The organism is Psychrobacter luti (assembly GCF_014192115.1).
In the GTDB taxonomy this organism is placed as follows: Bacteria; Pseudomonadota; Gammaproteobacteria; order Pseudomonadales; family Moraxellaceae; genus Psychrobacter; species Psychrobacter luti.
This window is the reverse complement of sequence record NZ_JACHXL010000002.1, coordinates 461,372-519,042: the sequence shown is the minus strand read 5'-3', so window position 1 is coordinate 519,042 and position 57,671 is coordinate 461,372. Positions and strand designations below refer to the sequence as shown.

At 43.6% G+C, this 57,671-nt stretch carries 45 protein-coding genes (2 of these 45 running past the window's edge); 15 read left to right on the top strand and 30 right to left on the bottom strand.

The window, feature by feature from the left end:
• A protein-coding gene (gene rarD, locus FHS24_RS06550) for an EamA family transporter RarD (RefSeq protein ID WP_183619904.1) crosses the window boundary here: on the bottom strand, nt 1–826 show its 5' portion. Its footprint begins 197 nt before the window's first position; 826 of the gene's 1,023 nt are visible here — the first part of the coding sequence; the start codon lies at nt 824–826; its stop codon lies off the left edge, out of view.
• 244 nt (nt 827–1,070) lie between these two features.
• Between rarD and FHS24_RS06545 the strand changes: the two genes are divergently transcribed.
• From FHS24_RS06545 to FHS24_RS06525, 5 genes are all read left to right on the top strand, one after another.
• The gene (locus FHS24_RS06545) at nt 1,071–1,538 is read left to right on the top strand and encodes an Lrp/AsnC family transcriptional regulator (protein ID WP_183619902.1); all 468 of its coding nucleotides are present in this window, start codon (nt 1,071–1,073) and stop codon (nt 1,536–1,538) included.
• Nucleotides 1,539–1,679: 141 nt separating this feature from the next.
• Complete coding sequence (locus FHS24_RS06540; protein ID WP_183619900.1) at nt 1,680–2,435, top strand: YidX family protein; 756 nt, start codon at nt 1,680–1,682, stop codon at nt 2,433–2,435.
• A gap of 232 nt (nt 2,436–2,667) precedes the next feature.
• Nucleotides 2,668–5,100 (top strand): YgiQ family radical SAM protein, encoded by a 2,433-nt coding sequence (locus FHS24_RS06535; protein WP_183619898.1) that lies wholly within the window; start codon nt 2,668–2,670, stop codon nt 5,098–5,100.
• Nucleotides 5,101–5,500: 400 nt separating this feature from the next.
• Entirely contained in the window at nt 5,501–5,908 is a 408-nt protein-coding gene (locus tag FHS24_RS06530) for a hypothetical protein (protein WP_183619896.1), read from the top strand.
• Nucleotides 5,909–6,159: 251 nt separating this feature from the next.
• Nucleotides 6,160–6,714 (top strand): hypothetical protein, encoded by a 555-nt coding sequence (locus tag FHS24_RS06525; protein ID WP_183619894.1) that lies wholly within the window; start codon nt 6,160–6,162, stop codon nt 6,712–6,714.
• 50 nt (nt 6,715–6,764) lie between these two features.
• On the opposite strand, the gene FHS24_RS06520 is transcribed toward FHS24_RS06525, so the two are convergent.
• From FHS24_RS06520 to FHS24_RS06505, 4 genes are all read right to left on the bottom strand, one after another.
• Complete coding sequence (locus FHS24_RS06520; protein WP_183619891.1) at nt 6,765–8,249, bottom strand: DUF2971 domain-containing protein; 1,485 nt, start codon at nt 8,247–8,249, stop codon at nt 6,765–6,767.
• Nucleotides 8,246–10,342, bottom strand: a complete 2,097-nt coding sequence (gene ligA, locus FHS24_RS06515; RefSeq protein ID WP_183619889.1) for an NAD-dependent DNA ligase LigA — start codon at nt 10,340–10,342, stop codon at nt 8,246–8,248. Before ligA ends, FHS24_RS06520 begins: the two co-directional genes overlap by 4 nt.
• Nucleotides 10,343–10,598: 256 nt before the next feature.
• On the bottom strand, nt 10,599–11,627 hold the full coding sequence (locus tag FHS24_RS06510) for a cell division protein ZipA (RefSeq protein ID WP_183619887.1): 1,029 nt from the start codon (nt 11,625–11,627) through the stop codon (nt 10,599–10,601).
• A gap of 202 nt (nt 11,628–11,829) precedes the next feature.
• On the bottom strand, nt 11,830–15,777 hold the full coding sequence (locus FHS24_RS06505; protein ID WP_183619885.1) for an AAA family ATPase: 3,948 nt from the start codon (nt 15,775–15,777) through the stop codon (nt 11,830–11,832).
• Nucleotides 15,778–15,916: 139 nt separating this feature from the next.
• Between FHS24_RS06505 and FHS24_RS06500 the strand changes: the two genes are divergently transcribed.
• Entirely contained in the window at nt 15,917–16,216 is a 300-nt protein-coding gene (locus FHS24_RS06500) for a DUF4298 domain-containing protein (RefSeq protein WP_183619883.1), read from the top strand.
• 8 nt (nt 16,217–16,224) lie between these two features.
• On the opposite strand, the gene FHS24_RS06495 is transcribed toward FHS24_RS06500, so the two are convergent.
• On the bottom strand, nt 16,225–17,028 hold the full coding sequence (locus FHS24_RS06495) for a sulfite exporter TauE/SafE family protein (RefSeq protein WP_183620100.1): 804 nt from the start codon (nt 17,026–17,028) through the stop codon (nt 16,225–16,227).
• 178 nt (nt 17,029–17,206) lie between these two features.
• Here FHS24_RS06495 and FHS24_RS06490 point away from each other — a divergent pair, with 178 nt between their 5' ends.
• Both FHS24_RS06490 and FHS24_RS06485 read left to right on the top strand, forming a co-directional pair.
• Nucleotides 17,207–18,139 (top strand): biotin--[acetyl-CoA-carboxylase] ligase, encoded by a 933-nt coding sequence (locus FHS24_RS06490; protein ID WP_183619881.1) that lies wholly within the window; start codon nt 17,207–17,209, stop codon nt 18,137–18,139.
• A 37-nt stretch (nt 18,140–18,176) separates the two neighbouring features.
• A complete protein-coding gene (locus FHS24_RS06485; protein WP_183619879.1) occupies nt 18,177–18,905 on the top strand; it encodes a pantothenate kinase in 729 nt (242 codons plus the stop codon).
• Nucleotides 18,906–19,138: 233 nt separating this feature from the next.
• Here the strand turns inward: FHS24_RS06485 and FHS24_RS06480 are convergent, their stop codons facing one another.
• From FHS24_RS06480 to FHS24_RS06430, 11 genes are all read right to left on the bottom strand, one after another.
• Nucleotides 19,139–20,326, bottom strand: coding sequence for an isovaleryl-CoA dehydrogenase (locus FHS24_RS06480; RefSeq protein WP_183619877.1), 1,188 nt, complete (start codon nt 20,324–20,326; stop codon nt 19,139–19,141).
• A gap of 193 nt (nt 20,327–20,519) precedes the next feature.
• Nucleotides 20,520–21,440 carry a hydroxymethylglutaryl-CoA lyase gene (locus tag FHS24_RS06475; protein WP_183619875.1) on the bottom strand — a complete coding sequence of 307 codons (921 nt, stop codon included), beginning with the start codon at nt 21,438–21,440 and terminating at the stop codon, nt 20,520–20,522.
• Between the two features lie 14 nt (nt 21,441–21,454).
• Entirely contained in the window at nt 21,455–23,569 is a 2,115-nt protein-coding gene (locus tag FHS24_RS06470) for an acetyl/propionyl/methylcrotonyl-CoA carboxylase subunit alpha (RefSeq protein WP_183619873.1), read from the bottom strand.
• A gap of 142 nt (nt 23,570–23,711) precedes the next feature.
• Nucleotides 23,712–24,518: an enoyl-CoA hydratase/isomerase family protein gene (locus FHS24_RS06465; protein WP_183619872.1), complete on the bottom strand. Its 807-nt coding sequence runs from the start codon at nt 24,516–24,518 to the stop codon at nt 23,712–23,714.
• Between the two features lie 60 nt (nt 24,519–24,578).
• Nucleotides 24,579–26,189, bottom strand: coding sequence for a carboxyl transferase domain-containing protein (locus FHS24_RS06460; protein ID WP_183619871.1), 1,611 nt, complete (start codon nt 26,187–26,189; stop codon nt 24,579–24,581).
• Between the two features lie 126 nt (nt 26,190–26,315).
• Nucleotides 26,316–28,070, bottom strand: a complete 1,755-nt coding sequence (locus tag FHS24_RS06455) for an AMP-binding protein (RefSeq protein WP_183619870.1) — start codon at nt 28,068–28,070, stop codon at nt 26,316–26,318.
• Between the two features lie 302 nt (nt 28,071–28,372).
• The gene (locus tag FHS24_RS06450) at nt 28,373–29,629 is read right to left on the bottom strand and encodes an FAD-dependent oxidoreductase (RefSeq protein ID WP_183619869.1); all 1,257 of its coding nucleotides are present in this window, start codon (nt 29,627–29,629) and stop codon (nt 28,373–28,375) included.
• 230 nt (nt 29,630–29,859) lie between these two features.
• Nucleotides 29,860–30,579: an amino acid ABC transporter ATP-binding protein gene (locus FHS24_RS06445; protein WP_183620098.1), complete on the bottom strand. Its 720-nt coding sequence runs from the start codon at nt 30,577–30,579 to the stop codon at nt 29,860–29,862.
• Between the two features lie 179 nt (nt 30,580–30,758).
• Nucleotides 30,759–31,430, bottom strand: a complete 672-nt coding sequence (locus FHS24_RS06440) for an ABC transporter permease subunit (protein WP_183619868.1) — start codon at nt 31,428–31,430, stop codon at nt 30,759–30,761.
• Nucleotides 31,427–32,173: an amino acid ABC transporter permease gene (locus tag FHS24_RS06435; RefSeq protein ID WP_183619867.1), complete on the bottom strand. Its 747-nt coding sequence runs from the start codon at nt 32,171–32,173 to the stop codon at nt 31,427–31,429. Before FHS24_RS06435 ends, FHS24_RS06440 begins: the two co-directional genes overlap by 4 nt.
• A 95-nt stretch (nt 32,174–32,268) precedes the next feature.
• Nucleotides 32,269–33,252, bottom strand: coding sequence for a glutamate/aspartate ABC transporter substrate-binding protein (locus FHS24_RS06430; protein WP_183619865.1), 984 nt, complete (start codon nt 33,250–33,252; stop codon nt 32,269–32,271).
• A gap of 397 nt (nt 33,253–33,649) precedes the next feature.
• On the opposite strand from FHS24_RS06430, the gene hslO reads away from it, so the two are divergent.
• A complete protein-coding gene (hslO, locus tag FHS24_RS06425; protein WP_183619862.1) occupies nt 33,650–34,630 on the top strand; it encodes an Hsp33 family molecular chaperone HslO in 981 nt (326 codons plus the stop codon).
• A 145-nt stretch (nt 34,631–34,775) separates the two neighbouring features.
• Here hslO and FHS24_RS06420 read toward each other — a convergent pair whose 3' ends face one another.
• The 9 genes from FHS24_RS06420 to FHS24_RS06380 form a co-directional block, all read right to left on the bottom strand.
• Nucleotides 34,776–36,242 (bottom strand): esterase/lipase family protein, encoded by a 1,467-nt coding sequence (locus FHS24_RS06420; RefSeq protein WP_183619860.1) that lies wholly within the window; start codon nt 36,240–36,242, stop codon nt 34,776–34,778.
• 306 nt (nt 36,243–36,548) lie between these two features.
• A complete protein-coding gene (locus tag FHS24_RS06415) occupies nt 36,549–37,271 on the bottom strand; it encodes a fumarylacetoacetate hydrolase family protein (protein ID WP_183619859.1) in 723 nt (240 codons plus the stop codon).
• A 63-nt stretch (nt 37,272–37,334) separates the two neighbouring features.
• A complete protein-coding gene (locus FHS24_RS06410) occupies nt 37,335–38,060 on the bottom strand; it encodes an ABC transporter permease (RefSeq protein WP_183619857.1) in 726 nt (241 codons plus the stop codon).
• A 12-nt stretch (nt 38,061–38,072) separates the two neighbouring features.
• Nucleotides 38,073–38,822 carry an ABC transporter permease gene (locus FHS24_RS06405; protein ID WP_183619855.1) on the bottom strand — a complete coding sequence of 250 codons (750 nt, stop codon included), beginning with the start codon at nt 38,820–38,822 and terminating at the stop codon, nt 38,073–38,075.
• Nucleotides 38,823–39,274: 452 nt separating this feature from the next.
• Nucleotides 39,275–40,240 carry an ABC transporter substrate-binding protein gene (locus FHS24_RS06400; protein ID WP_183619854.1) on the bottom strand — a complete coding sequence of 322 codons (966 nt, stop codon included), beginning with the start codon at nt 40,238–40,240 and terminating at the stop codon, nt 39,275–39,277.
• A 162-nt stretch (nt 40,241–40,402) separates the two neighbouring features.
• Nucleotides 40,403–41,341: a transporter substrate-binding domain-containing protein gene (locus FHS24_RS06395; protein ID WP_183619853.1), complete on the bottom strand. Its 939-nt coding sequence runs from the start codon at nt 41,339–41,341 to the stop codon at nt 40,403–40,405.
• Between the two features lie 124 nt (nt 41,342–41,465).
• Complete coding sequence (locus FHS24_RS06390) at nt 41,466–42,263, bottom strand: transporter substrate-binding domain-containing protein (protein WP_406947765.1); 798 nt, start codon at nt 42,261–42,263, stop codon at nt 41,466–41,468.
• Nucleotides 42,264–42,581: 318 nt separating this feature from the next.
• Nucleotides 42,582–43,379 carry an ABC transporter ATP-binding protein gene (locus FHS24_RS06385; RefSeq protein ID WP_183619849.1) on the bottom strand — a complete coding sequence of 266 codons (798 nt, stop codon included), beginning with the start codon at nt 43,377–43,379 and terminating at the stop codon, nt 42,582–42,584.
• Nucleotides 43,380–43,725: 346 nt separating this feature from the next.
• Nucleotides 43,726–44,070, bottom strand: a complete 345-nt coding sequence (locus FHS24_RS06380) for a hypothetical protein (protein ID WP_227671670.1) — start codon at nt 44,068–44,070, stop codon at nt 43,726–43,728.
• A gap of 539 nt (nt 44,071–44,609) precedes the next feature.
• Between FHS24_RS06380 and FHS24_RS06375 the strand changes: the two genes are divergently transcribed.
• The 4 genes from FHS24_RS06375 (at nt 44,610) to gltS (ending at nt 48,554) form a co-directional block, all read left to right on the top strand.
• Nucleotides 44,610–45,911, top strand: coding sequence for a glutamate-5-semialdehyde dehydrogenase (locus FHS24_RS06375; RefSeq protein WP_183619844.1), 1,302 nt, complete (start codon nt 44,610–44,612; stop codon nt 45,909–45,911).
• 161 nt (nt 45,912–46,072) lie between these two features.
• Nucleotides 46,073–46,816: a ribonuclease domain-containing protein gene (locus FHS24_RS06370; RefSeq protein WP_183619842.1), complete on the top strand. Its 744-nt coding sequence runs from the start codon at nt 46,073–46,075 to the stop codon at nt 46,814–46,816.
• A 1-nt stretch (nt 46,817) separates the two neighbouring features.
• Nucleotides 46,818–47,195 (top strand): barstar family protein, encoded by a 378-nt coding sequence (locus tag FHS24_RS06365; RefSeq protein WP_183619835.1) that lies wholly within the window; start codon nt 46,818–46,820, stop codon nt 47,193–47,195.
• Between the two features lie 84 nt (nt 47,196–47,279).
• Nucleotides 47,280–48,554 carry a sodium/glutamate symporter gene (gltS, locus tag FHS24_RS06360; protein ID WP_183619833.1) on the top strand — a complete coding sequence of 425 codons (1,275 nt, stop codon included), beginning with the start codon at nt 47,280–47,282 and terminating at the stop codon, nt 48,552–48,554.
• A 105-nt stretch (nt 48,555–48,659) separates the two neighbouring features.
• Here the strand turns inward: gltS and glyA are convergent, their stop codons facing one another.
• The 3 genes from glyA to FHS24_RS06345 all read right to left on the bottom strand — a co-directional run bounded on the left by glyA (nt 48,660) and on the right by FHS24_RS06345 (nt 52,258).
• Entirely contained in the window at nt 48,660–49,916 is a 1,257-nt protein-coding gene (gene glyA / locus FHS24_RS06355; protein ID WP_183619831.1) for a serine hydroxymethyltransferase, read from the bottom strand.
• Nucleotides 49,917–50,327: 411 nt separating this feature from the next.
• Entirely contained in the window at nt 50,328–50,828 is a 501-nt protein-coding gene (locus tag FHS24_RS06350; RefSeq protein WP_183619829.1) for a chorismate--pyruvate lyase family protein, read from the bottom strand.
• Between the two features lie 86 nt (nt 50,829–50,914).
• Nucleotides 50,915–52,258, bottom strand: a complete 1,344-nt coding sequence (locus FHS24_RS06345) for a GNAT family N-acetyltransferase (protein ID WP_183620094.1) — start codon at nt 52,256–52,258, stop codon at nt 50,915–50,917.
• A gap of 968 nt (nt 52,259–53,226) precedes the next feature.
• Here FHS24_RS06345 and FHS24_RS06340 point away from each other — a divergent pair.
• Entirely contained in the window at nt 53,227–55,446 is a 2,220-nt protein-coding gene (locus FHS24_RS06340; protein ID WP_183619827.1) for an NADP-dependent isocitrate dehydrogenase, read from the top strand.
• A gap of 261 nt (nt 55,447–55,707) precedes the next feature.
• On the opposite strand, the gene icd is transcribed toward FHS24_RS06340, so the two are convergent.
• Nucleotides 55,708–56,967, bottom strand: a complete 1,260-nt coding sequence (gene icd, locus FHS24_RS06335) for an NADP-dependent isocitrate dehydrogenase (RefSeq protein WP_183619825.1) — start codon at nt 56,965–56,967, stop codon at nt 55,708–55,710.
• 647 nt (nt 56,968–57,614) lie between these two features.
• Between icd and FHS24_RS06330 the strand changes: the two genes are divergently transcribed.
• Nucleotides 57,615–57,671 carry the start of a pseudouridine synthase gene (locus FHS24_RS06330; protein WP_183619823.1) on the top strand. Its footprint extends 570 nt past the window's final position, so only the first 57 of its 627 coding nucleotides appear in the window; it begins with the start codon at nt 57,615–57,617; the stop codon falls past the right edge of the window.

Here is a 57,671-nt window from a genome sequence, read left to right as displayed (position 1 = left end):
CGTATACATTTACTGGGAGCATCTGACTGGCATCGACGTTGGTTTTCATAGCCAATACACTCAAGATACCTAAACCTATTAGCATCATAATAAAAAATCCTGAACCGCTAACCAAGCTTAAACTACTCGGTGCAATAAAAAATAAATATGCCAAAGCGAACGGTGCAAAGATGGTTAAATCGACCAATAATCCAGTCACCGCGCCAATCCCTTGCAAACGGCGTAAAATATAATAGATAGGATAGGTCCCGCAAACCCAGAGTGTCGCCCAAGAGACACTTTGCGTGCGCACAATCTCACTGCCTACGCCGACAGCGGCAAAAGAAACGGCCAACCATTGTAGACGGCTTAACTTTTCACCAAAAAGAACACAGCCAAATATCACCATCATCAGTGGAAACAGAAAATAACCCATCGCGGTTTGTACGCCCTGCCCATTTACGGGTGCCCACATAAACAGCCAAAACTGACTCAAAAATATCGGCGTTGGTAATAATAACCACGCCCACTGCTTAACGGTTCTGAGCGCTTTTAACTTATCAATATGCAAACCTAATCGCCCACTGATCACAAGATAGCCGATTAGCGCTGCCCACATTGCCAGCATACGCCAGATAAAAACTTGCGTGCCAGATAGCGGCGCTAAAAAACTGCTATAGGCATAAAGCACGCCAAATAACAGATTTGATAATATCGCCAATGCCACACCCATGATTAGTGTGCGCTGTTGTTTGCTGCCAGCTGTCCACACCGCAGGCAAAGGCAGAAGCGATACCGCATTTGCTAGCGTATTAGTAAAGACATGAGATAGCGTTGAGGAAGACATAATAAACACCGTAAATACAAATAAACGTGAGATAACCCAACTGTTTTTTATTTCGCTTGCCAGCTTGGATTGATAGGGTGTATTTTACAGTGGCATAAAGAGAAATTGTCTCTATATAGACATATTCGTGAGTAAAACTATCTATTTTATAATCAAATTACGACTATTTTCTTATGTTTAGAATTTATAACGATAATATTTATAATGAAATTTAAATAATTATGATTTTTTAGAGCTAAATATTATGAGCCATGTTTTAGACGATACCGATAAAGCCATTTTAAATTTGCTACAGGACGATGCGAGCTTACCGTTAAAAACGGTGGCAGAGCGCGTGCATATCTCTATCGCTACTGCCCAGCGTCGTATTCAGGCATTGATAGATAACGGAATAATTACTAAACAAGTCGCTATCGTTGACCCAAATAAGGTCGGTTACGGGCTTACCGCGGTGGTAATGATAGAGATGTCGCGCTCAAATACCTCGATGCAGCATCGATTTGAGCGCTTAATGCATGACCAACCGCGAGTAATGAGCTGCTATGAAGTGTCAGGAGATGCCGATTTCATGCTCATGGTCAATGCGAAAAACATGAATGACTATCACGAATTTACGCGTAATTTGCTGACTTACGAGAACAATGTGCGCAGCTTTAAAAGCCAGTTTGTGATGAACTTTACTAAGAGTGGCACTAAGATTTTGCTCGATTAACGATAGCTACAAAGCCCATTCAATTTTTATCATCAATTATGAGTGGATAATTGCTCACTAAAACAGGTACGATAGCAACGAAAGTTTGGCATTAAATGCTAGATAAACCATCAACCGTATAGCAGACAAGGAAGCCTGATTATGAGTAAAAAGATACAGTCTATCGACACGAATAAGAATACTCAGACCCTATCGAAGTTATTAAACCCGAAAACCTTATTAACAGGTGCATCACTTGCGGCATTACTCGTAAGCTCAGGCTGCGCAACCAGCTCTTTATTAGAAAATGACGATTATTCTAGCACCACCACTACCAAGCAAATCTTGTCTGAAGACCAAATTGTCGCCTTTGGTCGTCCCGCCCAAGCATTGCCAAAAACACCAAATGCTACCATGGTTATCGTCGGTGAAAAAAACAGCTATGTGCTGACCCAAGGCGGGACAGAAATGATTGGCTTATTAAGTAACCTGACGCCAAAAAATATCCACGTCGATAACGATATGAGCTTTTCTGTACCCAATAACGATGGCTATTTTCAGGGTGAAATGAAGCTTTCTTATGCCAAATTAAAAGATGAGTTCCAACGCTCAGATTATCAATTCTTTTTGCAAAATAATGGCCGCGACTGCACTTCAGCCAGCGACCAGCGTATCAATGCTCAGCGCTTTTGCTTTAGCATTCCTGTCAAAGGTGCGATTTATCCGCAAGTGAGTAATTTGAGTTTAATCCAAGCCAATTATCGTGCTTTAAGCAAACCTTATACGGTGAGTTTTTATACCCAAGGTCAGCAAAAACAAGTGTCTCGTAGCGGCACTAATACGGCACAAAAGCTGGTCTTACTGCCCTTTGCCCTTGCTTTTGATGTCGTGACCTTCCCCTTCCAATTATTACAGTAGTAAATCTTTCATACTAACAACCGCCTAAATCAAACAGGTTTCTAAATTTCTAGAAACCTTTTATTGGTATATTATCTTACGCTATCAATAACTTATCGCTAATCCTTTAGCATCGTTTATCACATCCTGAGCATAATTCATGTTAAAATGAGCGCTTTTAAATAAGCCGTTATTAATTAAAAATTATAACGGCTTATTTTTAGTGCCATTTTTCTAATTAACAGGTCCGCTCATGTCTGCCGATACCATCGCCCGTACCGCCTTTAAACAAGGCACCAAACCACTTTACGACTACGACAAACATTGGGCGAGCTGCTACGAGCCTGCGCCTTATTTGCCGATGAGCCGCAAAGAGATGGACGATTTGGGCTGGGATGCCTGTGATGTCATTATTATCTCAGGCGATGCTTATGTCGACCATCCAAGCTTTGGGATGGCGATTATCGGCCGCTTATTAGAGGCGCAAGGCTTTCGCGTGGGCATCATTGCCCAGCCAGATTGGAAGAGCAAAGATGCCTTTATGGAGCTGGGTAAACCGGTTTATGCTTATGGTGTGACTGCCGGCAACATGGACAGCATGATTAACCGTTATACCGCTGACCGTAAAATTCGTAGCGATGATGCGTATTCGCCGGGTAACGTGGCTGACAAACGTCCTGACCGCGCCGCCATCGTTTATAGCCAACGTTGCCGTGAAGCTTATCCTGATGTGCCAATTATTTTAGGCGGTATCGAGGGCAGCTTACGCCGTATCGCCCATTATGATTATTGGTCAGATAAAGTACGCCGCAGTATCTTGATGGATGCCCGTGCCGATGTCTTATTGTATGGTAATGCTGAGCGCGCTATCGTCGATGTGGTACATGGTCTATCAAAAGGTTATACGTTTGAGCAAATGAGCAAACTGCGTGGTACAGCGTATTTATTGACCCCGACCCGTCGCCATTGGCAAGCTGGCATGACCGAAGTTGCCAGTAATGATGTCGATACCGTCGGTCGCGTCGATCCGATTATCAACCCATATGTGATGACCGAAGACGTTGATAGCTGCAAAATTGAACAAGAAAAGCCATCTGACTCACCGGTCGGACAAGCTATGACAGGAATGTCCGCGCAGTATCAAGGCTTTGTTGCAGAACCTGTGACCAATAAAGTATTGAATGCTGAGCAAGTGGACGAAGAGACGCAAGTGGTACAAATGCGCGGCTTTAGTAAGCCGATGACGGCGCGTAAGCATAAAATTAAAATGCCGCCGCGTGAGCAAACCGTTATTCGTCTGCCCGATTATGAGCACGTCAAATCTGACCCTGTTTTGTACGCTCATGCCAGCCGTATCTTACACCTTGAGACCAATCCGGGTAATGCGCGGGCGCTAGTGCAGCGTCATAGTAGCGGCGCTGGTAATTCGCATACATCGATTGACGTTTGGCTCAATCCGCCACCGATTCCGCTCTCAACGGAAGAGATGGATTATGTCTTTGATTTGCCGTATGCCCGTCTGCCGCATCCAAGCTATGGCGATGCGCGTATTCCTGCTTATGACATGATTAAATTTTCAGTCAATATCATGCGCGGCTGTTTTGGCGGTTGTACTTTTTGCTCAATCACTGAGCATGAAGGCCGCATTATCCAAAACCGCTCAGAAGAATCTATCTTGCGTGAAGTCGAAGCGATTCGTGATACCGCGCCGAACTTCACCGGTGTCATCTCTGACCTTGGTGGTCCAACAGCCAATATGTATCGCCTGAACTGTAAAGATGAGACTATAGAAAAGAACTGCCGTAAGCCGTCTTGCGTCTATCCTGATGTTTGCGAAAATTTGATTACCGATCACAGTAATTTGACCCAGCTATATCGTAAAGCGCGTGATATCAAAGGCGTGAAAAAGATTCTTATCGCCTCAGGTTTGCGTTATGACTTGGCGATTAAAGACCCTGAATATGTCAAAGAATTGGTCAGTCATCACGTCGGTGGTTATCTGAAAATCGCTCCTGAGCACTCAGAAGAAGCGGTACTGTCAAAAATGATGAAGCCGGGCATGGGCAATTATGATAAATTCAAAGCCATGTTTGAGCAGTACAGCCAAGAAGCAGGCAAAGAGCAGTATCTGATTCCTTACTTTATCGCCGCCCATCCCGGCACCAAAGATGAAGATATGATGAACCTTGCGCTTTGGCTAAAAAGCCACGGTTACCGCGCTGACCAAGTGCAGGCGTTTTATCCAAGCCCGATGGCGACCGCGACTACCATGTATCATACGCATAAAGATCCGCTGCATAAAATCAGCCGTGACGAAGGTGACATGGATATCGTCAAATCTGGTAAGCAACGTAAATTACATAAAGCTTTCTTACGCTATCATGATCCAAAAAACTGGGTACTATTGCGTAAAGCGCTGCAAGATATGGAACGCAGTGATTTGATTGGTAAAGGTCGTGGCTGTTTAATTCCGCCATTTAATGCCAGTTTAGAAGGTCGCGATGCGGCGCAAGACAGCTATCAATCGGCGCGTAAAAAGAACAGTCGCTTGGGCAATGACTCGGTGAAACGCAGCAATAATAGTCCTAGCGCGGCAAAAAACACTTCCGGTAAAAACAGCAAAAAAGTCAGCAAAGGTAACTTCCAAACTCAGCATACTGGTCTGCCACCGCGTAAGACTAAATAAATTAAATAGCTGTTAGTAATTACTGCTAAATGAGTTCGAAGTTTTTATTTAAATTCAACAAGCTCAGACCAAAGCGCCTATCGACTCAGCAGTCGATAGGCGCTTTGGTTTGTTTTTTATATTGAGCTTGTTGGCTTAATTCTTTTTTGCATAACTGCCTACCTACTTGCCATTTGACTTGTCTAAGCTTAGCTATTTTACAAAGGCTGTTAAGTGCAGCATTACATTATTCAGTGTTTTAGTAACTTAGTGAACACGTAACAAACAATTTCTAACATTATGCAGAAAGGCTTTTCGATAACATGTGCGCTATATGCTTAACGCATAGTGAAAGAATACATTGTTAAAACACCTAGTTAAAAATAAATACATTATAAATTATATAATTTTGGAGAAAACCATGAATACCTTAACCAAATTCGCTGTTGCCCTACCTACTCTTGCTCTACTAAGCGCATGTGCGACTACCGCACCTACTACTCCAAACAAAACCCCTGCTTCAGAAAGCGTGACCGATGTCGCTTATGACCGTATGGCGCCAGCACCTTATACTTGTACTGACGGCAGCAGAATCTTGGCAAAACAGTCAATCAATAAAAAACAGGTCATGCTAGACGCGACGTTGCCTAAAGTGAACTGGGCAAATCAACCAATCATCTTAAATGGTGGTGTCCAAAGTGATACTGCAAGCTATGTCAACGAATCAAACTCTGAAGTTGTCTATGCATGGCACATGGAAGGCGATACAGGTATCTTTGCGATGAAATGGGCTGACGGTAAAGAATACCAAGTAAACTGCCAAATCTAAGCAGCTGATATAGACCTTAAAACTAAAGTATAATAATTATTAAACAGTCATCGAATGGTGGCTGTTTTTTTATGGCTTTAAATTAAGCAGCATACTCGCCAATGCCTTGTTTCCTTATGCTATTTGCCTTTCATTTGATAATGATAAGAAATAGCCTTTTGCTGCATTTAGCTAGAGAAGCACGCTGAAAGCTGTCAAAATAGATCATCTATAGAAATAGCTTATGATCCACTAATAAAGAGAGTAACTCAATGATAAAGCGCTTATCAAGTATGATGATATTGGCTAGTGCGGGTATGTTTGCATTAACGGGCTGCGATAATAGCGCTGACAATTCTAATGGCACTGATAGCGTTGATAGTTCTGACAAAACTTCTGTAACAGCAGCAACACCTGAGGCGTCAAAAGTTAATACTATCGACTGGTCATTGGTCGCAAGCGGCGAAAAATCTGTTGACCCCGCCAATTACAAATATCCATTTGCGCTTAATAGCCAAAATGTACTCGATTATGCGGAATATTTTAAATTAGATAACGCCACCGCTCAGCACAACCTGACGATAAGCATGGCAAGCAATGAAGCGCTGTCAAAGGTGCTCGACCAGCTTAGCGATAGCTATACCTCACATGAAATCATTGATAGTAAAGACATGAAACTTGTCATCCATACCACGCCTGATGTCGCTGCTAGCAGCTATGATTATGTACTGTCAGATGACTTTGCTAAAGGGCTAGTATTGCCTATCGTGATTCAGCCAGATAGTAAGAAAGGTGAGGTGAAGGCGCATGGAGAGGTGCAAGAGTAGAAGTTAGTAGCGTATGTTTTGATATATATAACATACGCTACTAAAAGAAATTAAGTCTGACGATATGGGTTGTTTGAAAGCTCAATTTTGACATTCGTATCGCAAAGCAACTTAGCTAGATAAGGTTGGTATTGTGTGGCAGCAGGAGCTATATAAATTTTATCAAGATTCGATTTTACCACTGGCTCATAATCCACATATAGGAACTTACCAAAACTCATATGGACTTTAGGATCCTCGAGCGAAGTTATATATATCATTCTGCACTCCTGCTCTTCTTGAAAAGCAGTATGTTTGATCAAATATCTCAACGGTAGCAAGATGTCATCAAGTAGTTGGTGCACCTTAGACTGTACTTCACAATCCATATCTGAAACATCTTGAATAATATCTTGATAAATACTTTTCAAGCATGAAAATTCGTTTTCAAACTTTCCTGCTTTATTGTTTATTATCCTTTGATACTCTTTCCAAGCATTGTCTGCCTTACTTTTTGAGTCATCCTCTTTGAGATATTCACGATAAAAAGTAATTTCGTTACGCTGTGCTAAAGATATAAATCCAGATTCGGGGTCTACATAAACGCAGCGCATTACCGATTGTGATGGAATAGCTACAATCTCATTTTTTACAATCTTATCATCATCACAACTACCTTGCTGTATGCTTATTTCATCATCTTTAGTAGAAATAAATGACAAGTCATCAGGGTTTTCGCTTTCTTTAAAGAATCCTTTATTGAATACTAAACTAATTCCCGATGCTTCTTTATTATCCTTTTTCCCGTAAAGTCTAAACTGATTTAAGCTATCATGATTGAAGCTAAAACAGCCAATGAATGCATGATACCTATCATTAGAATCTAGTTTATTGAATAAAATTTTATTACCATCTGTCAAATAACGTTCTAACAACTGCCCTTCACTTGGATCATTAACATTATTAATTGTGCTTAATCGAAATGAGCTAGATAACCCTTCGTTTTTATCGATATTTAGAAGTAAATTCACAGTATCTACGCTAGTGTAGTGTGCAAGTTTACGTTCGGCATAAAATTGGCGTTTTCCCACACTGTTAATATCTACTTTCAATAGTAGTAGAGCGCTATATACTCTAGAGGATATTTTTAGAATTTCCCTACCAACCTCTCTAGTTCCTTCACTCAACAACATATCACATATGAATATATTATTTTTCACCTCAAAACCAAATTTACTTTTTACAGTAGAAAAACATCTTTTAGCTTCTTGTATATCTTTTTCTATATATTGTTCGCCATTGTTTTTCAATAGAAAACTACCAATATAAAAATGTGAAATTTCAAAGAGATTTTTGTTATCTTCCTTACTAACACTGCGCCAATATTTTAATGCTTCTTTCTTATAGCCTTTATCTGCCAAAATATTACCAATAGCAATTTTTGCATTAGCAACAAAAACCTTATTATTACTCTCTAATGTTCGCTGCCATGGTTTAATTCTTCCACGCGTGTGAGCATCTAATTTATCGAAGTCTATTCCTTTAACTTCTGTCATACATTACTCCTCCCAACCAACGCCAAAAACTCTTCCTCACCCACTACTTTTACGCCTAGCTTCTCCGCCTTCGCCATCTTCGAGCCAGCCTTATCACCTGCCAACAACGCGGTAGTTTTTGCCGAGATACTACCGGAGACTTTGGCACCGAGCGCTTGCAGTTTGGCTTTGGCCTCATCACGCGCCATGCTATCGAGCGCGCCCGTAATGACCCACGTTTGCCCATCGAGCGGCAATCCCTCTGACACCACTTGCTCAACCTTATCCCAATGCACGCCCGCTTCGCGCAATGCGGTGATGACTTCGATATTGTGCGGCGCACGGAAGAACTTATAAGTCAGCTCAGCGGTGATTGCGCCAACGTCAGGCGTTTGTAGGAGCTTGTCGATATCTGCTGCCATCAGGCTATCAAGGTCGCCAAATTGCTGCGCCAAATTCTGTGCTGTTGTCTCACCAACGCCGCGAATACCCAGCGCATAGATAAAGCGTGCGAGTGTGGTCTGTTTACTGGTTTCAATGGCGCTGAGGATGTTTTGTACCGATTTCTCCCCTAGTTTTTCAAGCGTAATCAGCTCGTCTTGATGTTTATGCAAATGATAAATATCGGCGACGGTCTTGACCAAGCCGTGCTCAAAAAAGCTAATCAGCCAACTTGCGCCTAAGCCATCGATATCCATCGCTCGACGTGAAACAAAGTGTATAAGCGCTTCTTGCTGCTGCGCGGGACAAAACAGTCCGCCGGTACAACGCGCTAACGCTTCATCTTTAGGTAATACTACAGGAGAATCGCACACCGGACAGTTCAACGGTAACTGTACCGGTTCAGAATCCGCTGGTCGTTGCTCATGCCAAACGCGCGTGACTTTGGGGATGACATCGCCTGCGCGGTGGACGCTGACCATATCGCCTGCGCGCACATCCAATCGCTGAATTTCACCAAAGTTATGTAAGGTGACATTGCTGACAGTGACGCCGCCAACTTTTACAGGTTCGAGCTTACCAACTGGAGTGATTTGTCCGGTGCGTCCGACTTGCCATTCGATATCGTTTAGACGCGTCATTACGGTTTCGGCAGGGAATTTATACGCCGTTGCCCAGCGCGGCTCACGCGATAAAAAACCAAGCTGTTGCTGCAATGCCAAGTTATTTACCTTGATGACCATGCCATCAATCTCGAACGGCAATTGTGCTCGTTTTTCGATGACTGACTCATAGTACTCTTGCGCCTCGCGCGGGTTCTTTACTACTCTCACAGCACTGACACTAAAACCTATGTCACCAAGCCAAGCCAAAGCAGCTGACTGGGTTTTGATAGTCTCAGGTAGACCTTGATTCACTGAATAACAATAAAAGGCGAGCGGACGGCTGGCAGCAATAGCGGGGTCAAGCTGACGTAAGCTACCAGCGGCGGCATTACGAGGATTGGCAAAGGTTTTATCGCCCTTTTCTTCCGCTAGGCGATTCAGGCGCTCAAAGCCGGCTTTTGGCATTAGCACTTCACCGCGTACTTCCAACAACGGAATCTCGCTTGCCGCAGTAAGCCAAAGCGGCAGATTGCGAATGGTTTTGGCATTTTGGGTAATATCCTCGCCCGTTTGCCCATCACCGCGCGTCACTGCTTGGGTAAATTTTCCATAAGCGTATTTGAGCGACACCGCCAAGCCATCAAGCTTTAGCTCCATCTCATATTCAGGATTTTTCTGCGCGTCATTTAGACGATCATTGACGCGGCGCATAAAGCCATGTAATTCGTCATAATCAAAGACGTTGCCCAGTGACAACATCGGAATATCATGGGTAACTTGGGTAAAGGCTGACAGTGGCATATCGCCAACTTGATTGATTGGGCTATCCGGCTGCACCAATTCTGGGTATTGTTCTTCGAGCTCCAATAAAGAGCGACGCAACTGATCGTATTCGCTGTCTTCTAAAATCGGATTATCGAGCACATAATAGGCATAATTATGCGTCTTTAAAGTATCAATCAACGTGCGCATTTGGGTGACGATAGCAGCATTATTGTCTGCGGATTTTGCAGTATTAATGTCTTTATTAATGTCTTTAGAGGTAAGCGGTGCGATAGGATCAGTCATAGTCAGCGTCTTTTTTTTGCGATTCAAGATGTCGATATGATAGCAATTTTGTAGGATACTCGGATATCATTTTGTAGAAAACTAATTCTATAGAAAACCGATTCTTTTGAAAATCAAGTTTATAGAAAATTAGGCGAATGAAACGCTCATCAACCAAAAACTAAAAAAGGCAAATAACGTCAAGCGCTATTTGCCTTTTTCACTGCTACTAATATTACTTAGCTTGTATTAATCAGCCTGTATGAATCAGTTCAAACTAACCTTCATAATCGCGCACTTGGTTGCGTAGTTGTTGCTTGTATTCAGGGGTGATTGGATCATTCTCTTCATCTAGCATAACGGCGTCTAAATCGCTTGCCATCATATAAGCAATACTCATCATACTATCAAAACTGCGCAAGGCTTGTGGATGTGGCAACGATAAAAATACCACTACACCATTATAATTATTGGTCGCGACGCTATGCGGATCAAAAGGCGCGATACCGCTATCAGTGATACCCATCATACTAAACCACAGCATGCCCGTGCCGTCTTTTTGCTCATAGCGATGGAACATATTCATCGCCCCATAACGCAGACCGTATTTATCAATTAACGCCAATAAATCGCGACCACGAATCACTGCTGCTGGGCGGTCACGGTATTGGTGCGGCAAGATGGTAATATTGATATTGTCTTTGGCGTTAATTAATGGACCGTTTTGCGCTTCATCAACCGGCTCTGAGAGATGCTGATCGAGTATCGGGCTATTATTATCAAAGCTTGGCTCGTCTGCGGTATCAATCACTGGCATCAGGCTGTCGGTTGCAGAGACCAAGCTTGAAAACGCATCAGGCTCTTGTTCGATACTCATCTGCTCAGCAGTAGATACAAACTCACTATCATCAGCCTGCTGCTGTTCATCTTGCCAGCGCGCATAGTCAACGTCATCTATCACGTCATCTATCACGTCATTATTAGCGTCATTTATCTCGCCACGACCAGCCGTTAGCTGTGCATCGACATGAGTATGAGGCTGGGTCAAAGGTTCTTCTTCGACGACCGCATTTAAATAACTACGATCAGGACCGATACTGGTCTCGCCCGCAACCGTGTCGTCCAAGTCTAGCTGATCAACGATATTGCGCTCGTGGCGCGGTATGATAGGAATGCCGTTTTTATCATAGTTGACCGCGGCAGCCTCAGCAGTTTTGCGACGCTTAAAGCTGCGAATGACCATAAATAGCCCTGCAAGCACGATAAATGCGGCAATGGCGATCAATATAAACTGGATAGCGGTCATGAGAAATACATCCTAATATATGACAAAAGGGAAGATATAAGAGTGAATAAATGGCAATAGTCTAGCATGGCTGATTAATATCGTCACCATATAGTCATCGTTTCGCATCAGCCCGAAATATTTGCGTGACTTTATATTCTAGCCCTAACTATACCACTAGCAATGGCTACCAGTTATCAATTATTTTATTACTGGGCTGCTCTTAATCAGAAAGGTAACGTGCTGCTTCATTGAGCGAGACGCTGACCAAGGTAGAAATACCCGCGCTTGGCATAGTAACACCTTTTAGCTCATCGGCAATCTGCATCGTCAGCTTATTATGACTGATAAAAATAAACTGTAAGTCGTCTGCTAACTCATGAATCAGACTGGTAAAGCGAGCAACGTTGGCATCATCAAGCGGCGCATCAACTTCATCAAGCACACAAAACGGTGCAGGATGCTGCTTAAATATCGCAAAAATTAAACTTAGCGCGGTCAAGGTTTTCTCACCACCAGAAAGCACAGCAAGGCGACTATTACGCTTACCTTTTGGCTGTGCCATCAAGGTTAGTCCTGCCCGCCACTGTTCTGATTTTGGCGCATTAGCAGGCATATCGTCAGTATTGAGGGTTAAGCTTGCTTGCCCGCCACCAAAGACTTTGGCAAATAAATTGGCAAGCTCGTTATTGACCGCATCAAGCGTCTGCATAAATAGCGTTTTGGTGGTTTCATCAATCGAGGCAATCGCCTCGGTCAACGTCTGCATACTGGCGGCAATATCTGCCGTCTGCTGCGCGAGTGGCTCTAAACGTTCATTGACTTCAGCCAGTTCTGCTACCGCCGCTAGATTGACCGCGCCAATTTTACCCAGCTGCTGCTCAAGATTTGCGCGCTCAGATTCTAATTCTGCGATTTTATCTGGACGTACGCGGCGGTCATGGGCAATAAAATCCGCCAATAAATTTGAGACACTCATCGTTTGCTGTGTTTGCTGTGTTTGCTGCGACATCTCCGATTGCGCTTTATATTTATGGCTAACTTTATAGTAAGCATCTAGCGCTTCTTGTGTATGATTACTGGCATCGTCTAAACGCGCCGCACTTAAGGCCAGCTCAGTGGCGAGGCGGGCAAGCTCACTTTGCTGCATTTGCAAAGCGTTTTGTAGTGTGTCTAATTCAATCTGCTGCTCACTATATTCCTCTTTAAGCGCCGTTAATGCTGTTTCGCGTTCTGCTAATACTACTTGCTGCGCATCGCGCGCTGTCTGTGTTATCTGTAATTCGGCTTGTAGTGCTGGCAATTTATGTTGCTGCTGCTCATGCTGCGCTTTTAGACTTTGCTCGCTTTGTAGCGACTTTTCATGCTGCTCGGTTGCCCGCGCAAGACTACTCACACTATGTTCTAAGCGCATCTCGCTTTGTTGCATACGAAGCTGCAAAGCTTGCCAAGCATCATCATTCGTCTGCCGCGCGCGAGCGAGCTCACTACACTCGGACTGCAATTGCTGACTTAATGCCCGAGCATCCGCTATTTGGGGCGTCAACGCCGCTATCTCACTTTGAATATGCTGCTGCTCATTATTTAGAATATGCTGCTCTTGCTCAAGCTCTTGTTTTTCCTGCTCAAGGGCTTCTTTGTCAGTATTTAGACGCTGGCTATCCGCTTGTAGACGCTCAGCGTTGGCGCGCTGAGTGGTAAGCTTTTGCTGATATTGATGCTTATCACGGGTTAATTGCTCCGCTTGAGCGCGAGTTTCTTCTAAGCTGACCGTCAAGGCATTATAGTTGCGTTGGTCATTAGCAATCGCTTTTTGCTGGTCTTGTATTTTGACCTCAAATTCATCAAGCAAACCTTCTAACGCTTGTAGACGGCTACCTTGTTGTAACCGCTGCGTTAAGAACTGGCTATTGCTATCGTTTTGACCATCTTGCGCACCAATAAATCTACTGAGATTCATCGTACCATGACGACTGACAAGCCAGCCATCAGACGTTAGTAAAATGGCTGATGATGGTAATATTTTCAGGATGTCAGCGAGAGCCTCAAGTGTCTGCTGATTATTCGTTTCAGGCTCCGCGATATATAAATAACATTGCTGCCAAAGCACCAAATTAGGGGCAGTAATAAGCTCTGCTAAAGGCAGTACTGTATCAGTCAAAGTGCTTGGCAATTCGTTAACAATTGGCTTTGCGTTTACATCATTTTGTTTAGCAGATAACCACAAGCTATGACCATTTTCTATTGACGATTTATCTTTATTAGCGATAGGCTCATTTTTTACGGTTTGATAAGTAAATAAGCTATTCAAGTCATGTTTAAGAACTTGCCATAGGCTACTCGCTTTTCGAGAATCATCATTGGCGTGTTGTTGATTAGATACGTTATCAACCAGTACATGACTGTCCAGCCATAGCGCTAATACGCTATCGAGTAGCTGTGCGTGCTGTTGTCCTTTTTCGCTTAGCTCAATCTGCTCACGCAAGGTTGCAATAACTAAGTCTTTATAATCCTTGGCTATATCATTTTCTAAAGCAGTTTTTGCATCAGTAGTTTTCACGTTAGCAGACTGTTGAGATTTTGGTAGTGGTTTAGGATGCAATATCTGATGTAGAGTATCGTACTCACCTGCTAAGACTGCGTGACGTTTTTCATACTCGCTCAACTCGCGTTGCTGAGTGTGCAAACGTTGCTGTAACTGATGCGCTTGCGGTTGCAACTCCGATAGAAGTTCATCAACACTGTCTTGCTGGCGCTCAATCTGCTGCAACTGTTTATTTAGCTCAGCAATCTGCGTCTCTAATGTCTGCTGTAAGTTTTTTGCATCATTTTTCTCGCGTCCATCAGCATTATCAATAGGTGATAATGACTGTTGTAGTTGCTGCCATAAATTCTGCCAGTTTTGCTGGCGACGCTGCCATTTCTCATGATTTTGATGCTGGCGTTTTTGGGCTTGAATATTAATCGCTTGCTGCTGCTCAAGCGCACGATTATTATCTTGCAAGCGTGATAGCTGGTTTTGCGCGTCATGGTAGGCGCGCTGCAATGGTTGCTCATTGCGTTTATGCGTGTCACGTTTATTGTTCAGCTCATTGATCTGTGGATGCAATTCTTCTAGCACATTCTGCTGCTTAGCTTGCTCAGCTTTTAAACGCTTTATCTCATCAACTGCTTGCTCACGCTGCTGCTCTAAACTGGCCAGTTGTTGATCAATAGTAGTCAGCTGTGATTTGGCATCACTGAGCTGATGTTCAGCTTGTTGGTAGCTTAGCTGCTGCTGATAATGGCTGCTTTGAGCATCGTCTTTTAGCCACTGTTCTTGATTGATATGCGCAGCAAGCTTATCTTGTTTGGCTTTTAGCGTTTCATAGCTTGCTTGTAATGTGGCGACCTCATTAGCGCTCCGCTCATGAGCTATTTTTTGCTGCTGCTGATTATGCTTGGCTTGATACAGTTGCTGAATGGCAAGTTGCTGCTTGATGTCAGCAAGCGTTAATGCCAACTCTTCGTAGCGCTCAGCACTGGCTGCTTGCTTAGACAAGCGTTTTTGTTGGCTAACCAACTCGCTTTGCATATCATACAGACGTGCTAAATTATCTTGGGTTTTCTCTAGCTTTTTTTGCGTCTCTTCGCGGCGCGCTTGATAGCGTGAAACGCCAGCAGCTTCTTCGATAAATTCACGCAGCTGCAGCGGGCTAGATTCAACAATACGCCCAATCATACCTTGTTCGATGACCGCATAACTGCGCGCGCCAAGCCCAGTTCCCAAGAACACATCGACCACATCACGACGACGGCAGCGCGTGCCATTGATAAAATAGTCCGAGCGCCCTTCCAAATTCACCTGACGGCGAACGGACAGCTCTTGGTAGAGATTAAATTCATGGCGAATGCCATTTTGCTCATCTTGGGTATGCTCAAAAGTCAGCTCGACGCTGGCGACACTTTTAGCAGCTTTGTCTTGCGTGCCGGCAAAGATGACATCACTCATTGCCCCGCCACGTAACTGCTTAGCAGAAGTTTCGCCCAATACCCAGCGAATGGCATCAATAACATTAGATTTGCCACAGCCGTTTGGCCCGACAATGGCGGTGATACCATGACGGAAGGTAAAAGTCGTTGGATTGGCAAAGGATTTGAAGCCTGCCAGCTTGAGAGATTTTAGGCGCATGAAGGATCAGTAAATATGGCGAAAACAGGCGGCTATTCTACCTCAAATTGGGCTAGGTTTTTAGGGTTTGTGAAGGATGCTATAATAGGGCTGAAAATTTGCATTATTCATCTAAATAATAACAATTAAGGGTATTCAAATGACCGATTATAATCCGCAAGAACTACAAAAAAAATATGAAGAATGGTGTGAGCTACATCATAAACAGCTTGAGGCGCAACAACAGTTCTTAAAAGCTGAAGCACTGCAAAACGAATTAAAAGACTACTATCTTAATCCGCAATGGATGGCGGATCGTGAAGCGGATCTGCCAATTGAGTATTCAGGTAAAGAGCACTCTATATTTAGTGAAGATGCGCTATGGAGTATGCTCAGCGACCATGACGAGTTAGCAAGAAAGTGGATACGTTTGGGGCTTGATGCGATTGATAAGAAATAGACCTTAGCTTAAATCACCCCAATCCCACTTAACAACAGCTGCCCGCCCGCAAATAATAATAATACGCCAAAGGCACGTTTAAGTATAAGCGCAGGCAGTACGTGGGCAAGCTTGGCACCGACTTTTGCCATAGCGAAGCTGACGACAGAAATACATATAAAGCCTGTAATATGTACAAAGCCTATCGTACCTTCAGGCAGATTGACCACATCTTGACCAAACCATGCAAAGCCTGCCGCGCCAGCCAATGCAATTGGCAAACCACAGGCCGCTGAGGTACCGACCGATTGCTTCATCGGTAGTCCCGCCCAGTTTAAAAACGGTACGGTCAAACTACCGCCGCCAATTCCAAAAATAGACGATGCCATACCAATGCCCGTGCCTGCGCCAAACTGCACACCAGCTGACGGTAACGGTTTGCCCAACTGCTCTTTGTTGGAGAAAAATAGCATCTTTATAGCGACCAATAACGCGCCGATACCGATGATGGCTTGCAATACCTTACCGTCAATCATATCAGCAATACCCGCACCAACGAGGCTACCGATGACCAAGCCCAATGCCATTTTGCGCCACACTTCCCAGCGTACACCGCAGTGCTTATTATGTGCCGTCAATGAGCTAATAGAGGTCACTACGATGGTCGCCAGTGACGTGCCAATCGCCAAATGAGTGACCACTTCAGGAGGGAAATGATACGCAGTAAAAATCCATACCAATGCTGGCACGATAATCATGCCACCGCCAACGCCAAATAAACCTGCACTGACGCCAGCAAACGCCCCTGCAATGACAAACCACACATACAACATCATATTACTACCTTTTATAATGGTTATTTTTAGATGATAATAACCAGCGCCTTCGCATCATTAGTATTCAAGTCGTGACAATTGTGCCGATGGCTGTCATTTTTAAAATTGCCTTAGTATATCAAATGCTATCTCAAAGACTCGATTAAACCTTATATGAACTACAGCGACTAAATTTATGCCATCACTAGCCAATTATTCCGTCCATTTACCTGAACTTACCCATCGTCACGTGACCAGCAGCGCTTCAACCAATAGTGAGCTAATAGACGCTGTGCAAGATGGCACGCTTGACGCTACTGATTTGCATCTACTAACGGCTGAGACTCAGAGTGCAGGACGTGGACAGCGAGGACGCTCATGGCAATCACCGCGCGGCAATGTCTATCTGTCGTTATATCATCCAGTACACATGCCCATTAGCGGTTTATTGTCTCTAGTTATTGGCGTTGAGCTGGCAAAAATGCCTATTATCCAAAAGTTAAATGAGCAATTACGTGCACAAGGTTTAACCCCTATTGGCGTAAAATGGGCCAATGATTTAGGCTTTTATCAAAATTCACCTAAAGCAGATAAAGCTGAACTAGACACGCAAATTATTCAATTTAATAAGCTTGCTGGTATCTTAATTGAACCGGTATGGAAGGCAGGAAAATTGGTCGGCGTGGTCATGGGCGTTGGACTTAATGTACAAGCTGCGCCGAAGCTAACCGCGCAAACTTGCGAAGGCATGAGTTATCAAGCAATTAGCTTGCAAGATATTTATGGGATGCTGGAATCAGATAACGCGAACAGTCTACCAACCTTACAAACGCTTTATCAGCAAATTAGTAAGGCATTACTGGCAGCTATGACACGCTTTGAGCATTTTGATATCGAAAGGCCGACTGGGCACACCTACTATCTAGACAGCTTTTTGCAAGAGTTTGCAACGATGGATGCACTGGCAGGTCTGCAATTACGTGTCAGCCAAGATCATGATAATAAAGCGCATGTGGTTACTGGACACGCCTGCAGTATTGATACAAACGGCTGTTTGCAATTGCGTGAAGATAACGGTAAGATTTCTGCGCTTTTTACCGGACGCATTGACGTTATTAATAAGGCTTAAATTAAAGACCCAACGGGCACTATATAAAGGGATTTTTATGCTCTGGTTAGATCTTGGCAACACCCGTCTAAAATACTGGCTCACTGATGATATCGGGCAGATTGTCGCGCACGATGCCAAGCAGCACTTGCAAGCGCCTGCCGAATTACTCATGGGTCTAACTGATCGCTTTGAGCGTTATGCGCCCGACTTTATCGGTATCTCATCAGTACTAGGCGATGATCTGAATGTAAAAGTTTCAGAAACGTTAAGTCGCCTTAACATCCCATTTGAATTTGTCCATGTTGATGCTGCGCATCCGCTTATGAAGAGCGCTTATAATGATGATCAGCTCGGCTGTGATCGTTGGTTACAGATGCTGGGCGCTGTCGATAAGAAGAAACGCCAGTGCGTGATTGGCTGCGGTACAGCGGTGACGATTGATTTGATTAATCACGCTGAGCATTTAGGTGGTTATATTTTCCCCAGTATTTACTTGCAACGTGAGTCGCTATTTTCTGGCACCAAGCAAATCACCATCTCTAACGGTACCTTTGATAGCGTCAGTCAGGGCACCACCACGCAAGATGCAGTACATCGCGGGATATTACTATCCATCGTTGGTGCGATAAATGAGATTAGCCATCGCCACCCTAACTTTGAGGTCATTATGACGGGTGGTGATGCAGCTATTATTGCCCAACACGTCAACCGCCCAGTGCGCCTACGTGATGATTTATTGTTAAATGGTCTGGCACGCTATTTTGACCATAGTAAACAGACATAGTAATTTTAATGACTTTATAAAATAGACATAAAAAAGCAGTACGTTTTAAGCGTACTGCTTTTTTGTTATAGCCTGTTCGATTTCAAACCCATACAGAGTGCTAATGGGATGAGTTTTCGCAGCCTCTGTCACGCCTGCGAACAGCAAGCAAGAAAAATTTAGCCCATTAGCACGAGGATATTAATGTATCGATTTCATTCTGAAATCAATACCTGACGAACATTCAATCATTATTACTTAGTCTCGTTAAACAACTCACGCCCAACTAGCATACGACGAATCTCACTGGTACCCGCGCCAATCTCATAAAGCTTGGCATCGCGCCAGTAACGACCTAGTGGATATTCATTGGTATAGCCATTACCACCAAAGATTTGAATGCCCTCGCCCGCCATCCAAGTAGCTTTTTCGGCACACCATAAAATTACACTGGCACAATCTTTACGCACTTCTCGACTATGACCAGCACCGCGCGCGTCCAACATATCGAGGTTTTTACCGACGGTGTATAAGAAGCTACGACCTGCTTGCAGTATCGTATACATGTCCGCAACTTTACCTTGAATAAGCTGGAACTCTCCGATGGCTTGTCCAAACTGCTTACGGTCATGAATATAAGGCACGACATTGTCCATCACCGCTTGCATGATACCGATAGGACCTGCGGCTAATACTGCACGCTCGTAATCGAGACCACTCATTAAGACTTTAACGCCTTCATTTAAGCCGCCTAAGATATTTTCTTTAGGGACTGCAACATTATTAAAAGTCATCTCACCAGTATGACTACCACGCATGCCAAGCTTATCGAGCTTTTGAGCCGTGCCAAAGCCTTCCATGCCTTTTTCAACGATAAAAGCGGTCATGCCTTTAGCGCCTAATTCTGGATTGGTCTTAGCATAAACAACCATAACATCGGCATCAGGACCATTGGTAATCCACATTTTGCTGCCATTTAAGATATAGCCGCCATCTTTTTCTTCAGCTTTTAGCTTCATACTGACGACATCTGAACCCGCACCAGTTTCACTCATGGCTAGTGCGCCGATGAATTCACCGCTGATGAGTTTTGGCAGATATTTTTGTTTTTGTTCCTCTGAACCGTTACGTTTGAGCTGATTAATACACAGATTAGAATGTGCACCATAGCTAAGTGCTACAGAGGCAGAGGCACGGCTGATCTCTTCCATCGCGACCATATGCGCGACGTAGCCCATATCAGAACCACCGTATTCTTCAGGAACAGTGATGCCATGCAGACCAATATCGCCCATCTTTTGCCACAAATCCATTGGGAATTCGTCGCTGCTGTCAATCTCGGCAGCACGTGGGACGATTTCATTAGCCGCAAACTGTTGTACCATATCACGTAAGGCATCGATATCTTCGCCAAGCTGAAAATTCAATCCAGGTAAACTCATAACCATTCCTTGTATTTTGATGTTTAATTTTTTACTAGCGCTGTGTCAATTTAAAAATTGATGGTATAGCTGGGACAAATTTTCCTCGCTTGCTGTGCGACTTCGTCACTCCAGAGGCTTCAAAAAATTTGTCCCAGCCATAAACCTATCTATCCATTTAGCTTATGACTAATTATATTCTTAATGAAATTAGTTAAGACTGACGTTTATTAATCAGGGCTCGTGCCACGTTTGAGCCATTAGGACGCCCTAAAAACTCACTGATACGCTCACCAGCCACGACCAATTTATCCAAATCAATGCCAGTACTGATACCCATGCCATGCAACATATACACTACATCTTCGGTGGCGACATTACCGGTTGCGCCTTTGGCATACGGACAGCCGCCAAGTCCAGCGACTGAAGTATCAAATTCACTGACGCCCATTTGTAGTGCAGCTAGAGTATTACTTAATGCTTGACCATAAGTATCATGGAAATGCCCTGATAGCATACTAATATCAGCATATTCAAGTGCAGCCTGTAGCGCACGCTGTACCTTGAGTGGTGTACCAACACCAATGGTATCAGCAATGCCAATCTGCTCTGAGCCAATCTCAATTAAACGCTTGGTAACGTAAGCTACTTGGCTTGGGTCAATTTCACCTTCATAAGGACAGCCGACGGTACAAGAGATGACGCCACGCACCTTGATGCCCTGCGCTTTTGCCGCAGCGGCAACGGGCGCAAAACGCTCGATACTTTCATCAATACTACAATTAATATTTTTTTGACTAAAGGTTTCACTAGCCGAACCAAAGATGACGATTTCATCAGGACGATGGACGATAGCATTTTCAAAACCGCGCATATTCGGCACTAAGACAGAATAGCTCACATCACTTTGGCGTGTGGCTGCAAGTGCCTCTAAAAGCGCGCTATTGTCGCCCATTTGCGGTACCCATTTGGGCGAGACAAAGCTAGTAGCCTCAAGCTTTTTAACCCCTGCAGCAATCAAATCATTGATAAGCCTTTGCTTAACTGCAGTCGGTACTGTCATGGCTTCATTTTGCAAACCATCACGTGGACTGACATCGACGATGGTGACATGTTTTGGATACGAGATACTCATATTGATTATCCTTTTTACTGGCTGTCTTCACTATCGATACGTAGGAGCTCATCACCATCAGCAACCAAATCACCTGCGCTAAATAACAATTCTGCAACCACACCGTCTGTCGGTGCAGTAATGGTATGTTCGATTTTCATCGCTTCGATGACTGCTAATGGCTCGCCCTTTTTCACAGTATCACCTACAGCGACTTTAAAGGCAACGACTTGCCCTGGCATTGGTGATTTTAAACTGCCAACAGCCGCATTCTCTTCGCCAACATGCGCCATGATATCAACGAGGGTAATCTCATCTCGTCCGTTGTCGGCAAACACATAGACGGTCTCATGGTTTGTCCAGCTTTGGGCGTTGATACGAGCACCATCTAACCATAGAGTATGATTGTGTGCGTCAATACTGCTATAGCTGATTTGACCTTCATAGACAGTTTCTGTCTGGGCGGCTACATTAGCATTGCTATTATCTTGAGTGTTAGCAATCTCTTTCCCAATAACTAGCGTAAAGCTACTAAGGTTATCGCTGCCCTTTTTGTTATCTGAACAATTTGCATTGTGCCAGTTACTAATACGAGCGTTATAAGATTGCTCATTATAAACCAAGCTAAACGAGCGCGTATAATCGCTAAAGGTTCGGAAACCCGTAGGCTTGCTAAACGGATCTAACCCTTGCATCGTCGCTTCACTGGCAAGCTGCTGCGCAATAGCCGTAACCGCGAGCGTCGATAACTCAAGCGGATGCTGATCAAACAGCTGCTCACGCTCACGCTCAATCAATGCCGTATCAAGATTGGCTTGGCTAAACGATTCTGTATTAATAATATAGCGTAGAAATGCGACGTTATTTGGCAGACCCACGATACGCGTTTGAGCCAGTGCACGATCGAGCTTGGCTAACGCTTGCTCGCGAGTAGGTGCATGCACAATAAGCTTAGCAATCATAGAGTCATAAAATGGACTGATGACATCGCCTTCGCGTACGCCATCATCGATACGCACATCCGTGCTGTTCTTATTAATGATAAAAGTACTATGCTCAGGCTTTTGATAAGTGAATAAAGTACCCGTGGCTGGTAAAAATCCATTGTCAGGATTTTCAGCACAAATACGCGCTTCAATTGCATGCCCGTTGATAGTCAGCTCTTCTTGTTTTTTCGGCAATGGCAAACCTGCCGCAACCAATAGCTGCCATTCAACCAAGTCTACGCCAGAGATAGCTTCACTGACCGGATGCTCAACTTGCAGACGGGTATTCATTTCCATAAAATAAAAATTCATTGAGCCTTCACGCTGCTCAACGATAAACTCAACCGTGCCTGCGCCAAAATAATTGACCGCACGTGCCGCTTCGATTGCCGCTGTTCCCATTGCTTCACGCATCGCTTCATCAACACCCGGTGCCGGCGCTTCTTCTAATACCTTTTGATGGCGACGCTGTACCGAGCAATCACGCTCAAACAAATGCACATAATTGCCATGCGTATCACCGAAGACTTGAATCTCGATATGGCGCGGTTTTAGGGCATATTTTTCGACCAACACTTGATCGTTACCGAAACTGGTAATCGCTTCACGGCGGCATGATTCTAATAAATCAATAAACTCACTGGGCTGCTCAACGATACGCATACCTTTACCACCACCACCAGCACTGGCTTTAATCAGTACTGGATAGCCAATACTATCTGCTTGCTGCTTTAAGAATGCACCATCTTGATTTTCACCATGATAGCCAGGTATTAATGGCACACCTGCCGCTTCCATCAAACGCTTGGACTCAGATTTGCCGCCCATGGCACGGATAGCGTCAGCTGATGGACCGATAAAGACCAAACCTGCATCGTGACAAGCTTGTGCAAAGTCCGCATTTTCACTTAAAAACCCATAACCTGGATGAATCGCTTGTGCGCCAACATCGAGGGCAATCGCAATGATAGCATCACCTTTTAGATAGCTATCTTTCGGCGCAGAACCTCCCAAATAAACCGCTTCATCACAGACAGCCACGTGTTTGGCTTCACGGTCAGCATCAGAATAAACCGCAACGGTACTCACACCCAAACGCTTGGCAGTCGCAGCAACACGGCAGGCAATTTCACCACGGTTGGCGATCAAAATTTTAGAAAACATAACTATCCCTGTATCTTGTCGTTTTATCGTTGATAAATAATCAAACGGTAGGCTGATATTCACGTATGACCGTTTACGCTAAATTGGTTTTGTTATTCATTGGCAATTTAGCGAAAACATTTCTTATTGCTATTCTTTATTGCTACCCTACTACTAGCCAATCAGGTTTGCGCTTTTGCAAGAATGCTTGTACACCCTCTTTGCCCTGCTCTGATGAGCGAATATCAGCGATTCCTTTGACCGTATTAGCAATTAGCTCATCGGTAATAGGCGCGCCCGCGACTTCATGCAATAAGCGCTTGCAGGTTTTCACAGCCTCAGGGCTATTTTTAACGACTTTGGCACAAAATTCTGCAACTGCATCATCAAGCGACTCTTCACTGACGCGCTCATGGATAAAGCCAAGCTGACGGGCTTTTTTACTATCAAATACTTCCGCACTGAGAAAATAACGCTGCGAGGCTCTGGCACCTAAGGCTCTAATCACATAAGGACTAATGGTTGCTGGTGCTAAGCCCAAACGTACTTCGCTAAGACAGAAGTTGGCAATTCTCACCGCGATTGCTACATCACAAACCGCAACTAAGCCCATGCCACCTGCATAGACGTCACCTTGAATAGCCGCTATCGTTGGTTTTGGACACTCATAAATAGTCTTGAGCATTTGTGCCAATTTATCAGCATCTGCTAGATTTTCCTCATAGCTATAATCCGCCATGGCGCGCATCCAATTGAGATCTGCGCCAGCACAGAACGCTTTACCGGCTGCGGCTAAAACAATAACACGTACTTGATCATCAGCGCCAAGTGTACTAAAGGCATCGGTTAGCTCAGCAATCATCTCATCGTTAAAGGCATTACGTATCTCAGGGCGATTCAAGGTTACCGTTGCAACGTGCTGCTCAACGTCAACCAATAGACTTTTATAATTATTCAAGTTTTGTTGCATAACTTTCTCTATATTTATGTATTTATGAGCGCGAAGTGACTGGCAATATACCGTTCAATGCTACATTCTAAACACACCAAAGCTTGTCTCTTCAATCGGCGCGTTATGAGCCGCGCTAAGCGCTAATGCCAACACATTACGGGTATCAGCAGGGTCTATCACGCCGTCATCCCATAGACGTGCGGTGGCATAATATGGATGACCTTGCTCTTCGTACATCTCACGAATCGGCGCTTTAAATGCGGCTTCGTCTTCATCACTCCACGCCTCACCTTTACGATCAAAGTTATCACGCTTAACCGTTGCCAATACCGACGCTGCTTGCTCACCACCCATCACAGAGATACGCGCATTTGGCCACATCCATAAGAAGCGCGGGCTATAAGCACGACCACACATACCGTAGTTACCAGCACCGAATGAGCCACCGACGATGACAGTGAATTTAGGTACTTTAGCATTCGCTACTGCCATTACCATCTTAGCGCCATGACGGGCAATACCTTCGTTCTCATACTTACGACCGACCATAAAGCCGGTGATGTTTTGCAGGAATATCAATGGAATTTTGCGCTTACAGCACAGCTCAATAAAGTGCGTACCTTTTTGCGCAGATTCACTAAATAAGATGCCATTATTGGCGATAATACCAACTGGCATACCCTCAATATGAGCAAAACCACAAACCAGTGTCGTGCCAAAGCGCGCTTTAAATTCATCAAAGGCACTATCATCAACAATACGAGTGATAATCTCTCTGATATCAAATGGCTTGCGCTTATCGGTTGGGATAACGCCGTATAACTCTTTGGCATCATAGCGCGGTGGAAGCGGTTTGATTTGATTCGGAATTTGCTTAGCGGGACGATTTAAGTGGCTGACGATATTACGGGCAATCGATAACGCATGAGTATCGTTTTGGGCTAAATGATCGACCACGCCTGACAGACGCGTATGCACATCGCCGCCGCCCAAGTCCTCGGCAGTAACCTCTTCGCCGGTAGCGGCTTTGACCAGTGGCGGACCACCCAAAAAGATGGTTCCTTGGTCTTTAACGATAATAGATTCGTCACTCATCGCTGGCACGTATGCACCGCCAGCAGTACAGCTACCCATCACCACCGCAATCTGCGGAATGCCAGCGGCACTCATATTAGCCTGATTAAAGAAAATACGTCCAAAGTGCTCTTTATCAGGAAACACTTCATCTTGATTGGGCAAGTTCGCACCGCCAGAATCAACCAAGTAGACACAAGGCAAGTTGTTTTCTTGCGCAATTTCTTGGGCACGTAGATGTTTTTTGACTGTCATTGGATAATAAGTGCCGCCTTTTACGGTGGCATCATTACAGACAATCATACACTCAGTGCCGTTAATGCGACCGATACCAGCAATCACGCCCGCCGCTGGAATATCTTCGCCATACATGTCATGCGCCGCCATCGGAGCAACTTCTAAAAATGGCGTACCAACATCAAGCAAACGCTCGACACGCTCACGAGGTAATAACTTGCCACGTGCCAAATGCTTGGCGCGTGCGCGTTCTGAGCCACCTTGGGCGACTTTACGCAAGTGCTGATATAAGTCATCAACGACCTCTTGCATGGCAGCACTGTTCTGCTGAAATTCAGCGGCATTTGGACTCAGTTTACTGGTTATGATAGCGCTCATGATATCCCTTTTCTTTAATGCGTAAATGCGAGTAGCTTTTTTATGCGAATTATTTTAACTACTGGTTATTTTAGTCTTTACCAATATAAGTTATTAGTAAAATAAGAAGTAAAGCAGCTCAATTTTTTATAAGCCCAATTCTTCTTTCATCTGCTCAATAATCTTATATTTCTGAATTTTTCCAGTGATAGTCATCGGATATTCGGTCACAAAGCGATAATAGGTCGGCACTTTATAATGGGCGATATGCTCACTACAGAATTGGCGTACTTCTTCTTCAGTCAAGCAGCCCTCTTCTTTAGGAATAATCCAAGCCGCCAATACCTCGCCATATTTTTTATCAGGAACACCGACAATTTGCACATCACGAATTTTAGGATGACGGTAGAGATAGTTTTCGATTTCGACAGGATAAATATTCTCACCGCCGCGGATGACCATATCTTTACTACGACCGACGATTTTGACATAGCCATCTTCATCCATGGTCGCCAAATCACCGGTATGCATCCAGCCATCCTGAATGGCTTCACGGGTTTTAAAGCGGCTGCCCCAATAACCTTTCATCACCGCATAGCCATAAGTAAGCAATTCACCTGTCTCTCCAATCGGGACGACTTGACCCGTTTCAGTGTCAACGATTTTAACTTCAAGCCCTGGAAGCACCATCCCTACTGTCGACACTCTCTTTTCAAGTGGCGTTTGCGAGCTGGTCTGACAAGAAGCTGGACTGGTCTCGGTCATGCCATAAGCAATGGTAACTTCCTTCATGTGCATCTTATCCATAACACGTCGCATGACCTCAATCGGGCAGCTAGAGCCGCCCATGATACCGGTACGCAAGCTAGATAAATCAAAGCTATCGAAGTCTGGATGATCGAGCTCCGCGATAAACATCGTCGGTACACCAAGCAAAGCGGTACACTTCTCTTCTTCCACTGTTTGCAATACCGTTAGCGGATCAAAACCATCATTAGGATAAACTGCACAGCCACCATGAGTTAAAATGGCGAGATTACCACCCACCATGCCAAAGCAGTGATACAGCGGTAATGGAATACACAGCCTATCATCACAGGTTAACTTCATGCCTTCGCCAAGAAAATAGCCATTATTAAGGATATTACGATGCGTTAAGGTGGCGCCTTTCGGTGTCCCTGTCGTGCCACTGGTAAACTGCACACTAATAGCATCAGTATTCTTAAGCTGGGCTTGACGCTCTGCAACGCGTGGATCATTGGCATCACCTTCTGCCATCCAATCCGAAAATTTTTGCATAAAGTTAAAATTTTCATCACTGTCTGGCTCATCAATCCAAATGATGCGCTCAATCGTCGGAATCTCGACCAAATCAAGTTGCTGATAATTTTTATGATAAATCTCAGGACACAGCTCACGAATCATCTGCGTATAGTCGCTGCTTTTAAAATGACGCATCAATACCAATGCCGAACATCCCAATTTATTCAGTGCATATTGCAGCTCAAAGGTACGATAGGCGGGATTGATATTGACTAGAATTACACCGATTTTTGCTGTTGCCAATTGTATCAGCAGCCATTCAGCATTGTTATGCGACCAAATAGCGATACGATCACCTATCTCAAGTCCCATCTCAATCATAGCACTTGCCAACTGATTAACTTTCTCTTGTAACTCACGATAAGTCCAGCGGATATTTTGATGGCGAGAAACCAATGCTTCACGCTCAGGATATTTATCGACAATAGCATCAAAAAAATCCCCGATAGTCGCTTCTATCAGCGGTACATCAAGTCCTTTATCATGGCTTTGGCTGAGTGGCGCATTCGCTGAGCGCGCGCCTACATCAACTTTTGGAACATTATTAAGAATGCTGTCAAAATCAGTAAGCTGAGTCATAACGAGTCCTTCCGTTTTACTATTGAGTGTTTAGTACTGGAAAAATAAACTAAAAAGCTGAATACAATATTCTTCCTTGAATATCCTTTTTAGCCATAGACTATGATTAAATCATGCTCTGACCAATAATATTGTGCTTTAAATTAAAGAATATCAATAATAATACGATATGTATCGATAATATTAGACTGAAGCGTTCTTAATTCTAAAATCGATAAAAGAGATGTGGTAGATATGAACAAAAAAATCCAGTGCTGCATTAGGTTCGCAGCACTGGCTATGGTGTAGAGATTTTTTAATAGCTACCCTTTAGGCATGACAGGCGCTTTGATAGTCACTGTCGCACTGACTTCGTTGTTATCATCTATCAAATCCATGATTAGCTCTTCATCAGTTTCAGTCTTTACCTGCCAATTACCAGCAGCTTGCGGCACACCCGTTACCATCACTGAGATGGCTTTGTTTTTTAGGCGAATCATCGGTGGCTTATGCTCATAACCGCTATGCTTTAAACCCAACACATCATCAGCAATGGTTGCTGCTTGCGCACGCAGTGGCGCGACATAACGGCAGGCAACGCCATTGATAGACATACAATCACCAATTGCATAGATATTATTGGTAGTGGTACGCAGCGTTGGCGCATCTACCTCGATGCCAGTACGGCGATTAAAATCTATCCCAGCGGCGGTTGGCAATTTACCATCAACCGTCAAGCCAGTACTGGCAATCACATGGTCGACGATTAATATCTCAGATGACTGAGCATCTGTATCTTCTACATTGGAAGCAAATGGCTCATAGCTGACTTGCAGCTTACCAATATTGTTCTCACCTTCATTATCATCACTGATACGAATAACATCCGTTACCAGATAACCGCCCAAAAAGTTAATACCTTGTGATTTAACTGCCTCTGCAATACGCGCGGTTGCTTTTGCTGGTAGCATTTGTGATAAAGGCGCATTATTTAAATCAATCAGCGTCACTTCATGACCCGCCTTTAGCAAGTCCTCAGCGATTTCTGTCCCTACCATACCCGCACCAACAATCGCAACGTGCTGACTGCCAGTTGCCAGTTTTTCTTGTAATTGTCCAAAGCGCTCAATATGATTGACATGCCATACTAAGTCTTGCGGCAAACTCTTAGGGAAAATAGGATGAGCGCCCATGGCTAAAACCAGCTTGTCATAGCTGATGGTTGCATAATTGGTATAAACAGGATCTGAGCGTAGCGCCGAAATAAGCTGTATTGTTTGAGCAGCAGCGTCGATATCCGTCACTTGCGTATTGGCAAGTAAGGTAATATTCGCCGCCTCTGCAGCATCACTACCCGTTGCTCGCACCAAATCGGCGGCGCTTTTCTTTTGGCTAATTGCCATAGTGAGCATTGGTTTATGATAACGATCGCCATTATCAGAGGTAATTAAGGTAATCGGAATGTCTTTATCCTTTGCACGGATGGCATCGATAACGTGCCAGCCTGCTAAGCCTGCACCGATAATAACAATACCTGTAGATGCGTTGCTTGCCGCTACAGATGGGTTTTCTACACTCATATTAGCTCCAATATCATTTATGAATTATTTTAATTTTTAACATATTGACTACTATTGTATCAGTAAACAGCCATTCACTCACCTATGTAGATATGTAGCCACTAATGTAGTCACTTGCATCAACATCACCGTTGATCGTATAGATCTATGACATGCTACGGGCATAAAAAAGCGCCTATAAATAGACGCTTTTGATAATGCAAAATTAAATGATATTTTTAATGATATCTTTAGTGGTTCAAAATCTTAGATAAGAACATCTGCGCGCGATCGCTTTTTGCGCCTTCAAAAAACTCATCTTTACTACAGTTTTCGACGATATGCCCTTCATCCATAAAGATAATCCGGTTGGCCACCTGACTGGCAAAGCCCATTTCATGGGTCACGCACATCATGGTCATACCATCACGAGTCAGTTCAACCATCACATCGAGCACTTCTTGAATCATCTCAGGGTCAAGCGCGGAGGTTGGCTCATCAAATAACATAGCTACCGGATCCATCGCCAAGGCACGTGCAATTGCTACACGCTGCTGCTGCCCACCGGACAGCTCAGCTGGATATTTTGACGCTTGCACCGTCAGCCCGACGCGATCTAGATACGCCATGGCTTTTTTCTTAGCTTCGTCTTCTTTACGACCCAATACCTTGATTTGGGCGACCATGAGATTATCGATAATGGTCAGATGCGGAAACAATTCAAAATGCTGAAATACCATCCCCACACTACTGCGCAATTTGGGCAAATTGGTCTTTGATGCGCCAACTGAGATACCGTTGACCATGATGTTGCCTTTTTGAAAAGGCTCGAGTCCATTGACGGTTTTTATCAAGGTTGATTTACCACTGCCCGATGGGCCACAAACCACGACGACATCGCCTTTATGCACATGAGCGCTACAGTCAGTCAGCACCTGAAAGTCACCATACCACTTACTGACATTAGACATCTCAATGACTATTTCATCACTCGCATGCCCATTATCGGTGACCAGTCCGCCAAATTTATTTATATACGTGTCAGCATTATTTACCACTGGCTCATTCATCACTGGCTCCTAACCACATTACTTTCGATAATATTTATTAAGTTAAAGTCTTAATCTTAAAATACTGCGTTAAATTCATCTTAAAACCTGAGACGTTTTTGCAGTTGCTGCACGCCGATAGAAGCACTTAAGCTAATGATAAAATAAATAGCACCAGCGCCCAAAATATAAGGCGTTAATAAGCCCATCAGCTCACCACGGACGTAAGCGGCGCGGAAGAAATCGGTCAAACCAATGGCAAATACCAGCGTCGTATCTTGGAATAAAATGATACATTGCTGCAAAATCAGCGGTAGCATCTTGCGAAAAGCCTGCGGCAAGATAACCAAACGCATCGTTTGCCCGTAAGTCATGCCAAGAGCTTTCGCTGCATTAACCTGTCCACTACCAATCGATTGGATACCAGCCCGTACCACTTCTGAAAAGTATGCTGCTTCAAACATCATAAAGGCGACGACACACGAGGTAAATGCGGTATCAAGTTGCAGATATTTACCCGCTATCCAAAAATAAATCATCGGTACGGCGAAATAAAACCACAGCAGCACCAATAGCAACGGTACTGAACGGAAATAATTGACGTATAGTTTTGCCGGAATTTCTAGCGCTTTGATACCCGATAAGCGCATCAATGCCAGTACCGTTCCTAAGCTAATGCCACCCAAGATAGCGAGAAACAATACCTTTAAAGTGGTCAGCATGCCGCCCATCAAACCGGGATAAGCGGTAGCAAGTTCGGTCATCATATTCATTTTTGACCTCCTGCAATCAGCCCGGGCACACGTAATTTACGTTCTATCAAACCCATAATAGCAATCAAGGACAGATTAAAGACCAGATAAATAATGGTCGCATAAGTATAAATCTCTAGGCTATTTTGGGTATATTCACTGATGGTTTTGGTTTGGCTAATCAGCTCCATCACCCCCACCAAAGACGCAACTGAGGCGTTTTTAAAGCAGTTGGTTAGCTCTGAGCTCAGCGGCGGTAAGATAATCCGAAACGCTTGTGGCAGCAGCACTTCTTTATAAGCTTGCGGAATCGTAAAGCCGAGCGCATAAGCTGCGTTGACTTGCCCTTCAGGAAGCGATTCAATGCCAGTACGTACTTGTTCGACGATACGCGCCGCAGTAAATAATCCTAGACCAATACTTGCTGACAGCATAGCCGAGGTATTGGGAGATAAGTCTTTATACCACCAATCCTGTATCGCGGGCGTCAGCCAACCAGGGGCAATATAAAACCAAAAGAATAATTGTACGAGAAGTGGAATATTACGAAAAAACGTCACATAGGCGGTGCCGATGCTACGGGCAGCCTTATTCGGCAAGGTGCGCATGATGCCAAAAATAGTACCAACGACCATGGCTATGGCCCACGCGATACTGCCAATTAATAACAGCCAACCTAGACCTGTAATCATCCAATGGATATAAAGCTCGTTACCGATACCGGTCTGCTCAAAGAGCACACCCCAGTTCCAGCTATAATTCATGATTGTCTCTCCAAGCAGCGATTGAAAAGCCAACGCGCTCAATTGACATTGCTATCAATCTGAGCGCGCAAGCAAGCTATGTTGAGGGACAATAATTACTGTGCTGTCGCGACTTTCGGCTGATCACTATCATGTGGATTGGCAATCAAAGCTTTTAGATTGTCTGACATCTCAAAGTTTAAATTGACATTTTTTGGTGGGATTGGGTTTAAGAACCATTTGTCATAAATGCTATTAATCTCGCCCGAGCTAAAGACATTGGCAAGCGCTTCATCGACCACCGCTTTAAATTCAGGGTCGTCTTTACGCATCATACAACCATAAATCTCAAACGATTGCGGTGTACCAACGATAACCCAGTCATCAGGATTTTTTGCTTTGGCTTTTTCGCCCGCAAGCAAAACATCATCCATCATAAAGGCATCAGCACGACCATTTTCTAACATCAAGAAGCCTTCGCCATGGTCTTTTGCTGAGATAATATTGGTATCCATTTTCTTATCATCGTTGTACTGACGGATATAACGCTCTGAGGTCGTACCAGCGGTAGTGACCAAGGTTTTACCTTTTAGGTCTTCAAAATCTTGAATACCTGAGTCTTTTTTGGTCAATAAACGCGTACCAATTTCAAAGAAGCCGTTTGAGAAGGCCACTTGTTTTTGGCGCTCTTCGTTATTGGTCGTTGAACCACATTCAAAGTCGACCGTGCCGTTTTGTACCAAAGGAATACGAGTTTGCGAGGTGATAAGGTTATAACGAATTTTCAAATCGGGCATATTCAGTTTTTCTTTTACCGCTTCGACCACTTTCATTTCTAAATCATGGGCATAGCCAATCGGCTGATTTGGGTCGTCGGCGATATAAGAGAACGGAATAGAAGAATCACGGTGACCGACCACGATAGTACCTGAATCTTTGATTTTTTGTAGCGTACCGTTGGCATTTGCTGCCGTTTCTGTCGTAGTCGCCCCATCTGCTGGCGTCGCTTCAGTGTTGGTTTGATTGCTGTTATTACAACCCGCCAGGCCAAGTGCCATAAAGGCGACCAGAGTTAAGGGTTTAGAGATTAAGTAGGTCATGAGATACATCCTTTTATCACATTATCACAAAATTAAGAGGGGACTTTGGCGCTGTATAAGCCATTAATTAACTTTATTTAAGTTATTAACTGACCATCTCGCCATGCATCCGTGCTGTTGCTGTTATTTATCACTATGCAACTTAATGTTACTGTACAACAATTTGAGCGGTGGGGGTAAACTTTTTTTAATAAGGGCGACTTGCAAAATACTTAAGCTTATCTATGTTATTAATGAGCTAGCAAAGCCGCCATAAGCGTAGAAAATACTAAGCGCTTAATAAGAGTGTTTATTTTTCATTAATAACTTAAAATCAGCAAGTAATCTAAACGCTGTGATTGATAAATCATGATTAATCCCCATAAAGCTAACAACTTCTTAATACTACCTATGACCTATGACACAAGATACTCAAGCCCCAAATACTGAGAGCCAAACGGTTGTTCAGCATCATGATAATGACGTACGCCAACGCTTTTTTATCGAAGATTCACCGGTGCGCGGCGATGTGGTGCGCTTATCACGCAGTTATGCGACGACGATTGCGCAAAAGCCTTACCCTGAAGCGATTAAGCGCTTATTGGGCGAGATGCTGACGGCAGCAAGTTTGCTAATCAGTACGGTTAAAATTAATGGTCGTCTATCGATTCAGTTGCAGTCATCAGATAGTGACAGCTTGCTGAATTGGGCGATGGCAGAATGTGACCAAGACGGCATCATCCGTGCGCTTGCCAGCTGGAAAGGTGACACTGACGAGCAAGTGCAAGCGTGGGAAAATATGCTGCACGCCAAAGAAGCTTTTGCTGAATTGGGTGCTGCTGGTCAAGGCGTATTGTTTATCAATATCCAACCTGATGGCGGCGAACCGTATCAAGGTATCGTTGAGCGTAGCCATGATAATTTGGCTGACTGCTTAGCGCATTATCAAAAGCAATCGGCACAGATTCCAACGCTGATTAACTTAGCATCCGATGGCTTGCAAGCGGGTGGTATCTTGGTGCAAATGCTGCCTCGTACGGCTGAAGAAACTTATGAAGTCGAGCAAAACCAAGACGCTGGTATCGATGATGATTTGTGGACGCGCTTAAGTGTGCTCACGCGCACGGTGAAAGCAGAAGAGCTAACCACGCTTGATACCAACGAAATTCTTTATCGCTTATATAATGAAGAAAAAGTCGTTGCCCCTGACCCTGTATCTTTATCGTTTGGCTGCACCTGCTCACGCGAGAAGTGTGAAATGGCCATCGAGCAAATCGGCGAAACTGAAGTTTTAGATATCGTTGAAGAGCAAGGCGGTACTTTTGAGATGGATTGCGGATTTTGCGGTGAAGTCTATAAATTTAACAAAGACGATGTGGCGACAATTTTCGCTGAGTAGTCTTTCATTATATTTCTTTGTAATTATTTAATTTTTCTTAATTCAAAAAACCCTCAAGTATTAAGCTTGAGGGTTTTTCGTTTTTATCATTCTACATTTACTGTTCTACAATCATTAACCATAATACTAATAAATTCAAGAATGCTTAATCCGCGACTTCATCCATTTCTGGATAAGAGTAGATACGATCATCAAGTGCATACTTTGCTTCATGTGCATCCCCTTGCCTATCGGCTAATAACCAAGTAACGATTTGCTGATGTACCCTATCGTTATAGATTAGATTCATATGATTGACGCCATAAAAAATCGCCTTATGGCCCTCTGGTACATTCAACGTATGCTCTTCGGTATATTCACCAAGCGCTGATTCTACTGACACCAGTCCGTCACCGAGTAAGCTTGTGGTCTTAGATTTATAATGCACCTCAACCATAGCTGCCGCGACCAGATAGGTATTTACATGCAAAGGTAAGCGCGTCGGGTGGCGAAATTCTGCTGGCAGCACACTACGCCCTTCAGCTGATTTCCAGTCTGCATCGCGAATACTGCCATAACGTAAATCAATAATACCCGCACTACGCAAATCACCCAATTTAGCCAATGAGCCTGCGAAAGGCAGCTTTGCGATTTTATCTTGGACAAAATGACCAATTTGTTCCAAGCTGGCACCGTGATGCGGTGAACCTAAGGTAATAAGATTGCCGACGCGTTTGACCCAGTTAAACCCTTGTTCCTTACCATAAAACAGCGCACTACGACTGAGTAAACCGCCCATGCTATGACCGATTAAATCAAGTTGGGTGATATCTGGATTATTTTCCACCAAATCTTGCAAGACTTTTGCAAAGCTACGCCCATTACTAGAGATACGTCGACCGGTATTATAGTTTAAATACAAAACCGTCGTGTTTGGCATATGGCTACTCAGCGTTTGAGCCAAATCACCCTCGCCGGGTACTTGCCAGCTTAAGTGACTCATACAAAGCCCGTGGCATAACACAACCACCCGCCCTGACAGTGTATCGCTTTGGACACGATTGTATTTATCGTATAGCACCATCGATACTGCCAAGGGATTATGATGGGTAATAAGATGATCGCCCATGACGCCGTTTAAGATATTGACCACGCGGCGTAAGTTTTTCGGTAATGGCTGTATTTTTTTGGGCTTTGAAACAGTGTTATAAAGACGCAGCCCTGTGGCGATATTACTGCCGACCATTTGCATTGCCTGACGCACCGTACCATAAATGCGACCGGTGATACCACGCTGCCAGTGCTCAAGATTGCCTTTATTAAACCGTCCTAAAGGCCGTAGTAAAATCTCACGGTGGATAGCTTCTACAATATCAGTGACTTCAACCACGCCCATCGTTGCTAGCTGAGCTAAACCTTCAAAGAAATCAACCAAGGAGATAGGCTGATGCGGTTTGCTATAGCTGTTATCGACCGTTTCTGCGCTTAGCTCATCGACATAAATATATTCAAGTTTCGCCAACTCTTCGTAGACATCGCCCTGAAAACCTTCCTCAGTACCCAATTCATCAGATGGACGTCGAGTGGTGGCAAATAAATCATGAATACTTTCTAAAGGTCTGGGTTTGAGCATAGTTTTGATACATCGAGCAATTAAGGAGGTTTTCCATACTAGCCTGTAAATGTCATAAACAGAAGAGAATGATTGAACTATACCGTATCTTTATTGTCAAAGTAGTTACAAACATATGAGTATAGATAGTATTTATCGTGCTTTTCTCAGTACTTTATTCATTATTCTTTGGGTTTTTAATAAGCAAAATATACCATCTTTACGATCAATTTTTAACATAAAAAACCCCCAAATAATATTTGAGGTTTTGATAGTGAATAGTAGAGTTGGCATTGAGTACTTTGTCATTAACCGCTAACTGACAACTTATTTAACCTCTGCCTGCCATTCATGCGCACCTAATTTTAAGCTCAATTGATCACCTGCTTGTAAAGCGCCAACACCGCTTGGCGTACCAGTCATAATCACATCTCCTGCTTGCAAGCTAAAAGCGTGACTGATATTTACCAATAACTCATAAACAGGAAATAGCATTAAAGCGCTATCACCATCTTGCTTTAGCTCGTTATTAATATTCAGCTGATAATACACATTTTTAAAATCGCCAAATACTTGCGGGTCCAGCCAATCGCCAAGTACGCAAGCGCCATCAAAGCACTTGGCGCGCTCCCATGGATGACCTTTTTCTTTTAGCTCAGCTTGTAGCTCACGCAAAGTCAAATCTAAGCCCAAGGTTACGCCACCAATCGCTTGCTTGGCTTCTTCAATCGTTGCTGCTGATAAGTCTGCGGCTAATTGCACACACAGCTCCGCCTCATAATGGGTCTCGCCATATAGCGCTGGATTTGGACGTACAACGCCTTGACGGATAGACACCACCGAAGAGGCAGGCTTCATAAATAATATCGGTGCTTTAGGTACTTCATTGCCCAACTCTTCAGCATGCGCCGCATAGTTGCGACCGACGCAGACCACTTTACCAATAGCCGCACGTAAGCGCTCGTTGGCATTATCAGCATGGACAGCACTATTATCATTAATGCCCGCAGTAATCGCATCAGCTAAAGACATATGTGGTGATTGGCTCATATTAGATTCTCACGGCAATTTATAAATATTATGGCAGGCTTTTTATAGTCACTATCAATACAACTAAGGAATCGTATTGGTGACCACATCGGGTGGTACATAGCTGGCGTGACGATTCATACGCTTTTCAAACAATCTAAAGCTAAACAGAATAACCCACGACAGCAATAGGTAAACCACACCGGCGGCAAAGAACAATTCCATCAAGGTATAAGTGCGCGCACTAATCGTACGAGCGACGCCCGTAATATCCATCAAAGCAATGGTTGATGCCAGCGCACTGCCTTTGAGCATAAAAATAACTTCGTTACTGTAGGCTGGAATCACAATACCAAAGGCACGCGGTAAAGTAATACGCGTCAGCTTCTGCCATTTTGACATGCCAATTGCATCGGCAGCTTCAAGCTCACCTACAGGAATATTTTGGATAGCACCGCGAATAATCTCTGCCAAATACGCACTGGTATTTAGGGTAAAGGCAATAATCGCACACCAATACGCTTGGCTAAGCACTGGCTCCCACAAGAACGAGTTACGGACCGCTTCAAACTGCCCAAGACCATAATAAATCAGGAATATCTGTACCAATAGCGGCGTGCCACGGAAAAAGAAGATATATAAAAATGGTAAGACTTGCACTAGCCAATTTTTGGACAGCCGTAATAATGCCAAAATTAAACCAAGAAACAAGCCGATAATACCTGAGAACACTACTAACTGTACGGTCAATACCGCGCCATTAAGTAAATCAGGGATATGATCAAAAATGACCTGCCAATTCCAATCCATAGTATCTCTCCTCTACCCTATGGTCGATTGACTTTGAGTGTTTTGATGGGGGCTAGTTTGACGGCTCAGCTTTTTAGCATAACGTGCCGCCGGATTGGCGCGCCATTCAAGCCACATCATAAAGCCGGTAATCAGCATAGTCAGACCCAAATAAATAATCGCCGCTGCCATATAAAAGGTAAACGGCTGCTGTGTCGACTGCGCTGCACGCGAGGACTGATACATGATGTCTTTGAGACCGACGACTGAAACCAAAGCCGTATCCTTGAGCAATACCAAAAATAGATTGCCCAAACCTGGCAGCGCAATTTGCCATACTTGCGGCAAGGTAATACGATAAAAGGTCTGAAAAGGACGCATCCCAATCGCTTGTGCCGCTTCACGCTGTCCTATTGGAATCTCTTGAATCGACATGCGAAAAATTTCAGTCGCATAAGCACCAAACGCAATAGACAATGCCATGACGCCGCCCCAAAAAGCGCTAATCTCGACATAGTCGTTATAGCCAAACTTTTTGAGGATACTCATCAGCACGATGGAGCCGCCATAATAGATAAACAATACCAAGAGCAGCTCAGGAATACCGCGCATTGTGGCGGTATAGACCGTCGCAAGCTTACGCAGCAGCCAGATATTAGACAGCTTTGCTGTGGCACCGAGCAAACCTAAGGCCATACCGATGACCAAACTGGTCATGGCAAGTTTTATGGTGACGGTAGCGCCGCTTAGTAATAGCGCGCCAAATCCTTGTAAGTCAAACACAATTATCCACTCAGTCTCTTTATATTAGCAATTTGCAAAATATGAGTTAAAAGAATCAGCATCAATAGCTGAGCGCTGCTAATAATCGTCTGCTAGACCAAATAGAGCTTAGCCTTTTGCGTCATAGAGTGACGTCAGATAAATACGATTATTGCGGCGGTAATTGACACAGTAGAAATGAGCGCTGATTTTATCATATTCGCTGCCAGCTATGTTAATACTGACACGTAAAAGCATTGTCTAAATAGGTACTTATCAGCATAAATATCAAATAAATCAGTGAGGTCTGATAAAAGTTGACCGTCAATCACACTTAGAGCGCAATGATTTGCTATAAAAAGCAAAAAAGACATCGCCGTTATGGCAATGTCTTTATGTTTATCAAAACACTATTTAATAAGTTATTAAGAAACGATTAATGCAGTTGTGAACACAGTAATAATTCTGAGCCGTTATTGTACCGCGCTCTCTACCGTTGTTGTTGGTGCTGGTTCTGGCGTTACTGCTGTTGGCGTAGCACTTACTGGTACGGCAAAATACTTTTGATTGATTTTATCATAAGTGCCATTAGACTTTAAATTGGCCAATGATTGATTGATTTTTGCTTGTAGTGCTTCATCATTAGGACGCACGGCTATCGCAAAATTGTCATTAATATCAATCTCATCACCTTTTAGTACATAATCACTACCTGATGCTGAGCCAAGCCACTCTAGTGCAGGCAATTTGTCCGATATCATGGCATCGACGCGACCAGAACCCAAATCTAAAAAGGCATTACTCAAAGTATCATATAGTTTCATATTGGCTTTTGGATAAGTATTTTCTAGCCACTGTGAGGAGATGGTTGAGCGCTGCGCGGCAATAGAATGCGCATTAATATCGCTACTATTGGCTGGATCAAAACTGCTGTCTTTTTTGGCTAAAAATACCAAAGCATTGCTAAAGTACGGATCAGTAAAAGCAACTTGCTTTGCGCGCTCAGGCGTCACCGACATTGCCGCGACGATGGCGTCATACTTGCCAGCTTTAAGCCCAGGAATAATACCGTCCCAATCTTGCGCTATGATTTCACAGGTCATCTGCATATCGGCGCAAATAGCATTGGCGATTTCAACATCAAAGCCGCCAAGCGTCCCATCAGCATTGGTATAGTTAAAGGGTGCATAAGCGCCTTCGGTACCGATACGCAGCACATTACCATCTGACGCAGCGGTATTATTTTCCGCCGCTTCTGTTGTCTTCGTTGCCTCTGAGCTAGCGGTTTCGTTAGTCTCATTTTGACCATTACTGCAACCCGCCAACACCAATAATGCCGCTAGGGCTAGCATCGGCTTTGCCTTTAAGAAAGGTTTACTGGCGGATGAGGAAATAGTAGAAGTACTAAATATGCTGGCTGGGAGAAGATGGTGGCTCATAATCATCCTTGATGTTGTTACTTGGTATTATTAATTAGTATTATTACTTAGACTTAGCATTGCTACTTAGCAAAATATTATAAATGGCATAAAGCACGCTTTAGGTAAAACGTGCTTTATTAAAATCAGCGCTTATCTAATAGGCCTTTGTAAAAAACGCTATTAGTTAGTCGCCGCTTCTGCTTGTTCTTCTTTGGCGATCACAGCATTGGCGTCAACATTGCCATCGTCAACCACGACCACTTCTTTAACACCCTCAGTCGCTACCGCTTTTTGTGCCGCCGCTGTTGAGCTGGTACCAAAATAGCTACCGGTGATTTGGTCATAAGTGCCATTGTCTTTAAGTTCAGCCAATGCTTTATTAAATTTAGCGACTAATGGATCACCTTTACGGAAGGCAATACCCATTGCATCATCACTGGTGCTGATTTCTTGCCCTTTGACTTCGTAGTCTTTACCGGCTTCAGTTTTCAGCCAGTCGATACCCGTGACTTTATCAGACATCATGGCACGGACACGACCCGAGGTTAGGTCTAGGTAAGCATTATCTTGAGTGTCATAAAGTTTGATATCAGAGTCAGCATGTTTTTCTTGCAAATACTGTGACGCAACCGTTGAACGCTGTGACGCAACCGGCTGACCTTTAAGACCATCAACACTGATATCATCGCCTTTTTTACCAATTAGGATAATGCCAGTATGAAAGTACGGGTCGCTAAACTCTACGACTTCTTTGCGCTCAGGGGTGATTGACATACCAGCGATGGCCGCGTCAAATTTCTGCGCATTCAGCCCCGGAATTAAGCCATCCCAGTCTTGCGAGATAACTTCACACTCTGCTTTCATTTGCGCACATAAGGCGTCGACTAGCTCAATCTCATAGCCGATTAATTTGCCATCAGCGTCAGTATAGCTAAAGGGCTTATAGCTTGATTCTGTAGCGATTTTGATGTTTAAAGGCGCATCAGTGGCGGCATCTGTTTCAGTGCTTTCAGTCGGTGCTGAGTTGTTATTACAAGCCGTAAGCATAAGCATCGCCGCACTAAGTGGGGCAAGCCACAAGGCTTTTTTGCTTATTGATGATGTCATTGAAGTAATCATAGGGTTTATTCCTTAATATATTGACCAGCCGTTTGTTAATCCGCAATGGGTCAGTCATTCGTTAATCAACGCTTCTACAAACAGTCTATTGATTGAAGACTTTTCTCAAAGCGTAGTAAGCAAATTATTGACCGAAGTTTTCCTGTTCAAGACGGGCAAGCTCACCGTTACTACGGATTTCGCTCAGCGCTTTATTAAAGTCGTCTTTGATTGAATCACCTTTACGCACAGCAATGGCAATATTATCGTCATTATCAATCTCATCACCTACGATACCGAAACCTTCTGGATTATCCGCTAACCATGATTTGGCAGAGACTTTTTCAGCAAGTACCGCATCACTGCGACCAGATTTTAGGTCTAAATAGGCATTGTCATAATTATCATACAGCTTAACGGTATTACCGTCTTTGCCTTCATAATTGTCTTGTAAATACGCGCCAGGTGTCGTTGAGCGTTGACCGCCAAGGGTTAGATTTTTAATTGCTTTAGGCTCAAAGCCGCCTTTGGTATCGGTTAGCCAAACCATAGTATTGGCAAAATACGGCTCACTGAAATCAACCTTTTCTTGACGTTCAGTGGTGATAGACATACCAGCGATGACCGCATCATATTTTTGCGCCAATAAACCTGGAATAATACCGTCCCAATCTTGAGCAACGATTTCACACTTGGCTTGCATTTGCGCACATAACGCATTGGCAACATCAATATCGAAACCCGCCAAGCTGCCATCGGCATTGGTATAGTTAAAAGGAGGGTAAGCGCCCTCGGTGGCGATACGAATGGTCTTACCAGCCGTTTCTGCGGCAGGGGCATCAGCATTGGTATCAGTAGCTTCGTTAGCAGGCTGACTACAAGCACCAAGCATGAGCGCGGCGGTAACGGTCATCGATGACCACAATAGGCGAGAATTCGACATCATACATTCCTTAAATTCTGATGGGTTTTTAATATAGGGTTCTGATATTTTGTTCTCTGACGTCCCTGCCAGAAAAGCAATTCAATGCACAGAAAACACAGGCAGCAATCGTGAGCAGTTGCCTGTAAACCTTTTGATAATACCTGACTCAAATATCAAAAACAAACGTTTTGCATACCGACTGTGATTATTGAGTAATAAACACTCTAAGAAAATTACCAATGAGTAATTTTGGCGTTTTAATCGCTTTAAGTATTTAAAACTTAAAATAACTTCTAAATTAAAGCCGTTAAAGTTAAAGCAAATAAAAACGGCCTGTTAGTTTTTGCGATGTGATGCCATAAAGTCTTTAACGCGCTCAGATTTCGGGTTATCAAAGACTTGTTCAGGCGTACCAATCTCTTCAATCACACCTTGATGGAGGAATACTACTTTACTCGATACTTCACGGGCAAAACGCATCTCATGGGTGACAATTAACATGGTACGCCCCTCTTCGGCCAGCTCGCGCATGACGGCGAGCACTTCATTGACCAATTCAGGGTCGAGTGCCGAGGTTGGCTCATCAAATAATAACACCTGCGGCTGCATTGCAAGCGCACGCGCAATCGCCACACGCTGACGCTGACCGCCTGATAAATTTGCTGGATAAGCATCTTTTTTATCGAGCAAACCAACTTTATCGAGCAATTTTTCAGCATCGCTAATGGCTTGGTCTTTTTTGATTTTTAGGACTTGCGTTGGCCCTTCAATGATATTTTGCAAAATGGTCTTGTGCGGCCACAAGTTAAAGTTCTGGAAGACGAACCCCACGCGCGCACGTAAGCTTTCTAACTGCTTGATGTCTGCCGCTTGCAATTCACCCGACTTAGCAGGTTTTAGTATCAGCTCATCGTTACCGATGATGATACGACCCTGATTGGGCTTTTCAAGCAGATTAATACAGCGCAGCAAGGTCGACTTACCGGAGCCAGACGAGCCTAAAATAGAGATGACATCGCCATCATAGGCGGTGAGAGACACCCCTTTTAGCACGTCTAATGAGCCATAGCTTTTATGGACGTCTTGTAAATCTAAGGCGATAGGCCGAGTCGGATTCTTTGCAGTATCAAGCATGGTTTAGCAGACTTCCAATAAATATGAGTGAAAACATGAATAAAAAATGCGCTATTAAACAGCTCTATAATAAATAACTCTATAAATAGCCGCTTCATCAATATGAGCAATACAAAGCAATATTTTAGAGCGCTGTGTTAGTCGCATTATTTCGATAACGTTATGATGGGTTCAATAAAGGCGCGATATTGTCGCCTATAATGTAATAAAAAGGCAAACCTTGTCGCTTTTGCCTATTAGCTTTTGACGAACCAATAACCTTTATAAAATGAGGCCCATAACGCACAGTCAGTTATGGGCCTCATTTTATCATCTTAACGCCATTAGCGCTGTTTTATCTGCGGCATTAGTACGTCGAAACATGCTCTTCGCTTTCAGTACCATCGAGTACCTCTGCATCATCGGCAGTTGCTACCGCTACATCGTCATTTTCGCCGACTACCATACTTTCATTAGTATTGGCAGCACTGTCATTAGCGCTAGCTACAGCGACATCATTATTGCTGCCTGCTGTAGCAACGCCAGTCGCTTCATCTTCTACCGCTGTTTGAGCATCGGCTGTTGGTTCAACGTCCATCGGCGCCTCATCTTTTTTACCACAGGCGCTAACACTTAATGCCGCTGCCACCAAACCAACCGTTAACCAATTTTTATAGGTTTTATTTTCAATCGCCATTTTATTCTCCATCATAAGTATTTACCGTATTAGCGCCCACTATACTCACGATTTATAAGTACTACCTTAGCAGTTACAGCGCAGTTCTGTTAAAAATACGTAACAGCGCCCTAGCTTTTAACTGCTTGTCTTTTTATTTCTAAATGCTACTTATTATGGATAAAAATTCAAATGATAGTAAAAACACCACTCCAAATATTTAGTAAATAACACCAAAAGCAACGTTAAAGAAAACTCTGCAGTGCTTGATAAACGGTCTTTGTTCACAAAATCGACTTTACTATCGTCCTCATCTCCTCTATGTTAAATAGCAGAGCGCCATTAATTTCTAAAAAGCCATTAGTTTCTAGAAAACAGTCAGGCGCTAAAAGATAAATAGGTGCTAAAAATATATTTTTGTAGAGTAGTGATGATAATTAGCATATTTACTGCTTTTTGGCGGCTTTAGCTGCTTTTCTTTATGTCTGAACCTATATATGAGAATTTTATAAAATTTAGGATTCATCATTACTAATCTACAAACCCTCTATTGATAACTATAAGGAAGTTAATTTATGAGTCAATCGAATACCACAGATGTTACCGCTTATATGCAAAGCGTTGGTCAGCAAGCACGTGCCGCGTCACGAGCACTAGCGGCGGCTAATACTGGCGATAAAAATTCCGCCTTGATGGCAATCTATGACGAGTTAAAAAGTGCCAAAGCCGATATTTTAGCGGCCAATAAAGTCGATATGGATAAAGGTGCAAAAAATAACTTAGACGCCGCTTTACTAGATCGCCTAGAGCTAAACGATGCACGCTTCGACGGTATGTTGCAAGGTTTAAAAGACGTCTCCGCGCTGCCCGATCCTATTGGCGAAGTTACAGATATGACCTATCAGCCATCAGGTATTCATTTGGGTAAAATGCGCGTGCCACTTGGTGTGGTCGGTATGATTTATGAGTCGCGCCCCAACGTCACCTTGGAGGCGGCTTCGCTTGCGCTAAAGTCCGGTAACGCCATTATCTTACGTGGTGGCTCTGAAGCCTTTGAATCCAATCAAGCGATTGCGAAATGTATTTTAAAAGGCTTAAACAAGGTTGGTCTATCTGAACATAGCGTGCAAGTATTAGAGACCACTGACCGCGCTGCTGTTGGCGAGCTGATTACCATGACGGAATATGTCGATGTTATCGTGCCACGCGGCGGTAAAGGTTTGATTGAACGTATCAGCCGTGATGCGCGCGTTCCTGTGATTAAGCATCTAGATGGCAACTGCCATACCTTTATCGATAGCGACGCCGATGCCGACATTGCTATCAAAGTTAGCGTCAATGCCAAAACCCATCGCTATGGCACCTGTAATACCATGGAGACGTTATTAGTCGATGAAGCCATCGCCAATGAGTTATTACCGAAAATCGCTGAAGCCATCGTAAAAGCTGATGATGCCATGCAACTGCGCCTTGATGACAAATCACAAGCTATTTTAAATGACAATGCTACCCTTCAAGGTCATCTATCAGCGGCGACTAGCGCAGACTGGGATACAGAGTATCTTGCACCTATTTTAGCGATTAAAGTGGTGTCCGGTATCGATGAAGCGATTGAGCATATCAATACTCACGGCAGCCAGCATACCGACGTTATCATTACCGACAACTATACCAAGTCGCAACGCTTTATCCGTGAAGTTGATTCGGCAAGCGTTATGATTAACGCCTCTAGCCGTTTTGCTGATGGATTTGAATATGGGCTTGGGGCAGAAATCGGTATCTCAACCGATAAAATCCATGCACGTGGACCAGTTGGACTTGAAGGCTTAACCTCGCAAAAATGGATCGTTTACGGACACGGTGAAACCCGCGCCTAGCGCATTACTTCTTCACTACAATTGATCGTCTTACCTCAAGTATAATCCATAAAAAACGTCAGCTTAATTGCTGGCGTTTTTTTATTATTGATAAATATGTTATATATGGCACATAAAAATTATTTTGCTGAATAAAATAGATTCTATAGGAAGCCATACTCATGCAAAGTGGCAAAATTAAGCACTGGAATGCCGATAAAGGCTACGGCTTTATTGAGGTAGACAATCAAAGTGAAGATGTCTTCTTTCATATCAGCACCGTACGCTTATCGCAGCCTATAAGCGAAGGTCAACGTGTCTATTTTAACAGCCAACGTAATGAAAAAAATCAATTACGCGCCACTGAAGTCACCTCTGATGAATTGAGTATTTTAGAAACATCAGCATCAAATTCAGCAGCAATTTCAGCGCATCACAACCTAGATAATGCGCAGCAGAAAAACAATCGATATAAAAATACTCGTGGTAGCCAAAACAAGAAAAGTGGCTTCTCTACCCTATTGAGTGTCATCGCCCTTATTGCCGTTGCGGTTTACTTTTTTGGGGATTTAAAATCCAGTTTATTTACAGATAGCACGCCAGCAACTTCTATATCGCAGACGGCCTCTAAAACCAGCAGTTCAGGTTCCGCAGCTATCACAGGTGATGCGCAAATCGACCAGACGCTGGCACTTATTAAGCAAGGTGGTCCTTTTCCTTACCCTAATAAAGATGGCACAACCTTTTATAATCGCGAAGGCAAGCTACCCGCCCAGTCGCAAGGTTATTACCGCGAATATACCGTGCCTACGCCGGGGGTTTCCCATCGCGGTGCACGGCGCATTGTCACCGGCGGTCATCCACCGACCATTTATTATTTGACCGTCGACCATTATGATAGCTTCCGACAATTGCAGGTGAACTGATATGAGCCAAGCTATTTACTATGTTAATCAAAACTGCGTTGACCAAAACAGCGTCAATAAGCACGACTCCGCTCTCATTAACAGCATTCCCGAGCAAGCGCTTAACATTCCAATTGGCGTTATTTTAGATAAAGAGACGTTGCTAAACAGCTTAGCTAAAGTAGCCAATTTTCCCGACTATTTTGCCCATAATTGGGACAGCGCTTGGGACTGTTTGACCGATAGTGATATCACTCACCTCACGCTTTACTTAAATGGGGTAGAGAAAATTAATACTGAGGACTTTAATGTCTTTAAGCGTATCATTGAGGACGCCTATAAAGATTTTGGCAAGCCGCAGTTGTGGATTGTTGCGGCGTCAGATGATGCATGCGAATAGCGAGATTACCAGAACCTAAATTCGAGATAAAACCAGCTTTATCCCGAATTTAGGTTAATTTATATTTATAGAAAGGATTAACCTATGGAAATCACCCTCAACGGCTACTACACCTTGATATTGGCCACCTTAGTGCTCTTGCTTGGACGCTTTTTAGTCAAAAGGATTAAATTCCTAGAAGACTTCAATATTCCAGAGCCAGTAGCCGGTGGTTTGGTGGCAGCAATTGTCGTCTATATTCTTAATATCGTTTGGGGCTATAGCTTTAATTTCCATCAAGGGCTGCAAACCGCAACGATGCTGATGTTTTTTGCCTCTATCGGACTCAGTGCTGATTTTAGTAGGCTTAAGGCAGGTGGCTCGCCACTAATGATTTTCACTATCGTGGTATCAGTATTTATTATCTTACAAGATGTCGTAGGCGTGGCGATGGCAAGTGTGCTTGGACTTGACCCACTCCTCGGCTTGGTAACAGGTTCGATAGCTCTAACTGGTGGACACGGTACGGCAGGCGCTTGGGGTATTACCTTAGAAGAGCAATATGGCGTGGTTGGTGCCACGACACTTGGTATCGCGGTCGCCACTTATGGCTTGGTTGCAGGTGGCGTCATCGGTGGTCCGGTTGCCCGTCATTTGATTAAAAAACTTGGTTTAAAACCAGCGGCGGCTAATCCAAATCCGAGTGAGGTTGAACGACTTGCTGGCGAGCAATCACTCTATAGTACCAAGCATAACGAAGAGGAAGTACATGGTAATAAGGAGATGTTTGAGAAGCCTGATAACATTCGTCTTATCACCGCCTCCTCTACCATTGAATCCTTGGCACTATTTGCCGCGGCATTGGCGTTCGCTGACATCATGACTTTGTTGGCGCAAGATACTTGGTTTGAGCTACCTACTTTCGTATGGGCGCTGGCAGGCGGTGTGATTCTACGTAATACCTTAACCATGGTATTCAATTTTGATATGTTTGACCGTGCTATCGACGTCATTGGTAACGCCTCTTTAAGCTTGTTCTTAGCGATGGCGCTATTGTCATTGAAACTCTGGCAGTTGACTGACCTAGCAGGACCGGTATTAATTATCTTACTGGTACAGACGCTACTGATGATTGGTTATGCTTACTTTATTACCTTTAAGGTCATGGGTAAAGATTATGATGCTGCCGTACTATCAGCGGGACATTGTGGTTTTGGTATGGGCGCAACGCCGACGGCGATTGCCAATATGCAGGCGGTCACCGATCGCTACTTGCCATCACATAAGGCGTTTTTGATTGTGCCGATGGTTGGTGCGTTCTTCGTCGATATCGTTAACGCCACTATCTTGCAGATATTTACCAAATTGCCTTTTATGTGATCTGATAAATGAGAACGCTGATTTAAATAATCGTAAGACAAAAAAACCGCCTAGCAAAAGCTAAGCGGTTTTTTTATCTAAATTATAAAACTAATGAATCAAAAATTACTGATTTTTAGCATATACAGGAAGCTCTTTACAGATAGCTTCAACTTTACCGCGTACTTCAGCAGCAACTTTTTCATCGCCACGGCTATCTAGCACGTCGCAAATCCAACCTGCCAAATCACCTGCTTGTGCTTCGTTGAAGCCGCGAGTGGTAATCGCTGGCGTACCGATACGGATACCAGAAGTCACAAATGGAGATTTTGGATCGTTTGGTACGGCGTTTTTATTAACCGTAATATGCGCATCGCCAAGCCACTTATCTGCTTCTTTACCAGTCATTTCTTGCTTAACTAGGCTAATCAGCATTAGATGGTTTTCAGTACCGCCAGAGATGATTTCATAACCGCGATCTTGGATGACTTTCGCCATCGCTTGGGCATTTTTAACCACTTGCTGCTGATAAGTTTTGAAGTTATCTTCTAACGCTTCTTTAAAGCAAATTGCTTTTGCCGCGATGACATGCATCAACGGGCCGCCTTGGTTACCTGGGAATACCGCAGAGTTTAACTTCTTCGCAAGCTTCTCATCACGAGCCAAAATCATACCTGAGCGTGGGCCACGTAGAGTTTTGTGCGTTGTAGTCGTGACCACATCAGCAAATGGTACTGGGCTTGGGTAAACACCGCCAGCAACCAAACCAGCAACGTGTGCCATGTCAACAAGCAAGTACGCGCCAACTTCATCAGCGATGTCACGGAAGCGCTGCCAATCAACGACTTGTGAATACGCTGAGAAACCAGCAATAATCATCTTTGGCTTGTGCTCACGCGCAAGGGCATCAACTTGGTCATAATCGATAAGACCCGTTTCTTCAACCAAACCATACTGTACGGCGTTGTAGTTTAAACCTGAGAAGTTAATATGCGCGCCATGCGTCAAGTGACCACCTGCGTCTAGGCTCATGCCTAGTACGGTGTCATTGGCGTCTAATAATGCTAAGAAAACAGCAGAGTTTGCTTGGCTACCAGAGTGTGGCTGGACGTTGACGTACTCAGCACCAAACAACTCTTTTGCACGATCAATGGCCAATTGCTCAACCACATCGACGTGCTCACAACCACCATAATAACGCTTACCAGGATAGCCTTCAGCGTATTTATTGGTCAGGTCAGTGCCTTGTGCTTCCATCACTGCTTGTGAGCAATAGTTTTCTGAAGCGATAAGCTCGATGTGGTTTTCTTGACGAACGCTTTCAGCGGCCATGGCTTCAGCAAGTACTGGATCAAACTCTTTGATAGAAATATCTTTAAACATAGTGATGTCCTAGGTAGTGGCTATCGTTAATGGTGGTGCTCATTGAAAAGAGGCGAGTAATAAAAGGAGGTGAAAATGGGCAAGCAAAGGCAACTAACCTGTTATTAACTTGTCCAGATTGGCAATAAAATCGAACGACAAAGGCATCGATATCATCGCTAAAGATTAAGTGTAACATGAAAATTTATACTGTGAGCGCAAAAAAACCTCACGGAAAGCTGGAGGCTTTAAATGACGCCATAATGACGTTATCAAGCAAATAAATGCGCAATAAAATCATTGTTTTATATTTTCTAGTTCCAGGTCTTGCTTGATTTGTTAGTCAAATAATTATTTGTCGCCCATAAAAAACAGCCACTCAAAAGGTGACTGTTTTATTTATTGATACATTAATTGATGGACGAATCAATATCAAGCATCCTTAGACAAAAACGCCGCTAAAAAAGTCTCACTAATAAGTATCTTGCGACCATACCAATTATACAGCGTCTGCCGTTGCCAACCCTCTGCCGTTTTTTCGATAGAACGTTGGTTGGGCAAGGTAAGACTGCGCTTAAATAACACATAGCCAATCGGCGTACTTTTCAATTGCTGTAAACGGCGGGCGCGCCCCTTTAAACTTGTTAAAGGGAAAATACTTTGTGCCTCCACCCATGGTTGCTCATCATTGCCATATAGCTTCGCCTCGCGTACCCACGCTAACAATGGACGGCTCAGCGCCGCACCTTGTACACCCAATTGCTTTTTTTGCGCCAAGGACAATGATCGATAACCCTCAAAGCTACGCTCGACACGTAATGGCTGCCCCGCTTTTACCTCAAGCATGGCAGTGAGCGAACCTTCAGTATTGAGAAACTCTAATAGCTCACTGGGAGGCGACAACAGGTCAGAACAACAAAGATTAGAGGTCATAGTTTACGGCTGATAGGAAAGTATTAAATAGAAAGTCATTGAGTAGAGATTACCAAAGAACATTTATTGTGCATTAATTAGTGTTATCAAAAACCACTGTCATTAAACGTCAGCATATTATCAATATTAAAGGGCAAGGCTTCAAAGGCTTGCTCTCGATATTGCGCCATATGCATGCGGTCTTTGGCACAAAAATCGCTAATCGCTGGGACAAAACGCGCATCATAAATGCGGTGTAACGAATGAGTCTTGGTCGGAATAAAACCACGAATCAGCTTATGCTCACCTTGGGTGCCTGGGTCAAAATACGTCAAACCTTGCTCGATAGCAAACTCGATACCTTGATAATAACACAGCTCAAAGTGCAGGCTATCATACTCACCAAGCGCACCCCAATAACGCCCATACAGCGTTGCATTTTTACTATCAGGCTTATCGTATAAAAACAAACTGCTAGCGATAATATCAGCATTAACATCTAGCGCTTGCGCTAGCATCAAATGCTTAGGCATGGTTGCTGCCAATTTTTTAAAAAAGTCTAGTGTTAGATAAGGCTGCTGCCCTCGTACGGCGTATGTCATCACATAACAATGATAAAACGTCTGCCAATCTTCTTCAGTGATAGCATCACCGCATTTGCGCTGACATACAATACCTTGCTCGGCGACTTTGCGCCGCTCAGCACGAATGGTTTTACGTTTTTTGGCTCTTAGGGTTGCCAAAAATGCCTCAAAGTCGGCGAATGGCTGACTGTCTTGGTTCAAATGCTTATTTTGCCATAAAAACTGACAGCCTTGGCGCTCCAATATTGGTAACTCAATCGGTTTTGCTGCCTCGCCATTTGCTTGACTGTTAAGCGCCATTTCTATATCAATATCAGTAGGCAGCGCTGCATGAGCGATAGCTGCCATTTCAGGCGTGACAAACAAACCATGCCAGCCGGATGCTTCTACTTGCTTAGCAATATCGTCAACCCCTGCGATAGCTGCCTTTAAAATATCAGCATCTAGCACCTCACCCTCTGCCAACCACATACGTTGACCGGTAATGGGTGTATAAGGCGCGCTGGTCACCAAACGCGGGTAATAATCGAGACCATACTGTGCATACGCTTGTGCCCACGCATGGTCAAAGACAAACTCACCTTGATGATGACCTTTAACAAAAACGGGCATCACCGCAATCGGTTGACCTATTTGTTTTGAAGATAACTTTGATGAAAATAGTGCTTCCTCAGTTGCATCACTATCAATATCGTTTGGGCGATGGATTAAGATATAAATAGGCAACCAACCTGCTTTTTCGCCGATAGCGCCCGTATCACTAAGCGCCTGCCAAAACTCAAACGACATAAAAGGCGTATCTGGCGTCTGCCAGTTGGTTAAAGCATGCCAACTGCTATCGCTGAGTAACGCATATTGCAAATTCATCATCACCACACTCTCACCATGCTATTTCTTAGACTATTTTTATTTAGTGTTTAGCCTATCAAACTACCATGCTTTTGCTGTCACAATTTGCAAAAACCCAGCAATTTATCCAACCCTCATTATCAAACCCTCAAAAAAAGAGGACTTTATTTATATTCAAAACGATATAACCTCTATTTCAAACGTTCTCTTAAAACACTCTTGTCGAAACATCTTTGTCGAAACACTTTTATAAAAAAAGAGAACAAAAAGCAGCACAAAAAAAGTCATCGACAGCAAGGTAGATGACTGACATGAGCTATTTATTAACTAATTTTTTATTTTTATGACTGAGATTTAAGATTACGTATGGATTTGGTTGGGGCTGAAATAAACGCTAAAAATGGCTATTTTAAAGGATGGCTCTATTAGGGAATAACCACTATAACAAGCTCATTGTTTCAGAAATAAGCTGATGTGTGCAGAAAATAGTATTAAAAGCGTGCTAATTGTCTGCAAAAGATGATATCGCCGCTGATGACTGGTAGAATAAGGCTATTACTAGCTTAATATAATTCAGATACATAGGATATGAGCGAAAATAGTATACTTAGTTCAATGTACAAGATTGACATCGTATCGGATTTATAGTCGATCGACTATAATATAGCGTCAGTCATACATTTTCAGACCATTTTAGTCTGATAGCTTTGAAGTAAATGGTTAAGATGACCTTTGAATAATGACCTTTAATAAAATAAGCGCTTGCTACAGCGACTTTTTAAGAAAGGCCAACCTAAGAAAGGTCAGTCGCTGCTTATGAGAGATTTTTCCAGCAGTCTTGACACTCTAGAATGGCGATAAACGACGACACTTGATGTATTTGAACCAACCCGTAGCCCATTATTGTATGAAGGCTGTATAGAGCTGTTAAATAATATCTCAGCTTTATTAACCTCATTAATGACAACAAGGAATACTCTACTAACATGTCAAAAATTATTTATACAAAAACTGACGAAGCCCCAGCGCTTGCAACCTTATCATTCTTGCCTATTGTAAAAGCATTTACCCAAACAGCAGGCATCGAAGTTGAAACCAGTGATATCTCTGTTGCAGCGCGTGTGTTGGCTGAATTTCCAGAATATTTAACGGAAGAGCAGCGCGTTCCTAATAACTTAGCGGCGCTTGGTCAATTGACGCAAGATCCTAATGCCAATATCATCAAACTGCCTAATATCAGTGCCTCTGTGGGGCAATTAAAAGCGGCTATTAAAGAGTTACAAAGCAAAGGTTACGCGCTACCTGACTTCCCAGATGAGCCAAAAACGGAAGAAGAAGAAAATATTCGTACGCGCTATGGCAAAAGTCTAGGCAGCTCGGTTAACCCAGTATTGCGTGAAGGTAACTCAGACCGCCGTGCGCCAAAAGCAGTTAAAAACTACGCGCGTAAGCACCCGCATTCTATGGGTGAATGGAAGCAATGGTCACAGACGCACGTCTCACACATGCACAGTGGCGACTTCTACGACGGCGAGCAATCGATTACCTTAGATAAAGCCCGTACCGTACGTATGGAGCGCGTGGCTGAAGACGGCACTATCAATGTTTTCAAAACAGGCATCGCTTTGCTCGACAAAGAAGTCATTGACTTGATGTTTATGAGCAAAAAAGCGTTACTCGAATTTTATGAGCGTGAAATGGAAGATTGCCGCGAAGCCGGTATCTTATTTTCACTGCACGTAAAAGCCACCATGATGAAAGTATCGCACCCTATCGTCTTTGGACACGCGGTTAAGACCTATTATAAAGATGCGTTTAACAAACATGGCGCGTTATTTGATGAGCTAGGTATCAACGTCAATAACGGCATGGCAAGTTTGTATGAAAAAATTGCTGAATTGCCAGCCAGTTTACGTGAAGAGATCGAGCGCGATTTACATGCTTGCCAAGTACATCGTCCACGTCTAGCGATGGTTGATTCATCAAAAGGTATCACCAACTTCCATTCACCAAGTGATGTGATTGTCGATGCGTCGATGCCTGCTATGATCCGTTCAGGCGGTAAAATGTGGGGCGCTGATGGTAAAATGTATGACTGTAAAGCAGTCATGCCTGAGTCTACTTTTGCGCGTATTTACCAAGAAATGATTAACTTCTGTAAATGGCATGGCAACTTTGACCCAACTACGATGGGTACTGTACCTAACGTTGGCTTGATGGCGCAAAAAGCAGAAGAATATGGCTCGCATGATAAAACCTTCGAAGCAAGTGATTCAGGCATAGCTCGTATCGTTGACGAAGAAACCAACGAAGTATTGCTTGAGCAGCGTGTTGAGAAAGGTGACATCTGGCGCATGTGTCAGGTCAAAGACGAGCCTATCCAAGATTGGGTGAAGCTTGCCGTACGCCGCGCCCGTGAATCAGATACCCCAGTTATTTTTTGGTTAGACCCTTACCGTCCACATGAGAATGAGCTGATCAAAAAAGTGCAAACCTACTTAAAAGATCATGACACTGATGGTCTACATATCGAAATCATGTCACAAGTTCGTGCGATGCGTTATACCTTGGAGCGTGTTGCTCGTGGTCTAGATACCATTTCTGCTACCGGTAATATTTTACGTGATTACCTAACTGACTTGTTCCCGATTTTAGAATTAGGCACCAGTGCTAAAATGCTATCAGTTGTCCCACTAATGAAGGGCGGCGGTTTGTTTGAAACAGGTGCAGGTGGTTCAGCACCGAAGCACGTACAACAATTGCTTGAAGAAAACCATCTACGATGGGATTCCCTCGGTGAGTTCTTAGCCTTGACCGAATCTTTAGAGCATTTAGCCAAGAACGATGGTAATGCCAAAGCAAAAATCTTGGCAGATACGCTTGATAGAGCCACTGAAACGCTACTGTTAAATGACAAGTCGCCTTCACGTAAAACGGGCGAATTGGATAACCGTGGTAGCCATTTCTATCTGGCTATGTACTGGGCTCAAGAGTTGGCAGCACAAGATGAGAATAGCGAGCTAAAAGCACAATTTGCGCCATTGGCACAAAAGCTTGAAAGCAATGAAGCTGCTATCGTTGAAGAGCTAAATGCGGTTCAAGGTAAGTCTATGGATCTTAAAGGCTATTACTTAGCAGATGAAGCTTTGGCAGAAAAAGCCATGCGCCCAAGTGCATTATTCAACGAGACTATTGCTTCACTATAATTAGTGCTCCGTTGTAATTGTTACTTCGTTATGATTGGTGCGTCATTGTAATGAATGCATCATACTAACTGGCTCTAAACTGACTTAGTAAACGTTGCTAAGTTAGCATCAATTAAACACCCCAAAGGTTTGAGACTTTTGGGGTGTTTTTATGGCTGAATAAATAAACGACCATAAAAAAGCCACCTACATTACAGTAGATGGCTCTTCAAAATATAAATCTCCACACTCAACTAACCTAATTTTCTTAACCTTTTTTGATTAAGCATCCATATGTTTAATAATGGCTTGACCAAACTCAGAGCTGCTGAGCAAAATAGCATCTGGCATCAAGCGCTCAAAGTCATAAGTCACAGTTTTGTTTTTAATCGCACCTTTAATACCATCGATCACAAGGTCGGCAGCTTCTGTCCAGCCCATATCGCGTAGCATCATTTCCGCAGACAGAATCAATGAACCTGGATTGACTTTATCTTGACCTGCATATTTTGGCGCTGTACCGTGAGTTGCTTCATAGACAGAGATTGAACCACCTTTATTAGCACCCGGTGCGATACCGATACCGCCCACTTCTGCGGCCAGCGCATCAGAGATATAATCACCGTTTAAGTTTAACGTTGCGATAACCGAATAATCAGCAGGACGCATGAGAATCTGCTGCAGGAAAGCATCGGCAATGACGTCTTTAATGACAATCTCATTACCCGTTTTTGGATTTTTTATCGTCATCCAAGGACCACCATCTAATAGCTCAGCACCGAAACGCTCAGCGGCAAGCTCATAGCCCCATTCTTTAAACGCGCCTTCAGTAAATTTCATGATATTACCTTTGTGTACGAGGGTGACACTCGGTAAGTCATTATCGATAGCATGTTGGATGGCTCTACGCACCAAACGCTGCGAGCCTTCTTTTGATACAGGTTTAATACCGATACCGCAGTCATCGGAAAAACGGATTTTGGTCACACCCATCTCTTCTTTTAAAAATTTGATGACTTTTTTGGCGTCATAACTGCCCGCTTTCCACTCGATACCTGCGTAAATATCTTCTGAATTTTCACGGAAAATCACCATGTCCGTCAATTCTGGATGATGCACAGGGCTTGGCACGCCTTCAAACCACCGTACTGGGCGCTGACAAACATATAAGTCAAGCTCTTGACGTAGCGCCACGTTTAGCGAGCGCATACCGCCGCCGACTGGCGTGGTTAATGGACCTTTAATGCTCACAACGTATTCGCGCAGAACCTCAAGCGTTTCGGTCGGTAGATATTCGCCATCATAAATCTTTGAGGCCTTTTCACCGCAATATACTTCCATCCAAACGATGGATTTTTTGCCTTGATAAGCTTTTGAGACCGCGGCATCGACCACTTTAATCATTACCGGCGTGATATCCACACCGATGCCATCGCCTTCGATAAAGGGAATAATTGGATGATTGGGTACGTTTAGGGTTAAATCAGCATTAACGGTTACTTTTTCGCCGTCTCTTGGTACGATTACCTTATCATATGGCATGGGTGAAACTCCTTGATTGTATTTTTATAGTAGATAGCTCAAGCATCGTTGGCATCATGGCATTCTGTTATGTTCGCTAGCTATTTATGTTTTGCTTTTGGCTTTAGCTAAGCAGCGTAGCGATTTAAACGCTAATTATTTGAGTAACACATATTGAGCAGAACGTACTCAGCAGAATATGGCTAGGCCAACATGCTTAGCGAGGTGATGTATAATAGTTTTAAGAGTAATATTTAAAGATATTGTTGATGGTATGATTAATATTTTTTTAAGAATCATGTAAAGAATCAAAGCTAATGCAAAATTGCTCGGTCATTTATCGAGAAAACCAGATGTCATTACAATAAGTAAAATGATAAAAATACTTTATAAAAAATGAATGAAATTTTTCAGATTTTGCTAATTAAGCAATACAAAAAACCGCAAGCTGCCTTAGCCATTGTACTAAGATAAAGCATGCCTGATGATTTTTGTTTTGCATGGGCCATTTTTAGTTATCATTATGATAAATACCACAATTATAACATGGCTATTAACAACTATAAGAACAGGTCCATAACTTGCAAGTTTTTAGCAAACACTTACTCTTTTAATGTTGCTTATATTTATCCTATATTCAGTTTTTTATCTTTGGGAAACGCTATTTTATGTCGACCTCTAGCCTGATTTTATTTAACAAGCCTTACGGAGTACAAAGTCAATTT

Bases quoted from the DNA above. Each gene is read 5' to 3' on its own strand.
- FHS24_RS06545 (WP_183619902.1), top strand. From the start codon at position 1,071: ATGAGCCATGTTTTAGACGATACCGATAAAGCCATTTTAAATTTGCTA.
- FHS24_RS06540 (WP_183619900.1), top strand. From the start codon at position 1,680: ATGAGTAAAAAGATACAGTCTATCGACACGAATAAGAATACTCAGACC.
- FHS24_RS06535 (WP_183619898.1), top strand. From the start codon at position 2,668: ATGTCTGCCGATACCATCGCCCGTACCGCCTTTAAACAAGGCACCAAA.
- FHS24_RS06530 (WP_183619896.1), top strand. From the start codon at position 5,501: ATGAATACCTTAACCAAATTCGCTGTTGCCCTACCTACTCTTGCTCTA.
- FHS24_RS06525 (WP_183619894.1), top strand. From the start codon at position 6,160: ATGATAAAGCGCTTATCAAGTATGATGATATTGGCTAGTGCGGGTATG.
- FHS24_RS06520 (WP_183619891.1), bottom strand. From the start codon at position 8,249: ATGACAGAAGTTAAAGGAATAGACTTCGATAAATTAGATGCTCACACG.
- ligA (WP_183619889.1), bottom strand. From the start codon at position 10,342: ATGACTGATCCTATCGCACCGCTTACCTCTAAAGACATTAATAAAGAC.
- FHS24_RS06510 (WP_183619887.1), bottom strand. From the start codon at position 11,627: ATGACCGCTATCCAGTTTATATTGATCGCCATTGCCGCATTTATCGTG.
- FHS24_RS06505 (WP_183619885.1), bottom strand. From the start codon at position 15,777: ATGCGCCTAAAATCTCTCAAGCTGGCAGGCTTCAAATCCTTTGCCAAT.
- FHS24_RS06500 (WP_183619883.1), top strand. From the start codon at position 15,917: ATGACCGATTATAATCCGCAAGAACTACAAAAAAAATATGAAGAATGG.
- FHS24_RS06495 (WP_183620100.1), bottom strand. From the start codon at position 17,028: ATGTTGTATGTGTGGTTTGTCATTGCAGGGGCGTTTGCTGGCGTCAGT.
- FHS24_RS06490 (WP_183619881.1), top strand. From the start codon at position 17,207: ATGCCATCACTAGCCAATTATTCCGTCCATTTACCTGAACTTACCCAT.
- FHS24_RS06485 (WP_183619879.1), top strand. From the start codon at position 18,177: ATGCTCTGGTTAGATCTTGGCAACACCCGTCTAAAATACTGGCTCACT.
- FHS24_RS06480 (WP_183619877.1), bottom strand. From the start codon at position 20,326: ATGAGTTTACCTGGATTGAATTTTCAGCTTGGCGAAGATATCGATGCC.
- FHS24_RS06475 (WP_183619875.1), bottom strand. From the start codon at position 21,440: ATGAGTATCTCGTATCCAAAACATGTCACCATCGTCGATGTCAGTCCA.
- FHS24_RS06470 (WP_183619873.1), bottom strand. From the start codon at position 23,569: ATGTTTTCTAAAATTTTGATCGCCAACCGTGGTGAAATTGCCTGCCGT.
- FHS24_RS06465 (WP_183619872.1), bottom strand. From the start codon at position 24,518: ATGCAACAAAACTTGAATAATTATAAAAGTCTATTGGTTGACGTTGAG.
- FHS24_RS06460 (WP_183619871.1), bottom strand. From the start codon at position 26,189: ATGAGCGCTATCATAACCAGTAAACTGAGTCCAAATGCCGCTGAATTT.
- FHS24_RS06455 (WP_183619870.1), bottom strand. From the start codon at position 28,070: ATGACTCAGCTTACTGATTTTGACAGCATTCTTAATAATGTTCCAAAA.
- FHS24_RS06450 (WP_183619869.1), bottom strand. From the start codon at position 29,629: ATGAGTGTAGAAAACCCATCTGTAGCGGCAAGCAACGCATCTACAGGT.
- FHS24_RS06445 (WP_183620098.1), bottom strand. From the start codon at position 30,579: ATGTCTAATGTCAGTAAGTGGTATGGTGACTTTCAGGTGCTGACTGAC.
- FHS24_RS06440 (WP_183619868.1), bottom strand. From the start codon at position 31,430: ATGAATATGATGACCGAACTTGCTACCGCTTATCCCGGTTTGATGGGC.
- FHS24_RS06435 (WP_183619867.1), bottom strand. From the start codon at position 32,173: ATGAATTATAGCTGGAACTGGGGTGTGCTCTTTGAGCAGACCGGTATC.
- FHS24_RS06430 (WP_183619865.1), bottom strand. From the start codon at position 33,252: ATGACCTACTTAATCTCTAAACCCTTAACTCTGGTCGCCTTTATGGCA.
- hslO (WP_183619862.1), top strand. From the start codon at position 33,650: ATGACACAAGATACTCAAGCCCCAAATACTGAGAGCCAAACGGTTGTT.
- FHS24_RS06420 (WP_183619860.1), bottom strand. From the start codon at position 36,242: ATGCTCAAACCCAGACCTTTAGAAAGTATTCATGATTTATTTGCCACC.
- FHS24_RS06415 (WP_183619859.1), bottom strand. From the start codon at position 37,271: ATGAGCCAATCACCACATATGTCTTTAGCTGATGCGATTACTGCGGGC.
- FHS24_RS06410 (WP_183619857.1), bottom strand. From the start codon at position 38,060: ATGGATTGGAATTGGCAGGTCATTTTTGATCATATCCCTGATTTACTT.
- FHS24_RS06400 (WP_183619854.1), bottom strand. From the start codon at position 40,240: ATGAGCCACCATCTTCTCCCAGCCAGCATATTTAGTACTTCTACTATT.
- FHS24_RS06395 (WP_183619853.1), bottom strand. From the start codon at position 41,341: ATGATTACTTCAATGACATCATCAATAAGCAAAAAAGCCTTGTGGCTT.
- FHS24_RS06390 (WP_406947765.1), bottom strand. From the start codon at position 42,263: ATGTCGAATTCTCGCCTATTGTGGTCATCGATGACCGTTACCGCCGCG.
- FHS24_RS06385 (WP_183619849.1), bottom strand. From the start codon at position 43,379: ATGCTTGATACTGCAAAGAATCCGACTCGGCCTATCGCCTTAGATTTA.
- FHS24_RS06380 (WP_227671670.1), bottom strand. From the start codon at position 44,070: ATGATGGAGAATAAAATGGCGATTGAAAATAAAACCTATAAAAATTGG.
- FHS24_RS06375 (WP_183619844.1), top strand. From the start codon at position 44,610: ATGAGTCAATCGAATACCACAGATGTTACCGCTTATATGCAAAGCGTT.
- FHS24_RS06370 (WP_183619842.1), top strand. From the start codon at position 46,073: ATGCAAAGTGGCAAAATTAAGCACTGGAATGCCGATAAAGGCTACGGC.
- FHS24_RS06365 (WP_183619835.1), top strand. From the start codon at position 46,818: ATGAGCCAAGCTATTTACTATGTTAATCAAAACTGCGTTGACCAAAAC.
- gltS (WP_183619833.1), top strand. From the start codon at position 47,280: ATGGAAATCACCCTCAACGGCTACTACACCTTGATATTGGCCACCTTA.
- glyA (WP_183619831.1), bottom strand. From the start codon at position 49,916: ATGTTTAAAGATATTTCTATCAAAGAGTTTGATCCAGTACTTGCTGAA.
- FHS24_RS06350 (WP_183619829.1), bottom strand. From the start codon at position 50,828: ATGACCTCTAATCTTTGTTGTTCTGACCTGTTGTCGCCTCCCAGTGAG.
- FHS24_RS06345 (WP_183620094.1), bottom strand. From the start codon at position 52,258: ATGAATTTGCAATATGCGTTACTCAGCGATAGCAGTTGGCATGCTTTA.
- FHS24_RS06340 (WP_183619827.1), top strand. From the start codon at position 53,227: ATGTCAAAAATTATTTATACAAAAACTGACGAAGCCCCAGCGCTTGCA.
- icd (WP_183619825.1), bottom strand. From the start codon at position 56,967: ATGCCATATGATAAGGTAATCGTACCAAGAGACGGCGAAAAAGTAACC.